Here is a 57,671-nt window from a genome sequence, read left to right as displayed (position 1 = left end):
GGATTTTCTTCCTTGGACAAGGGTTTGATGGCCTCGTCGTCGCACCAGTTCGGAATGACGACGGTGCGCTCCGGCGGCGCGCCCTCGCGCAAAAGGTGCTCCCGCATCCTTTCGCCGATGGCCACATTGCACTCGGCGATGCGCAGGCTGTAGTTGCGCGCAGCCTTCAGTAGTGGAGCGATAGGCCGCAGGGCGTGAAGACCCAGACCGAGGGCGACTTCCGGGTAGACATCCTGAAGCCAATTGACGAGGCGCAGCCCCTTTGCCTGGGCGACGGGCGCGATTGCGGCCGAGAGCAGGGGAGGGTCGGTCTTCGCGACGATCCAATCGCCTTTGCGGGCATAGCGGCCGACTGCGGCGGCAAACGCGACGTAAAGACCGGCGTAATCCACCGCCCTGCCGGCCAGATTGTTGCGCCCGAAGCGCGAACGCCCGACGCGCCGGATTTCGACGCCTCTCACCGTTTCGAATGCGGGCAATTCCACAGCGGGATCGTCATAAACCCCACGACTGGTGATTATGCCCACCCTTCTGCCCTGTGAAGCAAGATGAAAAGCGAGATCCGAGAGAATCTGGCTCGTCGCCGAGTGATCGGGAAAGAAAAACCTGTTTATGAACCAGATTGTGGGGCAGGCAGTCATGGCGCTCGTCGGAAAAGAAAAACGGCGGCTTCTAACACGCTTTGCTTCCGCGCCAATGCCTGCCTCGCAATCCAAGCGATTGTTTTTTTTAGAGTCAAGCAGGCGCCGCGACGACGCGCGCGGCTTCAAAGCGAGGCGCCCGATGGCGAGGCGCCCTCGTCAAAATTGTCGCTCTTACACGCTGAGTTGGACCTTGCGCCTTTGACATTGACGCGGTCGCCCAACAATTGATGTTCCATTTGGCGCGTAGCCTTCCGCCAGCGCACAGCGGTCGAGATATCTTCGTCGTTCTTGCGTTCGCCTCGGAAGACGACTTGCAGAGTGCGGAAGAGGATTTTGATGTCGAGCGCCGGCGAGGCGTGGTGGATGTACCAAACGTCGAGCGCATCCTTTTCTTCCGCCGAAACCGCCGTGCCGCCGACCACTTGCGCCCATCCGGTGACGCCGGGGCGAACCAGTAGGCGTAGGCGTGGGTCTTCGGGCTGATCCACCGGAAGCAGCGGGCGAGGCCCGATCAGCGTCATGTCGCCGCGCAGGATATTGAACAGCTGGGGAATCTCATCAAGGCGTGTCGCGCGTATCGCTTTTCCGATGGGCGAAAGGCGCGCCTCGCTGTCGACGCGGTCACCGTTCTTGCGATAGGGAGCCTGATAGGTGCGAAACTTGAACAGGTAGAAATCGCGGCCGCGGTGTCCCAAGCGCTGTTGCCAGAAAATGACGGGGCTGCCGACGTCCAGATAGGTAAGGGCAGCAATGAACAGCGCGATGGGCGCCGTCAGAACGATCAGCGTCACGGCGACCAGGACGTCGATCGCGCGTTTGAAGCGGAAATATCCCCTATGTGGCGCCGCAAGTTGCGGCTCCCTTTGCGCCGAACGGAACACCGGCGCAGACGCCGGTCCGAGGTTGAGCGCGCGGGAGATTGAAAGCGCCTTTACGCCGAGGTTCCGGCATGTGCTTTCAAGACTGATGAATTCCGCGCGGGTAAACGCGTCATCCGCGATCCAGACCTCGTCCACGTCCACGCCGTGGACCGTGTATTCATCGAGAATGGCTTCGAGGTCGTTGGGGTGGCCGACGATCTTGACGCCGTTCACCGTGCGACCATGCAGGCGCTCGCGTGGGTCGACGGCGGCGACGATCTGGGTTGTGCGCGGGTTCTGACAATCGGTGAGCTTGATGACGATCTCGACGAAACGATCGATGCCAACGAGCACCACGCGACGAAGATGGTGGCGCTCCGGTTTGACGGATGAACTGGGGACGCGGAACGGCGAGTGGCGGGACAGCCCCCGGCCGCCGAGAAGGCCGGCGGCAAGAACCAGCCCGTAAATAAGGGGCGTGGAGCGTGGTACGCCTTCAAGACGATTGGCTAGAAACAGCGCCATAGCACTGAGCGCAACGGTGCAGAATGTTGCCGCCAGAACCATTTTGAGGTCGTTGACGGAGAAGTATCGCGTCAGCCCATCGCTAATTCGGAAGAAAAGGAACGGCGGGATGGCGCAGATGATGGTGAAAAGGGCGTACTGGTAACCGTGAGGAATGTAGTCGAACTGGCTGTCAAAATAAAGAAGGCCGGGATCACGCAGTGCGATGGCAATGAACGGAGATATGACCACCCATGCCGCATCGAATGGAGACAGTTTCCAGGCGAACCGGCTTTTTGACGTTGGCGCTCCGACCCGCATTTCTTAGCACCTATGATTGTTATATATTGGAAATATCCAGTTAAACATTTGGATGCGAAACCCAACGCTGCGGCATATTTAAGTTCCAAATGGCCGACTGGGTTCGTATACATCGTTTGGGGGCGGAGATCCACCCCACAAAGCTCAAGCAAGATTTGTGCACAATTGCTGAGCCTTTGTTACGGCCTGAAACCGCCTGCCTGAAATGCCGATCTCATGACTTCGAAGCTGGTTAATGAACCGCTGAGCAAGCCTGAAATATCTGTTTTGGCTTGACGGCAGGGATCAATGTAGGGAGGCTCTCACCCAAGGTGATAGCTGATCGGAATGATCCATGCCAATTTCTCGGATAGCGGGCTTCTTCGCAAAGAAGGAAGCCGCGCCTCCCCGTGTGCCCGAGAATGCCAGGCTTTACGTGATTGGCGACGTGCACGGTCGCCTGGACCTGTTGCATGATTTGGAGTTGCGGATCGAGGCCGATCTGGCGACCGCTCCAGAACGGGTCTTGACTATATTCGTGGGAGACTATGTCGACCGGGGGGGGGATTCGGCGGGTGTTCTCGATCGCTTGAGCGCAGGGGAATTCTGCACCGATATCGCCTGCCTGCGGGGAAACCATGAAGAGGTGATGCTGCAGTTCCTGAGTGACGAGTCTGTGCTCGACTCCTGGCGCAAGTTCGGCGGTCTCGAGACTCTGCACTCATATGGCGTCAATGTCGCGGACGTGATGCGGGGCGCAGGATATGATCGCGCCCAGGTCGATCTGTTACGCGTTCTCCCGACGCGCCACCGAGAATTTCTGGAAAAGACACGGTTGTCCCTGACGGTCGGCGACTATTTTTTCTGCCATGCCGGCGTGCGCCCCGGCGTCCCGCTTGAGAATCAGTCCCCCCACGACCTTTTGTGGATTCGCGAGGAGTTCATCCGGAACGAGGCCAGTTTTGGCAAGGTGGTCGTCCACGGACACACGCCGACGGCTGCACCGGAAGTCAAGAGCAACCGCATCAATGTCGACACCGGCGCCTATGCCTCGTCGATTCTGACGGCTCTTGTGCTGGAAGGGGACGCCAAACGTTTTCTCGCCACCGGAGTCAGGCGCGCGGATCTGAGTAGAATGTGAGCTTTATCTTCGTGCTCCAGTTGGGTAAGACTGCCACGTCGATGAGGATGCGCGATGGAAGTTTCGGGCCGGCCAGAACACGAGGTTGCGGAGACCTCTGTCTTCCGAAACGGGAAAACCGCCGGCTTGTTCATGATCGTCTTCCTGTGCGCCGCTTATTTCGTCTCCCGGCAGGGCGTGATGGGTTATCTGGCCCTTCTGGTCGCGCTGTATTGCCTTTGGGCGGCCCTGATGGTCGTGCTCGGCGTGGTTCTGGCGAAAGGCTGCATCTTCTTGCCCCGGTCCGCGTCAACGTCGCTGCCGTTCCTGGTTTTCGGACGCAGGCGGCGCGCGATCGCGGAGCTCGAGGAAATCACATATCTCGGCAAGTTATTGGGGACCGAGTGGGTTGTCTTTCGATTTTCCGACGAGCGTTATCCTGCGCCGTTTGGATCGAGGGACAAGAGGCTTGCGTTCTTCGAGTCGATCCGCGCGCAAAAGCCCAGCATTCGGATCTATCGGGCCCACTAGCCAGGCGGATGCCTCCCGGGAAGCCGCCTTCCGCCATGAGCATGGAGCGCAATGCGACGTCGAAGCCTGATGTCATCGCCCGCCAAAGCGTGTGATCGCATGAAGAGGGCGAGGCATGGCCCGAACGTGATCGCAGCCGGCATCACTGTCGGGCTGGTTGCTGTCCTGGTCGCGACAACGGCTCAGGCGGCACAGAAAAAAACTTACGCGACGCAGGCGAGCTGTCAGGCTGACGTCGCCTTCACGGCTGACGAATGCAGGAATGCGTTCGCCAATGCTCAGACGGAAATCGACGAGGCGGCGCCAAGGTTTTCCAAGCGGGACGAATGCGAAAGGCATTTTCGTCGTTGCATGATCGCCGGATTCCAAGGACGGGTGGAATTTGCGCCGGCCCTGAAGGCGGTGGAAATCACGGTGGTGTCGAGCAGCGAGAAAACCGTGACGCCGGTCCTGCAAACCGAGGCGCCAGGAATCGTTCTTTCATCGCGGACCGTTTTGCGCCCGGACAACCATATCTCGGCGGCAAAGAGGAAGAAGAACCAGGAGAACTGGACAAATTGGCTGAAAGCTCGCTCCGCGCCTCCGGAGAACCCAACCGAAGTCGCGCCCGCCGCCAACGATATCAACGAGCCCAGCTTTCGAAATCCGCCAGAACCGGAAAAGATATATCCAGGCGATTCGGAGCGCGAACGGCGTCGCCGCGAGGAGATCAAGAATGCGCCATTGGTTCGCTGATCGACGAACTTCCCAAGGGCGGGACTTGGGGGAGATGTTCTGTTCGTCCGTTAAAAACGACGGCATGCGGTGAATGAAGGCTGGCGGGCGACGGCGCCCGCCAATGACGCCACGAACGCGGCGCCTCAACAAGGGCGAACGCCCATTGCGATGGCTTGGCGGCCGGACAGGCCGGTCAGCGCCGAACTATTCAGCGCGCCGTTGCGCATGACCCAGTGGCGGATGCGCGAAGGATAAGACGACAGCATCATCCGCGTGGCGATTTCCGAACGAACCCCATTGTAGCTCGCCTGGTGAAACAGCAAGGTTGCGTCCGGCTCGACGCAAACGTTCTGGCTGGCGAGCTTCATCGTGCAGGCGGATGCGCAGACCCCGGCGATGACCGTCCGAGCATAACTGACGCGGGCGCGTCCGTAGTATGAGAATACGTTGCCGCCGCCATCAAACGGCCGGACCGTGAAGCGGCGCTGCGCGGCAGGGGACTGGGAGGCCGAGTCGAACCCAAAAAGGCTGAAGGCGGAAGCTGGAGCGCCGGCGCCGATCACAAGCGCGCTCGTAAGCGCAGCGGTCGCAAGAGCTTTCTTGGCAATCTGGACGAACATGACGACATTCCTTGCATGAGGTCAGCGAGGGTTGTGGTATCCCGCTATTCACACGCAAAGGTTGCTTCCGTTCAGCTTCTGAGAGTGCTGCCGAATTGATTCGAATTTTATCGAAAGGGCGAATTGGCGAATGGTGCCCTAACGTCATGCTCTAGCCATGATTTACGGAGTACTAAGAAAGCGTCCATAATTTTTTTGAATTGGCTGGGGATTCCCTCACGTTTTAAGGGCTTTTAGAATCAAAGGATGATTGATCGGCTGCGATCAAGATGCGGTTCGCCGCCCTCTCGCCGCTGCTGGACGAGCGCGGGCGTCGGCGGTTCGGCCGGGCAAATCCGCGCTGAACGCCGTGGGGGAGTGACTGCGCTCGGCCTACGGCCTCACTCCGTCACGCCCTCACGGCGATTCTCATCCTGATTGACGCGCCGTTCTCAGCTTGATCGTCGCGGGACACCACGCGCTTATCGGAAGGCCATGGAGAAGCATCTGGAGTGCAAGTGGGTGAGATGACGTTGCCCCCAACTTTTATCCAGCTTTGAGTTCGCTCGGGCGGTTTGAATTGCCTGTTTCTGTGTGACGGATGTTGTGGGCCGGCGCGAAGCCATCGGCTTTGCGCAGCGCCGGCCCACGCCGCGGGAACGTTTCGGTGAACTCGGCTGGCGTGCGCCATCCAAGCCGCGAGTGCGGGCGGTTCACCTCCTTGTTGAGACGCTCGATTGGATTGGTGGAGTGCAGCTTCGGCCAATGCGCGCGCGGAAACGCCATGAAGGCGAGCACGTCGGCCTCGGCGGCGTCGAGCAGGTCGGCCAGCCTTGAAAATCGCGCTCGCAACTGGTCCGCGACTTGGCGCCAGGTTTTTGAAGCGGCGGCCTGATCCTCCTGAGCAAAGACGGAGCGGATCGCCGCCGACACCATGCCGTGGTGCGCCTTGGAGACATGGGCGAGCGCGTTGCGCATGAAATGCACGCGGGGGCCGTTGAAAAAGCCAAGATTCGGCGTTGGACAGACGAAAGTCATTGTGCGGCTGGCGCAATGCCTCGGTGCCAGCCAATGCCCGCGAGGATTGCCTCAATTTGCAGGATACGGCCGTACGAGGGACGAATTAGATCCAGAATGGCGGCGGCAAGCCGCTTGAGATTGATCGCCACAGCGGTGAGATAGGCTTGGATTTTCATGTTGGCGAGCCCGCGTCGGACGGCGCGCGCCAGGCCGTGCCACGCCTTCGCCTCGCCGTGGAATCCTTCCGACCGCCAGCGATGGCGCTGGTACAAACGCCGGTCTTCCTCCGACCATTTCTCGCGACGGCGGCGGGCGCGCAGCAGCGCAGGGTGTTCGTCGCTGACCACGACCGCCTTGTTGGCGCGGCCTTTGGACAGGCAAAGACAGGCAAGGTCGCAGTGCGCGCAGTCGGCGGCGCGAGAATAGAAGAAACGTCCGTGCTCGATCCGCCGCGTCGGCCGCAGCACCCGGCCGCGCGGACATTTTAAGATGTCGTGACGCGCGTCGTAGCGAAATCTGCGCAGCGGGACCTTGCTCCGGATTGGCTCGGCTTTCGCCGGAATGACGGGATCGATGCCGCGTCGCTCCAGCGCGCCGAACACCTTGCCATACGCATATCCCGCGTCGGCGGTGGCGGTCGCTATTGCGGTTCCGGTCACGGCTATCGTCGCATCAAGGCGCTCGACGATCACCTGGCCTTCATTGACCTCGCCCGTCGTCACCTCGACGTCGAGCACGACGCCGCGCATATCGTCGACAACGGCATGCTGCTTGTAGGCAGGCTCGAGCCGCCGGTTGCGCCCGTTCGTCGCCATGCTGGCGTCGGGGTCGGTCGTGCATACCTTCTTGAACTTACCGGTCGATCGGCTGGCCTTGGCCGTTTGAACTTGCTCGGTGTTGGCTTCGTCGACAGCGTCCACATGCCGGGCGACTAGACTTTCCCAGCTGACATTGGCGCGGATCAGCGAAGCGTCGACATGGACGATCTCGCCTTTCGCGATCCTGGCGGCGACACAGGCCTGCACGGTGCGTTCGAAGATCCGCCGAAATCGTTGTGCGCCCCACCTCTGGCGAATGCGCGTCAGGGTAGAATGGTCGGGCAGCGTCTCATGCAAGGCATAGCCGGCGAACCAGCGGATCGCGAGATTGACCTGCGCCTCCCGCATCAAGCGCCGGTCGTGGACAATGCCGAGCAGGAAGCCGGCGAGCATCAGTCTGACGGCGGCTTCCGGGTCGATCCCCGGTCGGCCGTTGTCGGCGCAGTAGAGATCGGCGACCTCCTGGGGAAGCCAGTCCAGGTCGAGAACCCGGTCGACGCGCGCCAACATGTGATCGTCGGGGACAAGCTCGCGCAGCGAGCCGGTGATGAAGAGTTCGAGTTGGCTTCGTTCCTTGCGGCCCAACATCGCCGGTGCCCCACGAATCAAATGAACTACTGAACGAAGCCATGGAATCAGCGAACCGAGCCTTTTTCAACAGCCCCACGCGGCATCTTTGCCAACTCTCCTTGAACACTTGGGCGATCGCCGCCTTCATCCGAACGCTCGTAACGTCCGGCGCCGATCAAGTTGTCGACGTCGAAATCCATCAGTTTCCGCAATACCGCTTCGGCGAGGTCCTTCAGAAGGTCCTCCCCGCCGCGCTCGCGCAGTTGATGAAGAAATGCCATTGTGTCGTCGGTCATCATGTCCTCGGGTCGGTGGGGTCAAGCTTCAGCAACTCGACCATAACCGAAGAGGGCGCGGTGACCGCCCCGGCCCGCCGGCGGGCTCCGCTAAGCGGAGCTCCGCCCGCCGGCTCTCAGAAAATCTCCACCACATCCGTGGACGCTACCGACCGGATCGCTCGGCGTGCCAAGACACAACGGCTCCATTTTCGCCCATTGGGCCCCAGTCAAAACGACTCTGTCCAACTTAAGCTTGAATCTCCGCCAAGCGCGAAAAGGGATCCCGATTTCCAGCAGAACCTAGCCCCGAATGGACCTTCCTTCAGTAAGGTTAACACGCATCATAACCTAGGGGATTATCGAAAAAGTCATAAACTTACGAGTAAACCAAAAAGCGCATCATATCAGTGGGTTTTCGATGAATATCACTGTCATTGATCTTATGAAAGACACTTGCGCCCGGTTTCCGGAGCGAATGGCGGTTCTCTGCGAAGAAAAAAGACTAAGTTATCAAGATCTTGATCGCGCGTCCAATAAAGCCGCTCATTTCTTATTGAAAAAGGGCGTCCGAAAGGGCGATCGTGTGGTTCTGGTCACAAATCGATCTCTCGAAGCCGTCATTGTCATCGCCGCTATATTGAAGGCGGGCGCATCTTATGTTCCGCTCGAACCGGGCGCGGCCGATGAGACCCATCGATTTGCGCTACGGGATTCCGCTCCGTCACTCGTCATTGTCGAGGACGAAACCGACGCCTTCGACGGCGTCTCCTGTGTTGGCGTCGATGACGTGATGGCGAAGTCCCAGTCCGAGTCCGATGAACCCTTGGAGATTGGCGTTTCCGCGTCAGATCCTGCCTATATCATGTACACCTCAGGCTCGACCGGCCGGTCGAAGGGCGTGATCGTCCCTCACCGCGGCATTGTGCGCTTGGTGCAGAATCCAAATTTCATGCAATTGGATCCGTCTGTCGTCATGCTCCATGCGGCTCCGCTCGCGTTCGACGCAAGCACGCTCGAGGTTTGGGGGCCGCTGTCGAACGGAGGATGCGTCACTGTCCTGGCGGGGGCGGCTCCCTCGATCGACCAGATCGCCAGGGCCATACGTGACTACAAAGTCGACACCCTGTGGCTGACCGCAGGTTTGTTTCATCTCTTCATCGACGAGCGACCTGAAGCGCTGCGCCCGCTCAAGCAAATGTTGGCCGGGGGCGACGTTCTCTCGCCAAGTCATCTGCAAAGGGCTCTTGCGCTTCTGCCGGACTGCACAATCATCAACGGATATGGTCCCACCGAGAACACGACATTCAGCTGTTGCTATCCAGTGCCGCGCGGCGGTTGGGGACCTGGCGCCGTTCCGATCGGATATCCGATCTCGGGAACAAGCGTTCACATCCTGACTGACACATTGGAGCCCGTCTCCGATGGCGAAGAGGGACAGCTGTGTGTTGGCGGTGACGGCGTCGCGCTCGGCTACCTGAATCTGCCGGAGTTGACGGTCGCCAAATTTGTTGCGGACCCATTCTCAAGTCAAACCGGGGCAAAGCTTTATTTGACGGGCGATTTCGGCCGACGCCGGTCCGACGGCGCCATCGAGTTCCTCGGTCGGCGCGACCGTCAGGTCAAGATCAATGGCATGCGCGTCGAGCTTGACGGAATTGAACAGGCTCTGCGCGACGATCCTCGTATCGCCGACGCAGCCGTCGTCATCACCGATGCCAATGGGTTCAAGCGCGTCGTCGCTTTCATCAAACCGGTTGACCCGACCAATTCCCAAAATCTCTCCTCGAATGTGCTTCACGACCTGAAGGCGCGTTTGCCATCGCAGATGGTTCCCTCGGAAGCGGTCATTGTTCCTGAACTGCCGCTCAACGCCAACGGCAAAGTGGATCGCATCCGCCTGATCGACGAACGCATGAAAGCGGCGGCCGAATTTATCCGCCCTGACGCCGCCGCGCGGGAGGAGCCTTCCGAATCCGTTGTTTATTCGATCTGGCGGGAGTTGTTGCGCGGCGCCTTCGACCACAGGGCGAACCTGTTCGATCTCGGCGCGACGTCCCTGCAAATGATCGCCGCGCACGAACGCATCCAGGCGGCGACGGGCGTTCGGTTTCCCCTGACCGCCATGTTCGCTCATCCGAACGTCGCGGCCTTCGAGGCATTTCTCGCCGGAAAGAAACAGGGTGAAAATTGTGATTCAGCCTCAGACAGAGGGCAGCGTCAGCGTGCGGCCATGATGCCATTGGCCCGCAGGGTGGCGCGCGCCCGGCCTTGAAGAACCAAGCAATTTGGATGTGCAGCCATGACTTCTGAAGACCTTATGGGATTTGCCATCGTCGGCTTGTCGGGACGCTTCCCGGGGGCGCGGACGGTCAAGAAATTTTGGGAAAATGTTTTGGCTGGCCGCTCGTCGGTCACGCGTTTCGCCTCCGACGAGCTTGAAGATGCTTTCGACGAGGCGACCCGCAAGGATCCCGACTACGTTCCAGCGCGGCCGATCCTCGACGATGTCGAGCTTTTCGACGCCGACTATTTCGGCATGTCTCCCCGCGAAGCCGACCTGACGGATCCGCAGCAGCGCGTTTTCCTCGAAATCTGCAGCGAAGCTTTGGAAAGCGCCGGCTACGACCCGGCGCGCTACGCGGGGCTGATCGGCGTGTTCGCCGGCAGTTCTCTCAACACCTACTTCCTGCGCCATGTCTGCCCGGACCGCGCGGCGATCGACCGCTTCACCTCCGAATACCAGGTCGGCTGCTATTCCGAGTTGCTCGGCGCGCTGAATGATTTCGTCGCCACGCGCGTGGCCTACAAGCTCAACCTGCGCGGACCCGCGGTCGCCGTGCAAAGCGCCTGCTCGACCTCGCTGCTGGCGGTGGCGCAGGCGTGCCAGAGCTTGGCGATGTTTCAGTGCGATATGGCGCTCGCGGGAGGCGTGTCGATCACCTTGCCGCAGAAGCGCGGCTATCTCCACCAGGCCGGCGGCATGGCCTCGCCGGACGGCGACTGCCGTCCGTTCGACGCCCAAGCGGCGGGCACTGTGTTCGGCTCCGGCGCCGGTGTGGTTCTGATCAAGCGGCTGGCCGACGCCATCGCCGACCGCGACAGCATCTATGCCGTGATCAAGGGCTTTGGCGTCAACAATGATGGCGCCGAAAAGGTCGGCTTCACCGCGCCGAGCGTCGGCGGTCAGGCCGCCTGCATCACCTCCGCCATGGCCATGGCCGATTTCGACGCCGAGAGCGTGGACTATGTCGAATGCCATGGCACGGCGACCCCGCTCGGCGATCCGATCGAGATCGAAGGTTTGACCCAGGCCTTTTCCGAATTGGCGCGCGGTGATCTCGAAGCCCGCCCGCAGCCGTGTGTGCTGGGGTCCGTCAAGGCCAATGTCGGTCATCTCGATGTCGCCGCCGGCGTGGTCGGACTGATCAAGACAACGCTGATGCTCAGCAATCGGGTCATTCCGCCGCAGATCCATTTCGATCAGCCCAATCCCAGGCTCGATTTCACGCGCGGACGCTTCCGGGTCGCTGCCGGCCGTGAAAATTGGGAGGCCGGCGCCGGCCCGCGCCGCGCCGGCGTCAGCGCGTTTGGAGTCGGCGGCACCAACGTCCATCTCTGCCTGGAAGAGGCGCCGGAGCCGCCGGTCTCGAACGATTGCGATGACGGCCGGCCGCTCGTGCTCCCGCTCTCGGCGCGCAACACGGCAGCGCTGAAGGCGATGTCCGAGCAACTCGCGGAGGCTCTCGAGGCGAGCGTCACGGACGGCGCGCCGCCGTTGCGCGACATCGCCCATACCCTGCAGACCGGTCGGCGCGTGTTCGATCACCGCGCCGCCATTGTCGCGACCAGCGTGAACGAGGCCGTCGAACAGCTCAGGCGGCTGCGCGTGGACGCGCCTCCGGTCGGCGCGGCGGCGCCGCGCATTGTCTTCATGTTTCCCGGCCAGGGCGCGCAATATCCGGGCATGGGCCGCGCCCTCTATGACAGCGACCCCGCTTTCCGCGCCGACGTGGACGCGGGCGCCGCCATTGTCCTGCAGCATCTTGGCCAGGACCTGCGTCAGATCATGTTCGCCGATCAGAACATCGACGAAGAATCCGCGCATCCCATTCGCTCCACCACGCTGGCGCAGCCGGCGCTGTTCCTGCATGAATATGCGATGGCGCGGCGGCTGATGCGGCTCGGGCTCGAACCCTTCGCCCTGATCGGCCACAGCCTGGGCGAGCTGGTCGCGGCTGTCCTGGCCGGCGTGATGTCCTACGATGACGCCCTGCGTTTCGTCGTCAATCGCGGCCGCATCATGCAGGCGCAGCCGGCCGGCGCCATGCTGAGCGTCCGCCTGGCGAAGCGGGACTTGCAAGGCTATCTGCCGGAAGGGGCCGAGATCGCCTCCGACAACGCCCCGAATCTGTGTGTCGCGAGCGGCCCCTTCGAGGCGATCGCCGAGCTGGAGACGCGCCTTTCAAAGGCGGGAGTCGCGCACCGGCGCCTGCACACATCACATGCGTTTCATTCCGCCATGATGGAGCCGGTGGTTCAGGAACTCGAAGCGATCGCCGCCACGCTCGACTTGCGCGCGCCCCGGAGAAGGCTGGCTTCGACGGTCACCGGCCGCTGGCTCACCGACGCGGAGGCGGTCTCGCCCTCCTATTGGGCGCGTCAATGCCGCGAGCCCGTGGCCTTCCGGGATTCGCTCGAGGCTTTGCTCAAAGACGCCGCAGACGTCGAAACCGTGTTGGTGGAGGTCGGACCGGGCCGCACCCTTTCGACCTTCGCCCAGAGCGCGCAAGCGCGCGCCCGCGCCGTCGTGTCGACCGCGCCCGACTTCCTCGACCGGGGGGAGGAGGAGCTCATCTTCGCCGAAGCGCTCGGCGCGCTCTGGACGCATGGCGTTGCGCTCAAGCCGTTTTGCGAGGCCGCGGCCGGCGCGCCACGCGCTCTTCTGCCGACCTATCCGTTTCAGCGCAAACGTCACTGGATCGAGCGTCCGCCGGTCAACGCCGCTTCAGATCTCGCAACCCCCGCTGTCTTGGCGCAAGTCCCCGGCGCCGCAGCGACCTCCCTGTCCCGCAGCGAGCCGGCCGCGTCGCACAAAGCTTCGAATGAGGATGGAATGTCTCAAGCCATTGTGACGTCTTTGAAGACCATCTTGTCGGAGATTTCCGGCCGGGCGCTGTCGGATGGCGACCATGCCGCCTCGTTTCTGGCGCTCGGATTCGACTCCCTTCTGCTGGGGCAGGTCGCCCAGCGCGTGAACAAGACGTTCGGCGTCAAGGTCACGTTCCGCCAGCTCATGCGCGATTTGAACACTGTCGACGCGCTGGCCGCGATGCTGAAGGCTTCCGCGCCGCCGGATCGATTGCCCGCGGTCGCCGCGCCCCAGCCGCCGACAGCCGCGCCCGCTCTCGACGGGCCGCCGGCGTCGTCGCCGCGCCCGATCGCCGCGCCTGTGACCGAGGGCGCCTCGGGCGCCCTCCAGGCCGTCGTGCGCGAGCAGTTGCAGACGATGGAGCGGCTGTTCGCGGCGCAGATCGCCGCCGCCCGCGGATCCGCGGTCGACGCGCCCCCCGCCCAAGCTCCGGCCGGCGCCGCGCCGCCCGCGCCCGAATTGCTCATGCCGGCGAGCGAGGCGGCCCCGTCGAGATTCCGGATGTATCGCCCCGGAGGAGGCGATGGGGATCACGCGCTGACGCCACGCCAGCGCCGCTTCATCGATGACCTGGTCCGGCGCTACACAGCCAAGACCGCGGGGTCGAAAGCGCGCACGCAAGCGTCGCGCGGCGTGCTGGCCGATCCGCGCACGGCGAGCGGCTTCCACGCCGATTGGAAGGAGATCATCTATCCGCTGGTGTGTTCTCGCTCGAAGGGGTCCTTGATCTGGGACGTCGATGGCAATGAATATATCGATCTCGTGAACGGCTACGGCCAGACCATGTTCGGCCACGCCCCCGACTTCGTGCTGGATGCGTTGCGGGCTCAGCTGGACCAGGGCTTCGCCATCGGGCCGCAGACGCCGCTGGCCGGCGAGGTCGCCGCCCGCATCAGCGCGATGACGGGCAACGAGCGTGTGGCGTTCTGCAACACCGGCTCGGAGGCGGTGATGGCGGCGATGCGCGTCGCGCGCGCCGTCACGGGTCGCGACAAGGTGATCATGTTGAGCGGCGCCTATCATGGCCAGTTCGACGAGGTGCTGATCAAGGCGCGCCCGGCGGGCGCGCCGGTGGGGGCGTCGCCGATCGCGCCGGGGATACCGGGCGAGAACGTCGGCAATATGATCGTCCTGCCCAACAACAATCCGCGAAGCCTCGAGGTCGTGCGCCGCATGGCTGACGATCTCGCCGCGGTCATTGTCGAGCCGGTCCAGAGCCGGCGTCCCGGATTGCAGCCGCGCGCGTTTCTGCTCGAATTGCGCGACATCACCGCGAAAAGCGGCGCCGCTCTGGTGTTTGATGAAGTCGTCACCGGGTTCCGCGTGCATCCCGGCGGCATGCAGCATGTGTTTGGCATCCGCGCCGACCTCGCCACTTACGGAAAGGTGCTCGGCGGCGGCATGCCGATCGGCGTGGTCGCGGGGCGCGCCGAGTTCATGGATGCGCTCGACGGCGGGACCTGGCGCTACGGCGACGACAGCGCGCCCGAGGTTGCGCCGACCTTCTTCGCCGGCACTTTCGTGCGCCATCCCCTGGTGCTTGCGGCCGCGCGCGCCGTGCTCGATCACATCGAGACCCATCAGGAGGCGATCTATCAGCCCCTGGGCGAGCACACGCGTCAGTTGGTCGACCGCATCAATGCCGATCTCGCCCGCCGCGGTGTGCCGGAGCGGGCGGAGAGCTATGCGAGCTGGTTCTATTTGGACGTGTCGCATCATGGCGCGTTGGCGAGCCTGCTCTATCCCGCACTCAGATTGGCCGGCATCCACATCCACGAAGGATTCCCATGCTTCCTGACGACCGAGCATAGCGCCGCGCAGCGCCAAGCCATCGGCGACGCCTTCGCGCGCGCCTATGATGCGCTGGAAGAGGCGGGCATTATCGAGAGCGCCGGCGCTCGCGCGGCGGCGAGCGGGGACGCCGGCGCCGGGGCGGCGCAGGTCGCGCCGCTGACCGAACCGCAGGTCGAGATCCTGCTGGCCGCGCAAATGGGCGACGCCGCCTCCATGGCTTTCAACGAGTCGCTGACCGTGCGTTTCGAGGGCCCCTTCGACGCCGCGGCGATGACGGGCGCCTTGCAGGACGTCATCCGGCGTCACGACGCCTTGCGCGGTCGTATCGGCGCGCGCGGCGAGACCCTGGAGATTGTCTCCGAACTTGCGCTCGAGATTCCGCAGATCGATCTGAGCGGGGGCGACGCCGACGCGCGCCTGGCGGCGTTGCTTGCAAAGGATGCGCGCACGCCGTTCGATCTCTTCAACGGCCCCCTGGTGCGCGCGGCCATCGTCAAATTGGCGCCCGAGCGCCACGCGCTGCTGTTCACGGCGCACCACATCATCTGCGACGGCTGGTCGATGAATGTGCTGCTGGAGGAGCTTGCCGCCCTTTACAATGCATCGCTCGGCGGATCTCAAGCCGAATTGCCGCCAGCGCCGAGTTTCGGCGCCTATGCGGCGCATGAGGTCCGCAAGCCGAACGCCGAAACGGTCGCGTTCTGGAAAAACCTGTTCGTCGCATTGCCCAAGCCGACCGAATTGCCGCTCGATCGGCCTCGGCCGGCGGTGAAGACCTTTGCCGGCGCCTCGGTGCGCGAGACCCTGGGCGAGGAGCTGTGCGCGCAGGCGCGGGCGCTGGCGCGGCGCGAGGGCGTCAGCCTGTTTGTCGTGCTGTTCGCCGTCGCGCAGGCGATGTTCGCCCGCCTCAGCCGCAATGAGAACGTGGTGCTCATCGTGCCCATGGGCGGCCAGGCGTTGCTCGACGACCAAAATCTGGTCGGCCATTGTGTCAACTTCCTGCCGGTCCCGGCGCCGCTGTCCTTCGCCGAACCGATCGCCGACCACATCAAGGCGGTGGACGCCCGGCTGAATGAGGTTCTCGACCATCGCGACTACACGCTCGGCTCGCTGGTGGCCGATCTGCGCGTGCCCCGCTCGCCCGACCGCACGCCGCTGTCCGACATCCAGTTCAACCTGGAGCGGTTGGGGTCGCGGCTGGTGTTCGAGGGCCTGGCGAGCGAGGTTCGCGCCAACCCCAAGGCTTTCGTCAATTTCGATCTGTTCCTCAACCTGATCGAAGGCGAGCGCGATATCGCCGTCGAGGTCGATTTCGCCACCGACCTGTTCGATGAAGCCACCATTTCGGCCTGGATTGATTATCTGCGCGCCATACTGGCCGAAGTGACGCGCGCGCCGGGCGTCGCCGTGGGCGAGTTGCCGTCGCTGCTCCTGAGCGCGCCAAGCGCGTCAAGCCTGCCGGCGCCCGTCAACGTCGCGCCGGGAGACGGCGAAACGCTGCCAACCCTGTTCGAGCGCTGGTGCGACGCCACGCCCGAGGCGACGGCGGTCGTCTTCGGCGCTGAAGCCTTGAGCTACCGCGAGGCCGAGGCGCGGGCCAATCGTCTGGCGGCCCGCCTCGCCGAACGTCTCCCGGCTCCTGGCGCGCGGATCGCCGTGGCGGTCGAGCGGTCGCTCGACCTGCCCTTGGCGCTGCTCGCGGTGGCGAAGGCCGGTCACGCCTATGTGCCGATCGATCCCAGGCTGCCGGCGGCGCGGGTGCGCCAAATGATTGAGGCGGCGGGGATTGCCGCGTTCGTCACCTCCGGCGCGCTGCCGGCCGCGGAGGAGGCGGGGCTCCCGATCCTGAATTTAAGCCGCGACGCCGCATCTATCGCCGCCGCTTCGCCGGCGCGCGCCGCCCGGACGGCGACGGCGGACGACCCGACCGCCTACGTCATCTTCACCTCCGGTTCGACCGGCGCGCCGAAAGGCGTCGAAATCGGCCATGCCGCGTTGACGAATTTCTTGCGTTCGATGGCGGCTACGCCGGGATTCGCCTGGAACGACCGCATTGTCGCGATGACCACGGTGTCGTTCGACATCGCCGTGCTCGAATTGCTGCTTCCGCTCTGCTGCGGCGCAAGCACGGTGGTCGCCGGCGACGACACCCTGGCCAACCCGCCCGAACTGATCGGGTTGATCGCCTCGAGCGGCGCCACTGTGCTGCAAGCGACCCCGACGATGTGGCGCGTCCTGCTTCAAACCGGGTTCAAGCCGACGCCGGGGCTCAAGGCCCTGTGCGGCGGAGAGCCGCTGCCGTCTGATCTCGCCGACATGCTGATCGCCTCGGGCGTCGCGCTTTGGAACATGTACGGCCCGACCGAGACCACCATCTGGTCGGCCTGCGGCCGCATCACTGACGCAAGGCAGCCGATCGCCATCGGCGCGCCGATCGCCAACACGGAGCTGCATATTCTGGATGAGTCCGAGTCGCTCGCCCCGATCGGCGTGACCGGCGAGCTCTACATCGGCGGGCTGGGACTGGCGAAAGGCTATATTGGTCGACCCGACCTCACCGAAAATTCGTTCCGCTTGGTGAGCCTCGGCGGCGCCGCGCCTCGGCGGCTCTACCGCACCGGCGACCTCGCGGTTCGCCATGCGAACGGCGCCATTCAGCTTCTGGGTCGACGCGACCAGCAGATCAAGTTGCGTGGTTTCCGCATCGAGGTGGAGGAGATCGAGACGGTGCTGCGCGGCCAGGCGGGCGTTCGCGACGTCGCGGTGGTGGTGGAGCGCGCCGGCACGCAGGACGCGATCCTGACGGCCGCCTATGTGACGGCCGAGGGGATCAGCGTGACGCCCGAGGCGCTGCGCCGCGCCGTGGCCGACCGGTTGCCGGCCTATATGGCGCCGGGACGGTTCGTCAGCGTCGCGGATTTGCCGCGCACGACCAATGGCAAGCTGGACCGCGAGGCGCTGGTCGCTCGCCTGGACCAGCAAGGGGCTCCGGCGGTGAGGCCCGAGACGGTCGCCGCGGCGGCCCCGACGCCGGCGGTCGATCCCGTCCTGCTCCGCAACGTCACGGCGGTGATCGAGACGGTGCTGGGCCGGGAGGGCGTCCAGCCGGGCGAGCGCATTTTCTCTCTGGGGGCGACCAGCTTGCACATTTTCCGCATGGTGGCGCGCTTCGGCGAGGCGGGACTGCCCCTGCGGGCCCAAAACCTGATGACCAATCCCAGCGTCGAGGAGATCGCGCGTTGCGCCGCCAGCCTCGGCGCCAGTCAGCCCAATTCCGGGCCTTCCTTGATCGACTTCAAACGCGGACGTACCAATGCATAACGACATCCAAGCCGCCGTCGGGCGTGAGCCCGAGCCGCAGATCGTCATGCCTTGCACGGCGATCCAGCAGCACGTCCTCGAGCTGCAAACGCGCAGTCCCGACAGCTCGATCGCCAACATCGCCATGCGGTGGCGTCTTCTGGGCGCCGTGCGCGACACCTCGGTCAAGGCGGCGCTGCAGGTTCTGGCGAGCCGTCACGAAAGCCTCAGGACCCGGTTCGCGCGCGGGGAGAACGGCTTTCAGCAAGTCGTCAGCCCAAGCTGCGACATCAAGCTGTCGCGGATCGACCTGTCGCTGCAGCCGGATCTTTACGAGGCCGAAGCTGACCGCATCGCCAGGCTCGACGCCCGCACCGCTTTCGATCCGACCAAGGCGCCGCCGTGGCGCGTGACGCTGCTGCGCCGGTCCGCCCGCGAGGCCATCCTGCTCGCGACATTCCATCACGCCATCGCCGACGGCTGGTCGATCGGGGTGTTCGCCCGCGAACTCGCCGCTGTGATCGACGCTTTGGAACAGGGCCGCGCGCCAGACTTGCCGGAGCTCGACCTGCAATATGGCGATTACGCGCGCTGGCGGCAGGCGCTCCTGGCCAGCGACGCCTTGACCGGCGAGCGCGCGTACTGGCGCAGGCAGATGGCCGGCGTCGTCCCGCTCGACGTGACGCCGACCCGCGATCCGCCGGCGACGGGGCGGCGCGAGGGGGAAATCCGCAGCGTCCTGCTGCCGCGCGCGCTGACCGACGCCCTGCAAGCTGTGGCCCGGCGGGAAGGCTACACCTTGTTCGCGCTTGCCGGCGCATGCCTCGGAGCCGCGCTCGGCGAGGCGTGGCGCTCGAAGCAGCTGTTGATCGGAACGCAAGTCGGCGGCCGCGACGATCCGCTTCTGTTTGGCGTCATCGGCCCGGTGGTCAACACGGTCGTGCTGCGACTGGATGCGACGCTCGCGTCCGACAGCTGGGCGTTCGCGGATCACGTCCGCGCCGTGGTGAACGATGCGCTCGCCAACAAGGCGCTGCCGTTCGAGGACATCGTCGCCGGCGTCCAGCTGTCCTCCCAGCCCGACCTGCCGTTCGGCTACAACGTCAATTTCACGCTGCAATCCGTCAATATCGACGCCGACAGCACCGACACGATCCGAAGCGGCGACGTCGAGCTGGCTTCAATCCCCTCGGTCAGCGCGGGCAGCCTTTATGACCTCAGTTTCTTCATGGTGGGGCGCGACGAAGGGTGGCGCATCTCCTGCGAGGTCAACACCGATCGGCACACGGCGGAGGCCGCCGAAACGCTCCTCGCGGCTTGGCGCGGCAAGATGGAAATGCTGGTCGCGGCCCCGAGGGTCGAGCGGCCCGTTGGCGGTCCGACCGCCGCCGTACAGCCGCTGCTGCGAAAGCCCTCCAAAAACTATTTCGAGCCCTGCAAGCTGTTCAGCGCGGGCAAGCTGCCGCCCGTGTTCGCGCTCAGCAACCGATCCATCTACTATCCGGTCGCGCGGCGGCTTGCCGACGATCGCCCATTCATCGACTTGCAGTGGCGATCGGACGCGACTCCGCCCCCTGCCAACTCGGACGTCATGTCGGACATTGCCGCCGACGCCGCCCGACAGATCCGCGCCGTCGACCCGGTCGGGCCGTACCATCTGGTGAGCTATTGCGTGATGGGCAATGTCGCGCTTGAGACCGCCCGGCAACTGCGGGCCGCTGGCTCGCAAGTGTTATCGCTCTGCCTGCTCGACACCGTCGCCTCTGGCTATGTCGAGAACATGAGCTGGCCGGACAGGCTGCTGCGCCGCGCCTTGGTCTCCACCGCGCTTCCCAATCTGCGCGACCGGCTCTTGAAGGTTTGGGCTGGAGAGCTGAGCATCGCCGGCATGCTGTCGTACTACTTTCATCGCGTCACGCGGCCGCCCGAAACCCTGCAGCCCGGCGACGACACTGAAAATATCTGGCTCAAGCTGATGGAGGCGCGCGCTCACCACCGCATCGAGCCTTACGAGGGCGACGTCGTGCTCTTCAGATCCGCCGAAGCGCGCGTTGGCAGGCTGTTCGCGCGAAGTCTGGGCTGGAGCCAATTCGTGAAAGGCGATCTGCGGATTTATGACGTCCCGGGGCGGCACGACGACATGCTGAAAGAGCCTGCGGCGGAGGTCATCTCCGAGTACATGGCGTGGACGATCGACAAGGCGGAAGGGCGCTGGAAGACGCCGCCCGCGCAGACATGAGGGGCCACGCGGGTTTCATCGCCCGGACCGCTGTCGCGCTTGGCGTCGTCGCCGGGCTCGCGGTCTTCGCGGCGCTGCTTCGTGAGATGGCCTCGCTCCGCGCCGACCGGCCCCCTGAACCGCCAGGCGTCGTGACGCGGGACTTGTCCCTCCGGGATCCCCGGGGCATGGGACGACCGGCCATTGCGGTGAAGGTCTGGGCGCCGCAGGACGCCACAAAACCGTGTCCGATGATCGTTTATGTCCCCAGCTGGGGCGGACGTCGCGACGAGAACCAGGTCATGCTGGCTGAGCTCGCCCATAACGGGTTTATCGTGGCGGCCGCGGACGATGTCAGCCACGATCCTCCCGATCCCGCGGTCGACGCCGCTGATGAGGCGGTTCGCAAGGCGCCGTTCAGGGCTTTCTCGGCGGAAGATCTTGCCGCCTTCCCGGACGTGAGCGCACGTCGAACGAAGCTCGGTTTTGAAAAACTGGATCGCGTGGTCGAGGCCTTGATGCGGCTGCCCGCCGACGCGCTCCCGGCGACCATTGACGCCTCCCGGATCGGCGTGGTCGGTTTCTCCTTCGGCGGAGCTGTCGCCGCCACGGCGCTGGCGCGCGATCCCCGAATTGCGGCGGCGATCAATCTCGACGGGTGGTTGATCCATACGGCCGCCGCGCCCGGGGTTTCGCGACCCTTGCTCGCGCTCTATGCGATGCCGGATTTCAATCCGCGCCGATTCTGGACGTCGACGGCGAATTTTTTCGTGACCAAGCTGACGCTCGAGGATCTCCGCGCGGCGCTTTCCTTGCAGCGAACATCGCAAATCGAGGTTTTCCTGATCGCCGGCGTCCAGCATGGCGACTTTTCCGACGCGGTCTATTCTGCCGATCGCTGGCGCCGGTGGCGGCCGTGGCGGACAGACGTGATCAGGTCCGAGCGCATGCGAGAGATCGTCACAGCTTTCGTGACGCCATTTCTGCAGCAGCATGTGGCGGGCCGCGCCACCTTGGGGCAACGGCCCTCGTTTATCGAGGTCGCGCCGCTCGAAGCCTTCGAGGCCCGTCTGCAATGACCTTTGATCTGACCGGCGAGGTGGCGGTCTGGCGGATCGATTTTCGAACGAGCGCTCCGCCGGACTGGTCGCTGCTCGACGCGCGCGAGCGCGCCGTCGCCGACGCCTTCATCCATGCTGAGGATCGAGACCGTTATGGCCATTCTCACTGTGCAGTGCGCAGGCTGCTCGCGTGCTTTCTCGACATGGAGCCCGGCGCCGTGCCGGTCGCCGTCGCGCCCTTTGGCAAGCCGTTCATAGCTGGCGCCTCGCGAGGCTTGACGTTCAACCTGTCGCACAGCAAGCGGACGGCTCTGGTCGCCATCGCGCGGGGTTCAGCAGTCGGCGTCGATGTCGAAGATGACGACGGATTGATGGATTACGACGAGATGATCGACGCGGTGTTCGGCGAAACGGATTCTGAACATCTGCGGCGCGAATCGCCGTCGCGGAGGCGTCAGTCCTTTCTGCGCGGCTGGACCCGCAAGGAAGCCGTCGTGAAGGCGCTGGGATTGGGATTCCAGCTCGATCCCAAGCAATTTCGGGTTCCGCTCGAAGATGCCGGCTTGTGGGAGGTCGTGGTCGGCGAAAACGACAATGCACAGATCGGATTGAGTGATTTGAGCGAGGGTGAGGTGATCGCCGCCATAGCGGCGGAAGGCCTTCGGCATCGGCCTCGCGTGCGGCCATATGAAGGAGGCCTGGACGCCATCCTGTGAACGTGTCGGATCAAGCGGCGGCGCCGTCGCGCGCGCCGGCCCGCGAGAGGAGATGGTTGCAACAATCGTCGAATGCTGAGAAGTTAACCATACGTAAAAAAATCGATTCGCAATGTGATCCTGTTTTCGGCTGGTGTTGAAAGGCGGCGTCATTGATCATCGGCGTGCTGAATCAAAAAGGCGGTGTCGGAAAGACGACGATTGCGGTCAATCTGGCGTCCTGCTTCAGTCATGCCGGTCGGAGCGTGCTTCTTGTCGACGCCGATCCGCAGGGAAGCGCTTTGTCGTGGTCCAGCGTTCGAGCCGCCGAGCCAGCCTTCGCCGTGGTCGGCATGGCCAAACCGACATTGCATCGCGAACTCCCGGCTCTGGCGAAAAATTACGACGTGGTCCTGATCGACGGGGCGCCGCGGGTCAATGAACTCGCAAGGGCGGCCATTTTGGCGAGCGATCTCGTTCTGATCCCCGTGCAGCCTTCGCCCTATGACATCTGGGCCGCCTCGGACACCGTGAAACTGATCCGCGAAGCGCGGATTTACAAAGAAGATTTGCAGGCAAGGTTCGCCATCAATCGCAAGATCACCAATACGGCGATCGGACGAGATTTTTCCGTGGCTCTCGATCAGTTCCCGGATACGCCCGTGCTTGATGTTCCCCTGATCCAACGCGTTGTCTACGCGGAAAGCGCGGCGCGGGGCCTTTCGGTGCTTGAAGCGGCGCCTCAAAGCGAAGCGGCCAAGGAGCTGAAAAGGCTGGCCGCGCTGATTTTTCCCAATCCTGAAAGGCAAGCGGCATGAGCCGGAAGACCATTCCGTTCCGAATCCCGCAAGACGCGGCGCGGGGGACAGGGGCGGAGTCCGTCGCAGCGGTCTCGTCGCCAGGGACAGAGGCCGATCAATGGGTTTCTCAACCTGAAGGGCGAGCGGAAGACGCCGCCGCCGAACCGGTCGCGGCGGAAAAAGGCGCGCGCGCATTGACGATCACGATTTCCGCGGAGCCTGACTGGTACGACGCCTGGAAGGTCGCCGTATTTCTCCCCTATGCGGTGGCTTGCTACTGGACGCTGGGCGCGGCGCGCATCGGTGGGCGCGAAGGGAAAGCCCGGGCCTAAACTTCGCCTGGGTGGATTGCGGCGGGTTTCGCGCTGAGCTACATCCGGCGCGCGAGCCGCCCCCTAGGTGATCCCATGAAAATCCTGAGAACGCGGATCGAGTTCGAGACCGTCGAGCCGATCCAGATCATCGATGTGACCGAACAGGTCCGCGATTGGCTGAAAACGACCGGAGTCCGAGACGGTCTTCTCACCGTGACCTCGCTTCACACGACCGCGCGGGTCAATGTGAACGAGCGCGAGCCGCAGCTGCAAAAGGACATGGCGACCTGGCTGAAGCGATTTGTGCCCCGCGATGGCGACTGGCTGCACAATGAAGTCGCCATCGACGGACGCGACAACGCCCATTCCCATATCCTCGGGCTGTTCATGAATTCCTCCGAGAGCATTGCGGTGGCCGACGGCGAAATGGTCCTCGGCAGTTGGCAGGCCATCTTTTTCATTGAGCTCGATGGCCCAAGGGACCGTCGCGCGCTTGAACTTCACATCATGGGAGCGGCTTGATCCATGACGCCGGACGATTTTTCGGGTTTTTACGCCAAGCGCGGCGAGCTCAACGCCCAAGACTATATCGAGCTTGATTTCACCTTCGAATGCGCGGGCGATCCGCGCGAAGCCGCCGCGCATCTGTGCAGCGAGCAGTCCACGGCGCAATGGCGCCGCGTCGGCGTGGACGAAGATTTTCGCCCGCGCTTCGCGGCCAAGGTCCTGGATTTGGAATCGGCTCCACAGCCTTCCGGATTCAGCATCCCGGTGACCTGCGCGGCCCAGGGTCCGGTTCATGCGGTGCGGGTCACCATCGCCCACCCGCACGGCAATTTCGGGCCGCGCATCCCCAATCTGCTGTCCGCCGTCTGCGGCGAAGGCGTGTTCTTCTCGCCCGGCATTCCCCTGATCCGGCTGCAGGACATCCGCTTCCCCGACTCCTATCTTGCGGAATTCCAGGGGCCGCAATTCGGCGTCGCCGGTTTGCGCGAGCGCCTTAACGCTTTTGGCCGCCCGATCTTTTTCGGCGTGATCAAGCCGAACATCGGGCTTCCCCCGGAGCCTTTCGCCGAACTTGCCTATCAAAGCTGGCTGGGCGGCCTCGACATCGCCAAGGATGACGAGATGCTGGCCGACATCGACTGGAGCCCGCTCGGCGCGCGCGCCGCGGCTTTGGGCGAGGCCCGCCTGCGGGCGGAGCGCGAGACCGGCGCGCCAAAAATCTATCTGGCCAATATCACCGATGAGGTGGACCGGCTGGTGGAAAACCACGATCTCGCGGTGGCGAAAGGCGCGAATGCGCTGCTCGTCAACGCCATGCCGGTGGGATTGAGCGGCGTTCGAATGCTGCGCAAGCACGCCAGCGTGCCCCTGATCGCGCATTTCCCCTTCATCGCCGCCTTCAGCCGGCTGGCGGGCTACGGCATTCATTCCCGGGTGCTGACCCGGCTGCAGCGGCTCGCCGGGTTTGATACGGTCATCATGCCGGGCTTCGGCAGCCGCATGATGATGCCGGAGCACGAAGTTCTGGATTGCGTCCGCGCCTGCCTGGAGCCCATGGGCCACCTAAAACCCTGCCTGCCCGTGCCCGGCGGCAGCGATTCGGCTGTCACCCTGGAAGGCGTCTACCGGAAGGTTGGCGGCGTCGACTTCGGCTTCGTGCCGGGACGCGGCGTTTTCGGACATCCGATGGGACCGCGCGGCGGCGCCGCAAGCATAAGGCAGGCCTGGGACGCCATTTCGCAGGGCGTCCCCCTCGCGCAACATGCCGCAACCCATGCCGAGCTTCACGCTGCGCTAGAGGCTTTTGGCCGGCGCGCCTGAGCGGGCGCGCGCGGCCTCGCCGACAACGACACAAACGGACAAACGAGGCGGCCTGCTGCGAGCGCAGGTGCGCCAAGGTCTGCGCGCTGATTCTCATATCGACAATTCAGGCCGTCCTGTGATGGCGATGAGCGCCGTCGGCGCCGCATGAACGCAAATCGGCCGCCCCGTGGGGCGGCCGACTGAATTCACGCGAGGGTGAGGCGTTCCCGCCTTACACCTGCTCTTGCGGCGCCTCGCCTTCGGCCTTGGCTTCCGCCTTGGCCTTGGCTTCGAGGTCTTCGCCGGTCTGCTGGTCCACGGCGCGCATGGACAGGCGCACCTTGCCGCGGTCATCAAAGCCCAGCAGCTTGACCTTCACCTTATCCCCTTCCTTGACCACGTCGGTGGTCTTGGCGACGCGCGCGGCGGCGAGCTGCGAGATATGGACGAGGCCGTCCTTGGCGCCGAAGAAGTTGACGAAGGCGCCGAAATCCGTGGTCTTCACCACAGTGCCCTCATAGATCTGGCCGACTTCCGGATCGGAGGCGATCGACTTGATCCAGTTGATGGCGGCCTTGATCGAATTGCCGTCGCTGGACGCGATCTTCACCGTGCCGTCGTCCTCGATGTTGATCTTGGCGCCGGTCTTTTCCACGATCTCGCGGATCACCTTGCCGCCGGAGCCGATGACTTCGCGGATCTTGTCGACCGCGATCTTCATGGTCTCGATGCGCGGGGCGAATTCGCCGAGTTCCGCGCGGGCGTCGGTGATCGCCTTGGACATTTCGCCGAGGATGTGCAGGCGGCCGTCCTTGGCCTGGGCCAGCGCCACCTTCATGATCTCCTCGGTGATGCCGGCGATCTTGATGTCCATCTGCAAGGAGGTGACGCCGTGCTCGGTGCCGGCCACCTTGAAGTCCATGTCGCCGAGGTGGTCCTCGTCACCCAGAATGTCGGAGAGAACCGCGAAACGGTCGCCTTCCAGGATCAGGCCCATGGCGATGCCGGCGGTCGGGCGCTTCAGCGGCACGCCCGCGTCCATCAGCGCCAGCGACGAGCCGCAGACGGTGGCCATCGACGATGAGCCGTTGGATTCGGTGATCTCCGAGACGACGCGGATCGTGTAGGGGAATTCGCCCGGCGCCGGCAGCATCGGATGGATGGCGCGCCACGCCAGCTTGCCGTGGCCGATTTCGCGGCGGCCCGGCGAACCGATACGGCCGGTCTCGCCCACGGAATAGGGCGGGAAGTTGTAATGCAGCAGGAAGTTCTCTTTATACGTCCCTTCCAGCGAATCGATGAACTGCTCGTCCTCGCCGGTGCCGAGCGTGGCTACCACCAGAGCCTGGGTTTCGCCGCGGGTGAAGACGGCGGAGCCGTGGGTGCGCGGCAGCACGCCGACCTGCGCCAGGATCGGGCGCACAGTGGTCAGGTCGCGGCCGTCGATGCGGATCTTGTGGTCCAGAATGTTCCAGCGGACCACCTTGGCCTGCAATTCATGGAACACGTCAGCGATCAGCTGCTTGTCGAATTTTGCCGCCTCGCCTTCCGGCAGCAGGGCGGCGTTGACCTTGGCCTTGACGGCGTCGATGGCCTTGTAGCGGTCTTGCTTGACGGTGATCTTGTAGGCTTCGCGCAGATCGGCCTCGGCGATCTCGGCGACGGCCTTCTCCACATCGCCCTTTTCGGCGGGGGCGAAATCGCGCGGGTCCTTGGCGGCGCGCTCGGCGAGGCGGATGATGGCCTCGATCACCGGCTGGAAGCCGGCATGACCCGCCATGACCGCGGCCAGCATGGTCTCTTCCGAGAGTTCCTTGGCCTCGGATTCGACCATCAGGACGGCGTCGGCGGTGCCGGCGACGACCAGGTCGAGGTCGGAATTCTTGGCCTCGTCAATGGTGGGGTTCACCTTGATCTCGCCATTGATATAAGCGACGCGGGCGCCGCCGACCGGCCCCATGAAGGGCACGCCGGACAGGGTCAGCGCGGCGGAAACCGCGACCATGGCCAGAATGTCCGGATCGTTCTCCATGTCATGGCTGAGCACGGTGACGATCACCTGGGTGTCGAAATAATAGCCGTCCGGGAACAGCGGGCGGATCGGACGGTCGATCAGGCGGGAGATCAGGGTCTCGCGCTCGGAGGGACGGCCTTCGCGCTTGAAATAGCCGCCGGGAATGCGGCCGGCCGCAAAAGCCTTTTCCTGATAGTTGACGGTGAGCGGGAAGAAGTCCTGGCCGGGCTTGGCGGTCTTCGCGGAAACCACGGTGGCGAGGACGGTGGTCTCGCCATAGCTGGCGAGCACGGCGCCGTCGGCCTGGCGGGCGATGCGTCCGGTCTCCAGCGTCAGCTTGCGGCCGAACCAGTCGATCTGTTCGCGGTGCATTTCAAACATGCGTGTCTCTCTCATGGGTTTGGGTCGCGCCAACCATGTGCAAGACGACGAGAAGCCGATTTTTCGGCGTCCGGTTATCCTGCCATGGTCCGGTCGGACTTTGGTGATGCGGGCGGCCCCTGCCGCCGGCGATCAGGCCGCATCTCTTCGGGCGAAACGCCTTGAGCGCGGCTTTAAGGAAAAGCGGCCGGCGTGAGCCGGCCGCAGGAAGCGTTTAGCGGCGGATGCCGAGGCGCTCGATGAGCGTCTTGTAGCGCCCCTCGTCATTCTTCTTGAGATAGTCGAGAAGCTGACGACGCAGCGACACCAGCTTGAGCAGACCGCGACGCGAATGGTTGTCCTTCGCATGGGTCTTGAAATGCCCGGTGAGATTGGCGATGCGTTCGGTCAGGATGGCGACCTGAACCTCCGGCGAGCCGGTATCGCCCTGCTTGGTGGCGTATTCCTGAATGAGCGCGGTCTTGCGCTCGGCTGTGATCGACATCGGGTGATCCTTCTTCTGATTCGGAAATGCCGAGGCCGCTCCGGGATGTCGTCCAGCGCGGTCGCGAATCTCCGTTCCCGCGAAGAGTTTCGCGCGGATGGCGCGCTTATACACCAAATGCGCGCAGGCGCCAGCACAAAGCGCCTTTGCGGCCTGACCCGCCGAAAGTTTTGCTTCACCTAGCGGCTAAAAAGTTTAGTCTCCGGTTCCGGTACCTGCACTTGGACTGCCCGGGAGGAGCATTGGCAATGTTGAGCATTTTATCCCACTATTGGGGTTGGTTGGTTCTTTTCTTCATCATCGGGTTTTTGGCCGCGCTGATGGCCTTCTCCGATGCTGAGGATGAGGAGGCCGAAGGAGAGGTCAAGCTCTCCGACGAAGCGAATCGCCGGCGCATCCCCCTGTGGTTCCTCCCGCTCGCCGTCCTCGCGGTTCTGGGCGTCGGTGCCAGCCTGTTCGGCTTTGTCGAGAATGTCACGGCCGCCTGGATCACCACGGGCGCGCTCGCCTTCTTCGCTTTCTCCGGCGGCGCGCTCGCCGGCGCGTTCGGCGGCATGAGCGGCCTGCGCTGGGGCCCGCTGGTGGTTTCCGGCCTGGTCTGGGCCTGCTCGCTGTTCATCACCCCGCCGGCGGCGTGGTTCCCTGCCGAGAAGCCAGCCGAAGCCACGGCCGCCGCGCCTGCAGCCAAGCCTGACGACGCCGCCGCCAAGGCCGCCGCCGCCAAGGCCGAAGAAGAGGCCAAGGCCGCTGCGGCCGCCGCCGCCGTGAAGGCCAAGGCTGAAGCGGAGGCCAAGGCCGCCGCCGCCGCCGCCGCCAAGGCCGAGGAAGACGCCAAGGCCGCCGCCGCTGCGAAGGCTGAGGAAGAGGCCAAGGCCGCCGCCGCCGCGAAGGCTGAGGAAGAGGCCAAAGCCGCCGCCGCCGCCAAGGCTGAAGAAGAGGCGAAGGCCGCTGAGGAAGCCAAGGCCGCCGCTGCTGCGGCCGCCGCCGCCGCTGCGCCGAAGACGGTGAAGCAGGTCGCCGAATTGAAGGCCGCCGCCATCGCCGCCGCCAAGGCGCTGCCCGCGACCGGCCCGCTCGACCTCGGCCAGTGCCAGACCGCCCTGTCCGGCATTGTCGCCAAGGAGTCGATCAAGTTCGACGCCGGCAGCGCCAAGGTCGCCAAGGGCTCGGAAGCGCTGATCGGCAAGATCGGCGCGACGCTCGCCCGCTGCCCTGGCGGGATCAGCGTCGAAGTCGCCGGCCACACCGACGCCACCGGCGACGCCGCGAAGAACAAGGCGCTGTCGCAAAGCCGCGCCGACGCCGTCGTCGCCCTGCTGAAGAAGAAGGGCGCCAAGGCGGACCAGCTCACTGCGGTCGGCTATGGCTCGGAGAAGCCGCTGGCCGTCAACGATTCCGACGCCGGCAAGGCCGCTAACCGCCGCATCGACTTCGCGGTGAAGTAAGCCTTTAAATTTGGAGGGCGCCGGCGCAAGCGCGAGCTTGCTCCGGCGCTCTTGCTTTTTGCGGGCCGTCCGATGTTTTCAGGAGGCTCGACGATTTGGGGACAGCTCTTTGACCAACATTCTCGCCATCGAGCGCCTGACCAAGACATATGACAATGGGTTTGTGGCGCTGAAGGGCGTCGATCTCGCGATTGCGCAGGGCGAGATTTTCGCGCTGCTCGGCCCCAACGGCGCCGGCAAGACCACGCTGATCGGCATTGTCTGCGGCCTCGTGCGCGCGACCTCCGGCAAGGTGACGGTGGACGGCTGCGATATCGCCGCCGACTATCGCCGCGCCCGCCAGAAAATCGGCCTGGTGCCGCAGGAGCTGGCGACCAACCAGTTCGAGACCGTGCTGGAGGCGGTGCGTTTTTCCCGCGGCCTGTTCGGCAAGGCGCCGGACCCCGTCCATTTCGAGCGCGTGCTGCGCGACCTCTCGCTGTGGGATAAGAAGGACCAGCGCATCGGCGCGCTCTCCGGCGGCATGAAGCGCCGCGTGCTGATCGCCAAGGCGCTCGCCCACGAGCCGCAAATCCTGTTCCTCGACGAACCCACCGCCGGCGTCGACGTCGAATTGCGCCGCGACATGTGGGAAATGGTGCGCCGCCTCCGCGAAAAGGGGGTGACGGTGATCCTGACCACGCATTACCTCGAGGAGGCCGAGGACATGGCCGACCGGGTCGGCGTGATCAACCAGGGCGAACTCATCCTGGTCGAGGAGAAACACGCTTTGATGCGCCGCATGGGCCAGATCCGCGTCACCATTGGCCTCGCGCAAAAGCTCGAGGCGCCGCCCGAGGGCCTCTCCGACCTGCCGCTCGATCTGTCCGCGGACGGAACGACCCTGTCGTTCACGCAAAAGGGCGAGGATTGCGACGACCGTCTCGGCGCCTTGCTCAAAACCCTGGTGGCGCGCGGGATTGAATTCCGCAGCGTCAATTCGGAACGGTCCTCGCTGGAGGACATTTTTATCGATCTGGTGGGACGACGCCGATGAATGTTTACGCCATCCGCGCCATCTACATCAACGAACTGAGCCGCACCTGGCGCACGCTCTACCAGAGCATCGCCTCGCCGGTGATTTCGACGGCGCTCTATTTCGTCGTGTTCGGCTCGGCGATCGGCTCGCGCATGCAGGCGATCGACGGGGTGTCCTATGGCGCCTTCATCGTCCCGGGCCTCATCCTGCTGACGGTTTTGACCGAAAGCGTCTCCAACGCCTCGTTCGGCATCTATCTGCCGCGTTTCCTCGGCACGATCTACGAACTGCTGTCGGCGCCGATTTCGGCTGTCGAGGTGGTGATCGGCTTCGTCGGCGCCGCCGCGACCAAATCGGTGATCCTCGGCCTGATCATTTTTACCACCGCGCGGCTGTTCGTACCCTTCGAGGTGGTTCACCCCGTCCTGGCGTTCCTCTATCTGGTGCTGCTGTCGATGACCTTCGCTTTGTTCGGCTTCATCCTGGGGCTGTGGGCGGATGGCTTTGAAAAGCTGAACCTGATCCCGATGATGGTGATCTCGCCGCTGACGTTTTTGGGAGGCACGTTCTATTCCATCGACATGCTACCGGGCGTGTGGCGGCAGATCGCGCTGTTCAACCCGATCGTCTATCTGATCGAAGGGTTTCGCTGGACGTTCTACGACATAGCGACGCTGGCGCCGCTGATCAGCCTGGGGCTGACCGTTGCGATGCTGGCGGCGTGTTTTGCGGTGGTGGTGTGGATTTTCCGGACGGGATACCGGCTTCGGAACTGAGAACGGGCGCCCAAAGCGATTGCCGAAGGCGTTTGCATGGGTTAAACAGGGATCGAAGCACCCGTAGCTCAGCTGGATAGAGCGCTGCCCTCCGAAGGCAGAGGTCACAGGTTCGAATCCTGTCGGGTGCGCCAGCAAAATCAGTCATTTAACTGATATCTGGGCTTCCACCTGGACAACCAACTCACCAAATACTCACTTACGCCAAAGGTACCGCTCGTATGCCAAGCGTGCCAGCCGAGCAGCTTGGCGATTCGGGGAAGGCGGCGTGCATGCGCGCCATTGATCGATTGCGGGTCACTCCGGAGCACCGTTCAGGTTGCCGCTTTGCTGGCCGTCACGCCCACCCAAAAGGCATAAGTCTCACGTGCTTGCCAGCGGCTTCGTTATTACGCGTCTTAATTAAAAATTCGTAATGGTAATAGCCAGCGACATCTAGAATACATGCTGTAGAGAATAGCTTCTGACGGCGTCTTGATTAAGAATGTTGCTCGTGGGAAGGTCTTTTTATTAGGGCGCACTTATGACTTTGCTTCGCAAAGTCGCGCGGCAGGGGAGGAAGCCCCCCCCCTGCACCCCACCGGCCTTGCCGGCAGGGGCCAGCCCCAGACCCCGCCAGGAAGGCGGCGCCGCCCTCCTGGATCACCCCGGACACCGCGTGGCGATATACTCTCTCAACGTCAAATCTGTGGGCCGCACCACCCATGCGCCAGGAACGGCGGCCGCGCATGTCCGCTACATCGGGCGGCGCAAGGCGACCGAAGCGATCATCGGCGCGCGGATGCCTCTGACACCCCGGTCAGCTAGCGAGTGGCTTCTTGCCGAAGAGGTGGCCGATCGCAGGAACGCGCGCGTGATCACAAAGGTGATGATTGCTCTTCCATGCGAGCTTGGGCCAGCCGAGCGCATCGCGCTAGTGCATGAGTTCGGCGAGGCCATGTCGATGGGCCGGGTCCCGTGGATGGCAGCAATCCATAAGCCCTCATCGAGCGGGGATGATCGCAATTTCCACGCGCACATTGTCGTCCGCGATCGGGACCCTGAGACGGGCAAGACCGTCGTCGGCTTGAGCAAAGCCGATAGCGTGGAGCGACTGCGCCTCTTGTGGGAGAAGGTCGCGAATAACTCAATGGCGGCTGTCGGCCTTGCTGCGCGCATCGACCGGCGCCGCCTCGTTGATCAGGGCCTTGATCGTCAGCCCGAGATTCACGTTGGGCCGAAAGTTCGCGCAATGGAAGAACAGGGCATCCGGCCAGAAAGCCGCGACGCCATCGATGCTTGCGGGCGAGAAATTCGCTGGGCGAGCGAAATTGACCAAAACCGGACGCGATCGGAGCGGCGGTCGGAGATTCAGGCGGAAAACCTGACTCGGGCCAACTCGCCAACGAAAACCAACCTATCCTCCGCCGCCTCGGTCCGCTCCAACGATTCCAACCACATCGCAAGCCAAAACCTTGAAGAAGCGGGGCCGCCGATTCTGGCGGGCAATGAAAAGTTCCCCGCCCAAGGGGAGGCAAAATCCAAAACCTTCCCGGAGCTAAATGATGAACAGGCCAAGCGACTCCGAATTCTACTTGACACTTCTCGAGACGCAGAATTCGCGGCTCACGGCGCTGGAGAAGCGCATCGATGCCGTCGAGCGCGAATTTGGCGACGGATTGGAGACGTTGGCGCAGACATTAAAAATGCAATCGAGCGAAATATCCAATTTAAAATCTCAATTGAGCGGATCTCTGCGTACATTATCGATAAGATTGGAAGAAATATTGCAAATATAAAGTTGCATGACATGGAGTCATGGGTTCATAATCTTCATAACCCAAACGGAATAGGTGAATAATGAAGATTATACAATATCTCGTCGAGAGGTTTATTCCTGCGATCAAAGCAGAGAGACTGCACCAAGAGACGCACCCTGTGCAGGAACAATGTGAGGCCGTGGCCGAGGCATCCGCCCAACGTAGACCCGGCCACGACATACGCGAGGCAGAGCCAATTCCATTGGACAATTCACTGCCCTGGAATCTGGACTATCCGACCTACGACCATTGTATCGTCGATTTGAATAATGAAGGGGCGCTAACCCTGAAATTGGATGGGGAGATTCCGGCGGGATGGGTGAATGCGATTTTCATTTACCTGTCGGGGGCCGGCCGGACGCGGACAATGGCGTTTGTCTTGCGACGCTGGAAGCCGGACCACACGAAGGAAGAGAAAGTGGTCTTCCGTGCGAAAATTGATTTCGCTCTGGCGGCCCTTATCGAAGCTTATCCAACCATAGCCGTGGCGGTCAAAAAAGACACTGGGCGCGCGTTCCTTCGGCCCGGCGTTGTCGATCATAAACTGAACTCATCCAAAATTGCTTCGCTCGGCTCCAAGCCTGCTGCGGTCGGATTGTCGGCGCGGATAAACGCCGGCGAAAAGGTCGATATTGCCCTCGTCGACGAAGAAGGTTGGGGCGGGCACAAGCCGGCGTGGCTGTTTACCGTCGCGACCCGGCTCTGGCCGGATCAAGAAGGCGATTTTCTCGCCGTTCAGAGCGCCCAACGCCGGGCTGCCTCAAATATTTGGCGCCGGCAATTGGCGGCTCTACGCGTCCGCCCTGACGGCCTGCCCCCGCCTCCTCCTCAATTAAAAGAGCCGACCAAATCCCTCATCGTCGAATGGGCCTCATTCCCTTGGAACGGTGGCCGTCCCCCAGGATCGAAGTCATTGCTGGAAATAGCTTCAGATCAAACTTGACCAGCCCGATCTCCGAATTCGGTGCCCGGCCCTCCCTGGTCCGGGCACTGTTTCATATTTCGAAGCTTGGGCGGCGCCTCGGGCCGCTAAATTTGCTAAACTGCTAAACTCGGTGAGTATGTTTAGCAGTTTAGCAAAATTAGCGGTGAGCAGAAGGTTCGCCTCGGCGCGAACGTCCCGGAAGATGCCATCGGGATGGTCGAGCGCGCCGCACCTCCGCCCCGGATGGCCCTCGACGAGCGCTCCCGCAGCCGCCCCACTTTGACGGACACATAGGTCAAATTTAGGCTCTCTTTGACCCGCGCTTAAGAGCACTACACCCAAGCCTAGCCAATTCGTGACCGAAGCTTGACAAGCCCGCATGGCTTGTCTGCAATGGCAGAGCGCAGCCCGTTGAAGAGGAATCAGCTGATTCCAGCCGGTTACAAGACAAGAAAATATTTGGAGCAAATTTCGGAAATGCCCACGGCTGTATCCCTTTTTTCCGGTTGCGGCGGAAGCGACGCGGGCCTCATCAAATCGGGCTTCGAAATCCTGATGGCTAGCGACATCAACGACTTTGCCGGCAAGGTCTATAGCAAGAATATGCCAGAAGTTGACTTCGTCGTCTCGGACATCAAGAAAATAAAGTCGTTTCCCCGCGCAGACCTGCTGGTCGGATGCTACCCCTGCCAAGGATTCAGCAACGGTGGACTGCGCGAAGCCGAACGTGGCATTAATTACCTTTATCAAGAATTCAACCGAGCCCTGCAGATAATAAAGCCGAAGGCATTCATCGTAGAAAATGTCTCCGGCATGCGCCGCAGCAATTTCATCCACCTCTTCGACAGCCAGTTAAAAACTTTCGCGGAATCTGGCTACAAGGTTGTCTGGAAAGTGCTTGATGCACGAGAATATGGTGTGCCACAAGAACGAACGCGCCTGTTCTTTGTTGGAATCAGGTCAGACCTTGACGTCGACTACGAATTTCCGAATCCAACGCACGCTCTGCCGGGTGAACTGTCGCCGCTTCCACCTTGTCCGACGATCCGCGATGCGATCGGCGACATGGATGAATGGCCGGAAGGCGAGTTCGACGCGCAGCCATTCCACTGGTACTATATGTCGCGCAACCGCTATCGCGGCTGGAACGAAACAAGCCGAACCATAGTAGCCAACAGCCGGCACATATCGCTGCACCCCGTAAGCCCTCCGCTCAAGCGAATTACAACAGACGAATGGGTCTTCGCGCACGACGGTCCCGCGCGACGATTTTCCTATAGAGAGGCGGCTCGCCTTCAAGGCTTTTACAACGATCTCAAATTTCCCGATGAGATCGGGCTCAAGAGCCGGTATCGGGTCGTCGGCAACGCCGTACCGCCACCCCTTTTCGCGGCAGTCGCTGGCGCTCTGCCCGACATTTTCTGACCGGCGCCGCCATGGCCGGCTTTCCTGCAAAGCTCAAGGATTGGGAAGAGCTCCTTTGCAGAGCCTACCTCCAGGTCAGCGGCTCTGGAAACCTTTTGCCAATCACGTCTTTCGAAATAACGTCGCACCGGCTTGCCCAGATATCGATCGACCGGACCGACGACGAGTCTGCCAAACAAGCATTGGCTGCATTCAAAGGCGCGTTCAGTATCAATAAAATCAGGCTGGCGTTCGAGAACGGCTGGTACGAGGCCATGCCTGACCTGCCGGGATGTTTCTCATATCTTGCCCTGACCCTCCTGGTTGAAAACGCCCTGGACGACCAAAACAAAGGTGCTGGCGCATTTCGTGATAAGCTGTCCACATTTCTGGATTCCGACCACCAGTTTGTCGAAATCACCGGCATAGCTGAAATGTGGCGGCGGTTAGAGAAATGGCTCAGAGAGCGCGCCGCGACATATGACGACTACCGCGTGCTGCAACTGCCCGACGCGAAATCATGGGTCCAGATCGGATACACTAAGCGCCTGGCCTTCCCGGCGAAGAATGACATTATCTTCGGACGAAGGGTTCTCAAAAAACACGAGAAGATTCTCGATCACCCATCCAAACTGATTTCGTTGTTCGAAAACCGGTCGAAAAAAGCCCCGGCAAGCAAGGGCTTGCCGACGCATTCCGCACCTTCAAAGAAGAATATTATAGAGGAAACAGAGCGCTAGCTAATCACGACTTCTGGCGTTTCGCCAGCATCTGCGTGAAGAACGGCGAAAACGACGACGAAGACATCAAGCCGGCGCTGTTCTTGGCAGAAAAAGACGAAGACGGACGATGGACATTCGCAATTAGGGCCACCGACGAAGAAGCGCCCGAAAAAAGGTCGAGCATAATTACCGATCTTTTCAACACAGAGAATCGCGGATGGAAAACTCCACGATCAGTGATCAAAGGCTACGTCGTTTTCCTTGAAATCGGATATGGTAGATGGCAGTCCGTCGAAACAACGGAACAATGCCGAGGCAAAGTCCTGCTGGCTGTTCCGCAGCAAGTCGCGACCAGAATGAAAATCGGCCCGACACAAGGTTCGGGTTATTGGTGCATTACGGCGGAGCCCATCACCGTCGCATCGGCAGAGCTGGCGCTGACAGCGTCAGGGATTATTCAAGAAACGCCCGATTGCATCGCAGAAATCGAATTCAGCGACGGCGTAAGAAGCAAAGGATCATGGCTGGGGCGGAAAAACCTTCTGCCGACAATTTGCGGCATAGAAGGCGCAACAAACGTTAGACCGTGCGCCGGCGCCAGGGGAGCCCTTTCAGCCCGATCAATCGAGGGAAAAAACCGGGTCGAGCTGACGACCGAGGGAAGATTGAGCGGCGATTTCGATGTCGAGATCCGCTTCGATCCCAAGGATACGATCCCAAGCTGGTCGCAACGGCTGACCTTTGTCGAAAACGCATACACCCACCAAGGTCCAGGACTAGCGCATTCCGAATGGCAGCAGCTCGAAGACTGGCACGGTCTCGCGTCGTTCGGCCAGGCCGACATCAAACCTGAAGCCCTGGCGTGGGACGAAAATCCCGGCGAAATGGATGATTTCTGCGAGGCGATTTACGCAAAAGGCAGCGCCGACCGCGCTGAAGGCGATATCGCTGAGCTCGCGCAGTTTGCCTTCCAGGGAACACAAAATCCTTGGACGATGATCAAAGTCCTTCAAGACTCGGCAATGATGCGGCCACGGCTGCGCCCTGGATGGAAGGGCCGAAACTGGGAGATCCTCGCACCAGCCCTACATTTTGCCGGATACGCTGAAAGCGCTGAGGTTTATGTTGTCAACGGAGCCATTGGCGAACGCCTCGCCAATGCCTTCAAAGACGTCGTGACCGCCAACAAAGGACGCCCGTTCCGGCGGATGCCGTTGCCCGGCGCGCCAGCCCTTTATGGCTTCTTCGGCGGAAATGCTGCAGACATCGCCCGGCGGCTTGAGTGGAACATCACAGCAGCCGCAATCGATAGCCCGGCAATAAACGGACGATTCGCGGAAACCACGCGGCGCATCAAACAGCCAGAACGCAGCTACTGGTCGTGGCAATCGAACCGGTTCAAAAACCGCCGCGACGATGAAAGCGCAGTGCAGCTTATCCATGAGCGTCATCCCGAGGACCGAGACCACGACATTTACAAGATCGAGAGTCCAAGAGGCACATTGGCGACGCTGTCGCGCACCGCAGCGTTTGCCTACGCATACCGCATCGGAAAAAAAACGGTTTTCCGTCACGGCGACGCAGTGATCGCGGCATTGGAGCCGGACGCCCGCCTGCCAGCTGAAATCGCATTGGCCTTACGGACACGGCATTTAGCGAACCCTGGAAGCGCCGACCGCTGCATTCTCTATCCCGCCAGCGGCGCCGACATTCGGCTGCTCAAGGCGGCAATGGGCCCAATTTTCGTAAACGGAGCCAAGGAAGAAAGGACGTTGACCGAGCTTAGTCTTCACGCCAGACTCCGAGGCGGTGCCCAGCGGCTCATCTGGAAAGATTCAAAAATTTCTCTGAATCCAGAAAATATCATCGAATCGAAAAATGAATATTAACGTCACGACTGAAACCGAAAGCGACGAATTTCTCGGCCGATGCACATCACGCAACGGCCAATCCGCGCTATTCGCCGTAACGCACAAAAAGAACAACAACGGAGAATTCGAACCGATCCCAGATCCAAGAAAGGTTTTTCCCAAGAAGGGCGAAGCCGAAATGATCGGGATCGACGCGATCAACGCAAACATCGGCGATGAAAGAATCTTCAACGTCAGGGCACACACCCAATTCCGGGCGCAAGCAGAAAACAAGATCGTCCATCCTCGGCAGCTTGCCAACTATCTATACTGGCCAAATGTCGCGGACTCGGCCAGCGCGCGAAAGCAAATCACCCATAATCCGCAAGCGGTCGGCCTCCATGCCGGAACGTGGGCGATCAGATTTGCCGATGACGAAATTGCGGTGATCAGCCTCGCTGACAATGGCTGCGGACAGCTTGGCATTCCGCCAGAAGAAGCTGTCGCCGTGCCGATCTATCAATATGACGCGGCAGCCGTTGTAAAACGGGTCGGCGAGACAGACGCTGGCCAGCAATATGTACCGGTACCAGAAAAACAGATCCGCCATGCGAACTGGCAGACCGACAAAGATTACCTGACGACAATCATCCAGGCCGCAAGGCGCTTGGAAGATGACGGGGGACCTGGGGGCAAAAACACGGTCGCGACCCTGCTCGAATTCGTCAGATCGACAGGAACAACGCCCGCGGGCTCGATATCGCTAATCGCGCCGCTTGATCGGCTCGCAGCCATAGACGCGATCAGAAGCGCTGAAATCTTCAAGCTGCTGGAACTCGACAAAAAGCTCCTTGACCATGTGATCGATATTCTGAAAAGCGACCCAAAATTTCAACAACTTAGAGAAGAAGCCGCGAAGCAGTTGGCGGAAACTGAAAAGCCGGCAATCGTCGAACGGATCGAAGCAAGCATCAGAACGCAGATTATAGGCACGGCCGAGGCTGAGGCCCGAAAAATCATAGAAAACGCAAAGGCGACGTCCGACCAGTTCGAAAAGGACATGCTGGCGGAGGTCGACGTAAAGACCGACACCTATGAGAAGGAAAAACTCGCGCTGATCGCCAGGCAACTTAGCAGCGAAGAGAAAAAATACGCCGCCGCCTTGGAAGAATTGAAAGGGCACCAAGAGAAAGCAGCGACCGAGTTGCAAGCGCTTGAAGAAAGACTCGGCCTGACGGTCGGCGAATTGGCGACCGCAGAACAAAAAAAATCCGAGATCATGGCCGAAATCGAGCGCCTATCCGGCGCAGCAAATTCCCTAAGGCGATCGGCTATTGCGACACCCCACCCGTTCAGGCCCGCTCCTAAAGCCGGATTGCCAAAGCGGGCAAGCCCAAGAGAATGGGCGGACAGCGTCGCCGCAAATCCGTTGCTAACTTGCGCAGGCAAGGAAGCGATGGCACGATTCGCAGCGCTCACCATTGCGGGCGAAGTGCCAGTCCTCACCGGCGCAGATGCCGACGACTTCATCAAAATAGCAGCGCGAATTACCTGCGGCGGACGCGTCGCGGCGCTAGCCGCAGACCCGACAATCATCACCGTCGACGACCTGTGGGTGCGAGCCGGCTCCGGCACGCCGACAGCGCTCGGCATTGCGCTGGGCGAGATCATCGCCGAAGAGAACTCCGATCCGGCATTGGCCGTCATTTCAAATCCCGGGCGATCGGCCAGCACCCACTGGCTGCAGCCCCTGGCCCAGCTGACTAAAGGCGGAGCGCTGAAAGGAAAGCTTCGGCCGGCGATCATCGCGCTTCAAATGGATACTGAGGTCGAGGAAGCCGCCCAAGGGTGTTTCCAAGTCGACACCGCCGGTACGATCGAGAAAGCCTCGCTGCCCGTGGCGCCGCTATTTTTCGGCGACATCTCGAATATTCAAATCCTGACGGGACCGGATGCAGGCCTGAACGCCGCCGACGTGGCTTTGGCCATCACTGAAATCGCGCCCAAGTCGCTTGCCCTTGGCATGAGGGGCGCGGAACTTCTGAGCGCCGCCAGCCTCCTAATGAAGGAAGACGACGCCAAAAAATTTACGAAGGAATTCATCGCGGCGGTCAGCCCGAAATAGGTTCAGGAGAAGCAGCAGTGCTCGACGCCCTTGGCGGTTTCAACCGCATCCGCGATTTTTTCATCACCTACGTTGAAACCGCGTTCCGGATTTCAAACCCCGCCATTCAAGACGCCCGACGCGATCTCTTGCTGACGCCCGGGGCGTTCGCCGTCGATCCATTTGTCGAGCCGGTCGTGCGGTATAGTTCGTCGAAGCAAACGCTAGAAGACCTGCTTAACCAGACGGACGTTCTGGCGCCGCTGGGACGCGAAGCCCGCAAGGCTTTTATAGAGCTCGCGCTATCCGGCCTCTTTCCCGGCGAAGACGCGCCAGCCGGCGACGAATTGCGCCGCCAATCGTTTTACGCGCCCTACGTGCATCAGATAGAGATGTTGAAGCGCGGCCTACGGGCTGGAACGCCCGGCATCGTGACCTCAGGAACCGGCTCCGGCAAAACGGAAAGCTTCATGCTTCCTGTGCTGGCTCAGATCGCAAAGGAAGCGGTGGAGTGGACGCCTCCGGCGACCGGCTACCTCCAGGGCCGCTGGTGGCGGATCAAGCAGCAGGGATACCAAGCCCAGCGCCAAGGTGAAACACGGCCGCCGGCCGTGCGCGCGCTCATACTCTATCCCATGAACGCCTTGGTGTCCGACCAGATGGTCCGCTTGCGGAAGGCGCTGGATTCGGACGCCGCCGCAGCGATCATGGAAGCGCGCTTCAACGGCAACCGAATTTTCTTCGGCCAATATAACGGCGAGACCCCGGTCCCAGGCCATCATACCCATCCGCGGCTCGACGACGAACGCGAGCGAGGCCGCACGCAGCGCAGGCGACAGCGGATGAAGGCGGCAATGGTCGCCATTGACGAAGACCAGGAGGCGGCGCGCAAGTTCGACAAGAACGCCGCGGACGAAGCCAGAAAAAGGGGACAAGAGCCGCCCGAAGAAACGCGCTTCATCTTTCCAGCGCTTGACGGTGGCGAAATGGTTTCGCGCTGGGATATGCAGCACCGCCCGCCGGATATCCTGGTCAGCAACCCGTCGATGCTCGGCGCGATGCTGTCCCGAGAGGTTGAAGACCCGATCTTCGACCAGACGCGCGCATGGATCGAATCGAACCCAGACGCATGCTTTTTCCTCGTGTTCGACGAGCTGCACCTCATGCGCGGCTCGGCTGGCACTGAAACAGCCTTCCTGATCAAAAGCCTGCTGGTCAGGCTCGGACTGGACCTGCCACAAAATATGCACAAGCTGCGGATGCTGGCGTCCAGCGCCTCGCTTCCGCTCGACGACGAGCGTGCCGCGGACAGCCTTGCGTATCTCAGAGACCTGATCGCGCCGTTTGGAACTTCGGCGACCCCGGGAGCCCCAGGCTCAAAAGAACCGGAATTTTGGCGCAAATGCATCATCGCTGGCGAGCCTGAACTTCCCAAGTCGCAGCCGAAAAAGCTGGATGCCGCTCCCTTTTTGGCGCTGCTCAAAGACAGCCGCTCGCAGCAGGACATGGTGACGGCGATCCAGCGCGACGCGGCTGAGGCCGCTCTCGTCAAAATCGCTGAACAGTTCGGAATTGACGCGACCCTGCCGGAAGCTGAGCGAAACGCGCGAATTTGCGAAAATGCTGCCGATCAGATCACGCTGGCGTGCATCACCGGCGAAAATAATGAGATCCGCGCAACGGCCGTTTCCGAAATCGCCCAAAAGATATTCGGCGGCGATCCCGACAATGACGCAGTCCGCGGGCTGCTGCTGGCGCGAGCGCTGAACGAATCCGACCTATCGTCTAGAAAGATCAGGCAGGGCACGCCATCATTCAGAATTCACACGTTCGTCCGGAACATCGAAGGCTTGTTCGGCTCCGTTTCGAGAAACGCCGGCGGCAAGACTGAAATCTCCGACCTTACGATGGACCGCGGATTATCGCACGCCAAAGCCAAGAACGGCGCGCGTGGGCGGCGACTGTTCGAACTGCTCTACTGCCAAGCCTGCGGCGACCTTTTCCTTGGCGGACAGCGCGGCAAAACTGGAAATGCGAACAGAATCGAGCTGCTGCCCACGTCGCCCGATCTTGAGAAGCTGCCGGACGAAGCTGCCGTAACGACCTTCGACAACAAGACCCTCGACGAATACGCCGTGTTCTGGCCGTCGAGAGATGTCGCACGTTTGCCAGAGCGGCCATACGACCAGTGGCAGAACGCGATCATTGATCCGGCGCTGGGCGTCGTCGAAATCAGCGCACAAGACCGCCAAGGATGCATCTCAGGCCAGATCTACTTCCAGTTAGATGGAGCCGTGCCAAGGCGGGGCGTACCCAAAACCGCGCAGCCTTACTGCTGCCCGAAATGCGGAACCGATTATTCGCTCAGGCCGGCGAGCAATTCCCAGCGCTCGCCGATCCGTGCTTTCCGCACCGGCTTTACCCAAGCCTCGCAGCTCGTTGCAACCGAGCTATTCGAGCTGCTCTACGCCACTGGCGGCGACCCGAAAACGATTGTCTTTTCCGATAGCCGTCAGGATGCGGCCAAAACAGCCGCCGAAGTCGAAAAGCTGCACCGCCGAGACCTGACCCGCGAAATCTTTGTCACGGCCGCGCGCGGCCACCTGACGGAACTCGCATCAAGGTATGTTCCGCCCGAAAAGCAAATCCAACGCATCACGGAAATCTACGCCGACCCAAAACTATCGCCGATGCTTCCGGCCATCATGAAGGAATGGAAGGAAGAAGGGCCCGGCATGCTTAACAGGAAGGTCCGCGTGGGTCGGCTCCTCCAGAGCGGCGACAGCACGACCACAGAGCTATCCATCGTTGCGGAAGAGTTCATCCGGCTCGGCATTCACCCCTCTGACGTGCGCGGGCGCGCCTACTATCACTTCCAGCCGTGGTTCAAGAGCTTCACCGAAACCAACGGCAAAATCGAGTTCGCGCCAACGCTATCCTTGAATAATAAGCTGGAAATCATCCAGCAGATTCTTCAAGGCCAACAGGAATTCGCCGCCGACATAATCTTCTCAAACACGTTTTTTGCTCTGGAAGAAACTGGTCTGGCCTATCCCTCACTAGGACCGGACCTAACAAAAGACAGCGACGAATTGGATGCATGGGTTCGCGTCTTCGCTTCGGCCTACCGCGTCAGAGAAAGCCGCTTCGCCGCCAACAACCCCAGCTGGCAAATCGCGAATGACGTCAAGAACAAGAGGGTCAGGCGATATGCTGAAGCCGTGGCTCCGAACGACCCGAATGCGTGCGTTGACAGCGTGCTGCAGCGTTTCAACGGGTTCGGCCATGACAACGGCGAGCTGCAGATCGAAAAGCTTTATCTGCGGCTGGCCTCAGCCGACGATCCATATTGGAGCTGCCGCTCCTGCGAACGCGTCCATCTGCACCGAGGTCACGGAATCTGCACACGATGTCATGTGCAACTGCCGCCCTTGCAAACCGGCCTCGCGCGCGACCTTTGGCAGCGCAACTTCCTTGGACGACGGATAGTGCGAAGCGAAATCGAGGGCATCCCACGCTTCCGAATGACCTGCGAGGAGCTTACTGGACAAACCGACGACTTCTCGGAACGTCTGCGCCGGTTCAAAGGCATTTTTGTCGACGAGATGACCCCGATCGAGCGGGCCGCGCGCGACATCGACCTCCTTTCGGTCACCACTACGATGGAAGTCGGCATCGACATCGGCTCGCTTAACACCGTATTCCAGGCGAACATGCCGCCGCAACGGTTCAACTACCAGCAGCGTGTCGGTCGGGCTGGCCGGCGCGGCCAGGCCTTCTCGTTCGTACTGACGTTCTGCCGCGGCCGCACGCACGATGAACATTATTTCCGCCATCCCAAAGCGATCACCGGCGACCCCCCGCCACCGCCGTTCCTCGCGGCAGAACATCTGCCGATACCCGAACGGCTGACCCGGAAGGTCTGGCTGCGCGCAGCGTTCGCCAGGCTCCGCGACGACTGCGAAGCGCAAGGCGAGACCTACCCCGGCGACGAGCTCACGCCGCCGGACATCCATGGCGAATTCGTTCCGACCGACGTCTACTACGACCCGGCGCTTAATTGGCAGCAGCGGCTTCGCGCCGCTCTAGCAGCAACACAGACCGACCGCGACCGATTCCTGACCGCAGCGGTGATAACCAAGGCGCAATCAGAAAATGACGCGGCCTACATTGCCTCATATTTGACTGCGGACAAGGTCGTCGAGGAGATTAAGAACGCCGCAGGAGGAACCGTTCCCGAACGCATGGGCCTTGGACAGTTCCTCGCCGAACGCGGGCTGCTGCCCATGTACGGCATGCCGACGCGAGTGCGTAATCTTTATGTCGGCTTGAGAAAAGGCGCCACGCACGGCGGCCGTGACGAACTTCCCGAATGGTCGACGATTGACCGCGACATCGACATCGCAATAGCGGAATTCGCGCCTGGCAACCTGCTGACTAAGGACAAACGAGAACATCTTGTCGTTGGATTCACCGGCCAGCTGCCCGATCCAATGAGGAAAAAAGGTCAGGGCATCGACCTCGGCGGCCCAATGACGCACTGGTGGGACGAGAAGCTGCACATCGCATTCTGCCCCACGTGCGGCTCCGCAAACACATCGCCAGAAAAGCCGGATGCCGCAACCGTCTGCGACGACTGTAAATCGCCGGTGCCGCCCGAGGCGTTCCAGCTTTTCCACACGCCCGCGGGCTTCCGCACCACCTTTCAGGACAAGAGCGACGAAAAGCCGCCGTACCGCATGAACCTGACGACCGTGGCGACCATGCTGCACGAAGGCAGCCCGGCTGACTATGCCAACCTCACCCTGAAAAAGGGCGCCAACATCACGATCATCCGGCTCAATCAGGGGCCAGAAGACGATTTGGGCGCGCCTGCCGGCTTTACCGTCACGCCAATGGAAGACGCGCGCATCTATATTCCCGGCCAAAAGGGTCAAAACGCCAGGGGCCGCCTCGAGCATCAGGCCCTGGTCGACGACCTCCTTCCTGACACGACGGACCGCTGGATCAACAAGCAGCCGCCGATCGGCCCATTCGGCCTCATGTCGCGAAAAGAAACTGACGCGCTTTACATCGAGCTCAGGGACTTCGACCCGCGCCTCGCGTTCGACCTCGTAGCAAGACGCGGCGACCGCTCACATCTCGCCGCGCGCGCCGCCGCGATCAGTGCGACCTACATGTTGATCCAACAGGCGGCGATCGAACTTGACGTCTCACCCGACGAGTTCGAAGCGCTTGAGCCGCGGCTGCGCGAAAGCCGGCCAATCCTTCAGATCGCGGACACGCTGATCAATGGTTCTGGCCTATGCCGAGCCATGGCGGCGAGCGAAGGAGGACGAACACCTAAGATCGTCACCCTGATCGACCGGATCATCAACGACAAGAAATGCCGACCGCTGGCTGAGCTGCTCGACGATAGCCACACGTCTCGGTGCAAAACCGCGTGCTACCATTGCATCCAGCAATACGGCAACCGGCGCTACCACGGCCTCCTGGACTGGAGGCTTGGATTGGCATTCATACGGGCGCTGTCGGACAGGGGCTATGCTTGCGGGCTCGACGGAGACTTTTCGCATCCGGAACTTGCCGATTGGCGCCAACAGGCGCAAGAGCTTGCCGATGAGTTGCAAGCAGTCAGACCGACGACATTGACGGTCGCAAACGACGGACCGCTGGGCCTGCCAGTGGTTATCGATAGCGGCCAAAACCAGACGCGGACAATGGTCGTCCATCCGCTATGGCGGCTAGACGCGACGGCCAATGCCCGGCTGTTTGGCGCCCTAAATGCCGGCGACCAACGCTTCGTTAACACTTTCGAGCTGCTGCGACGGCCATTGAAAGCCCTCGAAAACGCACAGCAAAAGCCGATCGAGCATCCGGCGCGATAAAGTCTGGACGGTAGGCTAACTAAGCCGCCGCCCGTCATCATTCAGGAAAAAGAGGCATTGAAAAACGCCTATGTCGGCGCGCCAAGCTAAGATCAAAAAACGAAAGGTGCGCGAACCGCTGACGCGGTCGCAGATCATGGCGCGCATTAAGTCGTCGAACACGGCACCCGAGATGAAGGTCCGCAAGCTTGTGCACAGACTTGGAATAAGATTCAGGATCAATAACAATGATTTGCCTGGAAAACCTGATCTCGCCAATAAAAGGAAGGCGTGGGCCATCTTTGTCCACGGATGCTTCTGGCATTCGCACGCCGGCTGCCGGCTTGCGTCAAAGCCAAAGACCAACACGGCTTATTGGCAGCCCAAGCTCCAAAGGAACAAGGAACGCGACGCTGCAAATGTCGAAGCCCTTAATCACTTGGGGTTTCGCGTTCTTGTAATCTGGGAGTGCACGACAAAAGACGTCGCGACACTGACGCGCGAACTTAATACCTTCTTTGTGTTGATTTCCGCCTAGAACCGACAAAGGTTCGCATGGAGCCATCGTGCGCGAGCGGTATCCGAACCTGAGCGCCGAAGATCAAGAAGCGATCCGGCAGCGCGTCGTTTTGGCGATGAACCTGACCAAAATGGGCAAGGCCGCCGCCGCGAAAATCGCCGAGGACGGCGAGCTGCGGGGCAGCGCCGCCTGTGTCGGTGGCGTGCGCCAATATGCGATGGATGGACCGCGGAAGACGACCACATCTCCGCGAAGTGACCACGCGACTGTGTTCGAGGCTGTTCCCGCGAGAAATTGGTCGCGTCGGAAAACCCGCCGGTTAGGCGGGTTTTCGGTTCTTGGACATTACCGCCTGGGAGGTTTGGCGTTCTCATTAATCGAGAATTCGACCTTCATCTTAAAATATCTATAGCCCTGTTTGGCGATATCAGCTTTATCGTCGTTGCTCAGCTTCGTTTCATCAACCGTATCCTGCTTTTTCCACTCTTCGGAGATGGCTCCGGCTGGAAACGCAGCTCCGGACCTCAAAATCAGTCCTTCCCCGCGGCGCACCACATTTTTGTAACGATCATACAATTCAGCCATTGCCGCTCCTCATGTGTTCGGTGGCATCAACATAATTGAAGTCGGAATTCCGTTTGTAAAGCACATCCATTTCTTCCAAACTGCCTCTCTCATAAACGTCGGTTTATGAGAGAGGTGCCGAAATATCTGGCTGATGCTCAAGCACAGCAATCCACTCCTCTCAAAACCGTCCCTTGAAATTACACTCGCATAAGTGGCATTATTGCTTGGCTTTTGAGAGGGATAAATGTCGATCATCGGCTATGCGCGGGTTTCTACTCGCGATCAAACGACAGCTTTGCAGATCGATGCGCTGGCCAAGATTCCTTGCGACCGAGTTTTCGAGGAAGCGGCTTCCGGCGCCCAACGCGATCGACCTCAGCTCAAGGCCGCGCTCGAATACCTTCGGCCCGGTGACACCCTTGTTGTTTGGAAGCTCGACCGCCTTGCGAGATCGCTCAAGCAGCTCATCGAGACGATCGAACTTTTGGATCAGCGCCAAGTCGGATTCCGCTCGTTGACGGAATCGATCGACACGACGACGCCAACCGGGCGCCTTATTTTTCAGATTTTCGGCGCGCTGGCGGAATTTGAGCGTGGTCTTATACGAGAGCGCACACAAGCGGGCTTGGCGTCGGCGCGCGCACAGGGCCGGTTGAGCGGCCGGCCTTTGAAAATGACGGAAAAAGACATCAACGCCGCCAAGGCCCTTCTGGCCGGAACCGACTTGACTGTCGATGAGGCGGCTCGACGGATCGGCGTTTCGGCGTCGACGCTTTATCGGCATCTGCCTTCAGCCCGAGCCGTGGCGCGCGGCGAGGCATAGGCGCATAGCGCCGAGGTTGCCGGCGTTGGCACGGCGCATTTGGCGCCGCGCATTTCATCACGAGCGGCCTGTTTGCCGCCGTCAAGGGGAAGCCGAGGGGCGCCGCCCCTCTCTCCCCACAAGCAAAATCGACACGGCCGTGGCTCCGCGCTTCGCTTGTGCGCCCGCTCCACCCGCATCGATTTGGCTTGCCCCCTCCGATCCCCGGTCTCGCCGACGGGCAGGGTTGCAGCAGCTGCTGCAACCCTGCTCCGACGCAAAGGCCGAAACCATGCCGGGACAACGCTTTGATATCCACCAGCACATTACAAACAAGCTGATTGCCGCCATCGAAAGCGGCGCGGGAGAATTTCAGCTGCCTTGGCATCGATCGACCGGCAACATTTGCCGACCCGTCAATGTCGCGTCGAAAAAAGCCTATTGCGGCGTGAACATCCTTTCCCTTTGGGCGACCGCTGACGAGCACGCCTATAGCTCTGGTTTGTGGGGCACCTATCGCCAATGGGCCGAAGCCGGCGCCCAGGTCCGGAAGGGCGAAAAAGCCGCATTCATAGTTTTTTACAAGGAATTCACGGTCGAAGCCGACGACAACAATGACGAGCCCGAAACCCGTCTTTTTGCGCGCGCCACGCCGGTCTTTGCCGCCGAGCAGGTCGACGGCTTCACCACGCCCACGATCAAAACTCCCGCCTCGATCATGACGCCGATCGACCATGCAGAAAGCTTTATCGCCAGCACCGGCGCGACGATCAGCCACGGCGGCGAGCGCGCCTTTTATCGCCGATCGACCGACAGCATCCAGTTACCGCCGCGCGAAGCTTTCAATGGCACCGCGACCAGTAGCCCCGCCGAGTCCTACTATTCGACGCTGTTGCACGAACTGACCCACTGGACGAGCGCACCTACCCGCTGCAATCGCGAGCTGGGTAGGCGCTTTGGTGATGAGGCCTACGCGATGGAAGAGTTGGTTGCCGAGCTTGGAGCGGCCTTTCTATGCGCCGACCTCGGCGTGACGGACGAGCCGCGCGCCGACCACGCGCAATACCTTAGCGATTGGCTCCGGATCATGAAGGCCGACAAGAAGGCAATTTTCGCCGCCGCTTCCAAGGCGTCCCAAGCCGCCAATTATTTGGCAGGGAAATGCGTTTGAAGGTTTTCAAGCATCTTGCACGATCGATTTTCAAAACGAAAAATAAACCCAAGGACTTTCAACTGTGGTCGCGGTCTGCGACACTTAATCAAGATTGATCAGAAAGGAGACGAAATGAAAAACATTACAATCGAGATTTCCGTCGAGGTAGCTAAAACGCTTGCTCAGCTCGCAGACCATTGCACCGAGATCGACAAGGCCTCCGATGGTCTCACGAGCCACGGCGCCTTGACGGTAGAGTCCCTTCTTCAGATGTTGGCCAACGATGCCAGTATGATCTTGACGCGGCGCGGTTCTTGGGAGGGCGACAGAATGGCCGCGCTTTTCGCCTCCCACGGGTATGATATTTGAGAAGGCCGTTACGGAGTGCCTAGGCTGCTAATGACGCTAAACTGCTAAATTCGACGGATGTGTTTAGCAGTTTAGCAGAATTAGCAAATGAGGAGGTTCACTTTGCGAACCTCCCGGAAAATGTTACTCAAAAGATGCGGCGCCGCTCACGGCGCCGCATCTACTACACGCCACTTCGACCCTTTGCGGTCACCATCGCGAACGAGCCAGCCGTGTTCCTCCAGGACCAGAAGCGCAGCGTCGGCTTCCGCTTTCTGGCGAATGCATGCCGGGCCGTATTGCATGACTTCAGAGCGCGTCACGTTCTTTTTGCGCTTTGTCTGAATCCATTCGAGAAGTTTTTGGGCGTTGCGCAAGCCTGGCGTCTGACGATAAGCGCCCGCAAGACGCAAAGATTCGAGCAGATACCAGAGCATCAATTCGCAGGCCGCCGCCATCGCTTTCGATTCGATGGCCTGAGCCTCCGGGTTTTCGACGACCGTCAACACACCGGCAATGCGCGCCGCATTTTCCGCCGCTTTGCTTGCCACGTCAGTCAAAGTCTCGAGGGGGCATTCTTTCCCCATGGCTTTTTCGATGCGATCATGGAACGCGATCCAGACCTCCTTGGCCGCGCCGTCAAGTTCGAGCACGCGAGGAGTCAGTTCGTTGCCGGCCTCATTTTCAGCCGGCGCCGGCCTTCCCAGCAGGTCGAGTACTACAGCGGAATAACGGTGGATTGCGGCCTCGATTTCCTCCGTCGACTCTTTCCACAATCGGGTCCCAGCGAGACTCTCCGGCGCCGCAATGCAAAGACGCGAAAGTAAGCCTTGGTCGCGCAGGATCGGTTCGGAGAGGAAGGTCGCTGCCGCCTCCGGTTGCACCATCATGTGCATGGCAAGGCGTCGGCCCCGCAGGTCGCTCAGAGGGTCGCCCGCGCGGAAACGACGCATGCCGCCACCATCCCAAAGCTGCGAAAGCGCCGCAGCTGTTTTCAAGCGTTGATCCACACTGAATCCGTGGCCGCCTGTCATTTGGCCACCCTCGGCGCTGAACAACCCCAGCCCTCCGGGCAAAACGGGCCAATGCTTGGCCAGAGCTTCCACCGTGGGCTCTGGCGCCGTCAGCAAGGGCTTGATGGGTTCAACCGGAGCGTCACCGAGCGCCGCAAGCTCTTCCATGCGTTGCTCCTTGTCGAGCACCTTGTCATTCTCGATTTTCTTATGCTGCGCAGTCCACGCGGCATTGGAGATTTTCCAGGCCTTAAAGGCGGCCGTGTAATCTTTTTTCAGCAACTCCTCATGCTCCCGGGCCGGCGCCAGGGCTGCGATATCGACGGTCGTCTTGCGGTCGCCCGAAGCCGCGATCGTCACAAAAAACAGGCTCAAAGGGCGCGTCTGCCCATAGGGCAGACGCACGTCCGCGAGCCGCTGCGCCGCAAGTGAGCCTACGGCGAGCACGGATTGCGCTGCCATCTCCGGTGGGCACTGAAACTTTCTGGCGATGCTCTCCGCCGCGCTCGCCATCACCTCGCCGAGCGTCGAAATCGGATAAGGCCTCGCTTTGATTTGAGGCACCCCAAGCGGTAAAGGCTCCGAAGTCCACCGCGACGCTTTAGGGGCGTCGCTGGAATCGTGCTGATTGGTGCGGCTTTCTTCGGCCCACCACGCATTGCGCTGATCTGGAGACCAGTCAGCGTAATCAACGGGAGGAATGCTCATTTGGCAATCCTCCCGGCCAGACGCACGATATCGCGTGCTTCCTCAAGCGCATCGGAAACGACACGGAGACGCGCGAACGCCTCTTCGCCGTCGCCGCGACGGGCGGCGCTTTCCGCCATCAAGCCATTAACCGCGATCATGCGGGCGGCGTCCGCGATGGCATCGCCCGCCAAGTGCAACGCCACAACTTTATCGATTTTGGGCGCTTCGCTCATTTGGACGCCTCCTTCGGACCGAGGCCCGCGAGGTGACGGACGATTTCGGCCAATTCGGCCGAGAGCCCGAAACGGCGACGCAAGTGTTGCGAAATGAGGGAGTCCGAAGTATCCTCCGAAGCGATCGCCGCCAAGCAGATCAGCATCGGAGCCCGGCCAGCATCGGCAAATGCGGCCGGGTTCTGTTTCTCTTGCTCCATTATTCGGACGCCTCCGGCGCTGCGTCGCGTTCGGAGGTGTTGCGGACCGGGCCGCTGATGCGTCCGCTGGCCCAAGCGTCCAGTGCGTCCAGGCGATAGAGCGGAGTGCGCGATCCTGCATAGCAAATTTCGGGGCCGCCGCCGACAACGGCGAGCTTGGCGAGCGTCTTGGCAGCGCCGAATCCATATTTGCTTTTGAGGTATTCGCCCGCCTGCTTGCGGCGGAGGTATTTAAGGTTGTTCATAAAATTTCCCTTGGTTAAGTGACGAGAAAACCTCGCCAACCGCAGGAACACTGAAGGAAACGTGAGAGTATTACGATTGAGCGAACTGGTTCATGCGACCACCTGAACCAGCTCGTTATAGATCAGTTGGTGACCGTTGTGACCGCCCCCCCAGGAGCGCTTGCGTTATTCAATTACAGAGGCTTTCGCTGATTTTGAAAGATCAATCATCCCGCAACGCGCAAGCATCTCCGCAAGGAGGCAGTTCGCGCAAGATGGCGCGGTTTTAGGGGTTCGACGAGCAGCCGAACCTTTCCGTTAAGTGGCTGCTCATATGGGAAAAGTACCGCATCGGGCGATGCAGTCAGCGCAAAGCTTCTACTTACACCTCAGAGGAGGTGCTGACCGCAATTAATCTCAGAAAATGAAATCATCTATATCCATAAAAAATAAAAACAACACATAGCAAAAATAATACAAATCTTACAAAATTATTCCACTCATTATAATATTTCTTAATCCTATTCCAATCCTCGAGTAAATAATTATCGTTGAGGTTATACAATTTTGATAAAAATTTGTACTCAAACCTAAACAACGTCAATGACAGCCCATAAAGAGGACGGCCAAAAATAGCGTCTATTATTGCAATAGCAAAATTATGCCTGTAGAATACCGTTCTGATGTAAAAAGCCTCAATGTTCTCATAGATTGTATTGGATCCACGAAAAACTCTCATGTTGTGAGTCATTTTTGATGAAGATATAAACAATGAATGTATGAGGGTTTTTTGAACGCTATATATGTAGCTTTCTGAAATCAGACCAGTTGAAATAGATGCGCACGTATACTCAATTATCTCGAGTATTCTCATGAGCGGTTGTCTCGTTTCGCTATCAAAAAGCGAAAATGCGCCTCTTGTGTTTACTTTTTTAGAAATGGCCTTACGGTAGTTCGCAACTTCTTCTGAACGAAGAAAGTCAACGAAAGCCATTGTGTTCTTGACGCGATCGCTTTTAATCTGGCTGAGTCTTGCAATGTACCAGCCTATTATTACCACTAAAGACGATATAACAGCTGCTTGTTGTGTTTGCAATTTGTCAAACGGCACTCCAACGACGTTAAAAAAAAGGTCTGAAAGCAAGGTGGCCCCCAACGCTAGTTGGGGGCCATATTATCGAACTTGTGCTTAAGTCCAAGGAATATCGCGATGCATCACGACCTCCGTTCTACCGTGGAAACGTAACGCAGATTTGCCAGACGTCAAGAGCATGGTGTCATCGAACATATGATGAACGATGTCTTGGCGCACTTAGGCGCACTTAACTGCGGTCCGGAAAACCTCATACTCAAGCGTGCGGTGCCGTTCAATCGACGCGCGCCGATCTGGTGAAACTGGCCTTTTGCGCTTTGCGGGAAAACAGCTTGGCCTCCCCCTGGGCTTTCGCTGCGGCGCTTACCTACGGGGCGCGCGGCCACAGTGTTGATAGCGCGCACCTCGCTCTTCCGGCGCGCCAACGTCTCGGCCAGCGCTCCCGCTACGGCGCTGTACAAAGAGATCACAATGTTGGACGCCGATCCGGGGTCAAAATTGGGAGCCGATTGACACGCATAGCGTTGTGGTCAGCGCGTGGCTTTTGGCAGCTGCCCTGTCTTTTCCATCCATGCGATATGATTAACAAGCGTGTCATGGCCTGGGCATTTTATTTCTTCTGACTTCCAAAAAACCGCAATCTCTTCTGCCAGTTTGGATTGTGAGAGAGAAGGTTGCTTCTCTCGAATCTCTCGAGCAAATTCCTCTACGATTTTGACCCAAAGGCGGTTCGCTCTCCGTCTTTCTCCACTCTTCTTTCCAGCCTCAGATGCTCGACGGCTAACTAGTTCCCGTTCGATGTCGGAGCTTTTCGAAAGACGCGGCGGGGCTGAAATTCGCCCGCTTTTTGGACCTGCTACATAAACCGACCGGAGGGCCTCGCCATCTGCTGTCGACGCTCTACCGTCATCCCAACTCGTCACCATCAATCCTCTGGTGTCATCCGGCGGGATTTCGACGAAGGCAGTGTTGGCGACTGAGCCGGTACGGGCGAAAAGCCGCGCCTGTCCGCTTTGTAGCGCATTCAGGAACTCACAGTACATCTCATGCCAGATGGACGGCATTTCCTTACGCAACCGTGCTCCGGCGGCGGCGTCCAGATCCCCGCAATCGACCATGAGGTCGAGCACATAATCTGAGTCTTGCGGTTCACACTCCCACGCGTCGATCACGAATAACCCCTCGTCGGGGTCAATTTCAGCGAAGGAGGCGCCGGATTGGTAAAGGCGTTTTTCAAAGTCGGCCAAAGGCCCAGCCTCGCCAAACCCATGTGGGTAATGCAATTTCATAGCACGAAATAAAAACGGCGCGCGGCGAAGCTCGACCCAATCAGGCTTGCGTTCAAGGATCAGCGGTTGATTTTCCTTGATGTCAAACATCTGCTTAACTCGATTTCGGTTGATGGGCTTCGTGTGCCCGGCCGTGGCGACGACGAAGCGATTTCTCAGTCGCTAACTCCCCGCTCATATAGCCAGCGATTGTTTTCGCGACGTTATCGGCAGCGGCGACGAGCACGGAATCGAGGTGATGAATATATTTGCTGGTTACTGAGCCTTTTGCATGACCCACCATCGCAGCAATCGTGGCTTCTGCGTAACCCAAATCGCCTGCTACTGAGGCGTAGGAGTGTCGTAAAGTGTGAGCGGTGACGTCCGAGAAACCGGCTCGTTGCATAATTCTTTCCACAGCACCATCCAGTCCGCCGTAGTGGCCATCCTTCTTGCGGGCTGCGGGAAGTACGAAGATGGCATCCTTGCTTCGATCAATTGTTCCGAGCAAGCTGAACACTGGCTCGCCGATCGGTCGCACTGATGCCCCCTCTTTACTGTCGTCGAGGCGGAAGCAATTCTCGCCTTCGTCAACCTCCGCCCATTTCAAGGTCTCGATATCTTCAAAGCGGGCGCCTGTGAGGGCGAGCAATTGAACGCCGAGGACGGCTTGCCAGATTTCGCCTTCTTTCTTCGCCGCGCGCAGGGCCGCGCCGAGCTTTTGAAACTCCTCGGGAGAAAGTCGGCGATCACGTTCCTTGTAAGCCGGCCGCTTTACGCCGGTCACCGGATTGTGGCTGATGACGCCGTTCTCGACGGCGTACGACATAATTCCGCCCAGCAACCCCACGGTCCGCGTTGCGGTGCCGCGACCGCCTTCCACGACCGCTTTTCCCCGCAACTTGTTGGTCTTTTCAACCACAGCGGTTTTTCCGAGTGAAACGTCTGATATAAACCTAACGATATCGGCAGGGACGACATCTTTGACGAGTTTCCGGCCTAGCAGTGGCCTTATGTGACGCTCAATCCGCCCACGGTCAGTGGCGAGCGTCGACGGCTTCTTTGGGCGTTCTTTCTTCCCAAGGATGAGGCCTTTTTCCGCTGCCGCTAAATAATCATCACACAGCTGATCGACGGTGATCGCTTTTCGGCGGGCGGTGCGGTCCTGTGCAGGGTCTTCGCCATGCACGGTCCGGCCGAGGGCGCCTATGGCCAGCTTGCGAGCCTCTTCTGTGGTTATCTTTCCGTGCCGACCTATCGTGATCCTATGACGCACGCCGTCGGCATTGCGGTAATCGACGAAATAAGTGCGCTTTCCTGTGGGTAGGATGTAAACCCCAAAGCCAGCGAGTTCGCTGCACCAAATCGTATATTGCTTTTCACGAGGCGCCGCCGCTTTGACGACCGACAGGGTGAGTTTTGGCATTTTGACGACTCCAAGCGCTTACTCACCAATATCTCACCATGAGATGGGAAAAATTGGAATACACCGGCAAACATTAGAAACCAAACGAAGGATGATAATTCGTTTAATAACAGTTATATATAGCAATGTAGAAACAGACAGCAATCTCTGGGAAACATCTAACGTCTGCCCTCCGAAGGCAGAGGTCACAGGTTCGAATCCTGTCGGGTGCGCCATCTCAAAACCCTGAAAAACCGAGATTTTGCCGAGTTCGCTCCTCGCGTTTCCTGCCTAAGCCTCAGGTTGTCACACCGGACGTGATGCCAGTTCGTTGTCACACCTCATGCCGAAGGTTAAGGTTTGCGCATTGCTTCGGAGGTTGAGGACCGGTCTGTTATGGCGCACGCGCGGCAATATGCGGTCGGGTTGGAGTTCGGGTCGCTGCAAGACTTCTCAGAGTTTGTGACTTTATTCAAGATTTTCGGTTTTCGACACTGCTAACTCATTGATTTTGCAGTGGTCGAAGGTGACCAAAATTGAAAAAGTCACAGCCTCTCAGTTCTCGATCTCTCATCGCTGTTATGGGATCTGAACCGTATTTACGTAGTTGGCTACCGAGAGGCAGTTCGTGCCGGAGTCGGTGGCTCATCCCGTAATCGAAACAGCTACCGATTGCCTGAAGACGTTCAGCTATCGGTTACCCGGATGCGATTCGAGTCGCCGCTCCTCATTGAATTGATAAACCAAGCTGGACCAGTGGCGACAAGTGCGGGCGCTTTGGCTGGTATCTGGGCGCTGGTGCAGTCCTTAGACAAGCTGATGCATATACCTGCCTCTGTGCGCTTAGCGAGGGCCAACGCCCGAAAAGCGGAGTATGAAGCAGACAAACTCGCAGCTGAGGCGAGGCAGCTAGATATTTCTCGTGCAGAAAACGCCAAAAACCTCCGAGTGGCGACCGAGGAACTACGTCGGGAAGTTGCGCTGGAGGACGCTCATGCGTTCGAGCTAATTGAACGCTCGCCCGAGATTCGTTCCGCAGTGCGACAGCTCGCCGAAAATCCACTGCAGCCCCTCAGGATAGAGGTTCGCCCCACACTGCGAGATCGCTTTTGACTGCAGAGGGGGCGGCCACGGGGGAACTTTTCCCCCCGCTTGATGGGTGTTCGCGTCTCGGATTTTGCCGTGAAGTTGAGGGCAGCGCCCTTTGCCGTCACACTGAGGTTCGCCACGGGCGATCTTGCCGGGGATTTCCGGGCAACCATAGAGCTAACGCTTCGGTTGCGCCCGGAACACCACGGGCAGCGAAAACGTCAGGCCGGCGTCGGCGAGGTCCGGCGGCGGCGGCGGAACCGGGTCGGCGCGCTTCAGCATGGCGAGCGCCGCCGCCTCGAAGGCCGGGTCCTGGCGCGTCGCCGCGGATTCCGCCATTTGCAGCCGGCCCATGCGGTCGATGCGAAAGCGCACCTTCACCGTGGCGCCGCGCCCGCCGCCCTCCGCCGGATAGCGCTTGGCGCGGTCGAGATGGGCGACCAGCTGCTTTTGCCAGGTCAAGACCGTGCGGCGCGCGGTTTCGCCGACGCCCAGAACCGGCGCGCGCGAGCGGTTCGATGGCTTCGCGGCTTCGGAGGAGGGCGCGGCGGCGGCTTCGGCCTCGACCGCGGCCTGGGTCGCCACCGTGTTCTGCTTCGCTTCTTCCGTCTTTTCGTCCGGCTTTTCCAGCGGCTTGGGCGCCGCCTGCTGCTCGGCCTCCTCGGCTTGCGTCATTTGCGCCTCGGGCAGGGCGCTGTCCGTCTTGATCTTCTGGTCGGGCGTTTCGAGCGCCGCGCGCGACTCCTGCGCCTCCTGGCCCGGCGGCAGGAAGGAGGGCTCGTTGCGCGGCGCCTCATAGTCGAGGCCGATTTCGATGGCGGCGGCGCCGACCGCGTCGTCAAGCTCGGTGTCCCGGTCCATCAGCGCGACAGCGGCCGCGCCGCCGTGCAGGGCGAGCGCGACGCCGCCGGCGATCAGCCAGGTCGCGGAGAGGCGGCGCGGCGCCGGCGTCTCGCTCCAGTTCAGCGCGAGTTCGGTCACTTCTGTCCTCCCGTCGCCGCCGGCGCGCCTTCCAGGGCCACCAGCGCGATCTTCGAAAAGCCCGCGCCCTTGATCAGATCGAGCACCGCCATCAGCTCGCCGTAAGGCGCCGTCTTGTCCGCGCGCAAAAAGATGCGGCGCTCCTTCGCTTCGGGCTCTTCGCCCAGCCGGCGCGCGAGGTCGGCGCGCTTGACC

General features: G+C 61.1%; 42 protein-coding genes, 1 tRNA gene and 2 pseudogenes (2 of these 45 only partly in view). 28 read left to right on the top strand and 17 right to left on the bottom strand.

All coding sequences use genetic code 11. The annotated features are described in order from the left end of the window. Positions 1–641, bottom strand: partial view of a glycosyltransferase family 4 protein gene (locus M2320_RS07920; protein WP_264596805.1) — the 5' portion only. It extends 682 nt beyond the left edge of the window; 641 of the gene's 1,323 nt are visible here — the first part of the coding sequence; it begins with the start codon at positions 639–641; its stop codon lies off the left edge, out of view. Positions 642–766: 125 nt separating this feature from the next. Then, complete coding sequence (locus M2320_RS07915) at positions 767–2,329, bottom strand: sugar transferase (protein WP_264596804.1); 1,563 nt, start codon at positions 2,327–2,329, stop codon at positions 767–769. Positions 2,330–2,663: 334 nt separating this feature from the next. On the opposite strand from M2320_RS07915, the gene M2320_RS07910 reads away from it, so the two are divergent. The 3 genes from M2320_RS07910 (at position 2,664) to M2320_RS07900 (ending at position 4,694) form a co-directional block, all read left to right on the top strand. Next, positions 2,664–3,449, top strand: a complete 786-nt coding sequence (locus M2320_RS07910) for a metallophosphoesterase family protein (protein ID WP_264596803.1) — start codon at positions 2,664–2,666, stop codon at positions 3,447–3,449. A 54-nt stretch (positions 3,450–3,503) separates the two neighbouring features. Further along, positions 3,504–3,959, top strand: a complete 456-nt coding sequence (locus M2320_RS07905; protein WP_264596802.1) for a hypothetical protein — start codon at positions 3,504–3,506, stop codon at positions 3,957–3,959. A gap of 69 nt (positions 3,960–4,028) precedes the next feature. Further along, positions 4,029–4,694, top strand: coding sequence for a DUF1190 domain-containing protein (locus tag M2320_RS07900; RefSeq protein WP_264596801.1), 666 nt, complete (start codon positions 4,029–4,031; stop codon positions 4,692–4,694). Positions 4,695–4,819: 125 nt separating this feature from the next. Here the strand turns inward: M2320_RS07900 and M2320_RS07895 are convergent, their stop codons facing one another. The 4 genes and pseudogenes from M2320_RS07895 to M2320_RS23360 all read right to left on the bottom strand — a co-directional run. After that, complete coding sequence (locus M2320_RS07895) at positions 4,820–5,296, bottom strand: hypothetical protein (RefSeq protein ID WP_264596800.1); 477 nt, start codon at positions 5,294–5,296, stop codon at positions 4,820–4,822. A gap of 687 nt (positions 5,297–5,983) precedes the next feature. After that, positions 5,984–6,265 (bottom strand): annotated as a pseudogene (locus tag M2320_RS07890) (transposase); the annotation flags it as partial. A 44-nt stretch (positions 6,266–6,309) separates the two neighbouring features. Continuing rightward, positions 6,310–7,701, bottom strand: a complete 1,392-nt coding sequence (locus M2320_RS07885; RefSeq protein WP_264596799.1) for a transposase — start codon at positions 7,699–7,701, stop codon at positions 6,310–6,312. 128 nt (positions 7,702–7,829) lie between these two features. Continuing rightward, positions 7,830–7,979, bottom strand: a pseudogene (locus M2320_RS23360) (IS256 family transposase); the annotation flags it as partial. Between the two features lie 400 nt (positions 7,980–8,379). Between M2320_RS23360 and M2320_RS07875 the strand changes: the two are divergent. From M2320_RS07875 to M2320_RS07835, 9 genes are all read left to right on the top strand, one after another. Next, complete coding sequence (locus tag M2320_RS07875; protein ID WP_264596797.1) at positions 8,380–10,233, top strand: amino acid adenylation domain-containing protein; 1,854 nt, start codon at positions 8,380–8,382, stop codon at positions 10,231–10,233. 27 nt (positions 10,234–10,260) lie between these two features. Continuing rightward, positions 10,261–18,225: a non-ribosomal peptide synthetase/type I polyketide synthase gene (locus M2320_RS07870; protein ID WP_264596796.1), complete on the top strand. Its 7,965-nt coding sequence runs from the start codon at positions 10,261–10,263 to the stop codon at positions 18,223–18,225. After that, entirely contained in the window at positions 18,218–20,443 is a 2,226-nt protein-coding gene (locus M2320_RS07865; protein WP_264596795.1) for a condensation domain-containing protein, read from the top strand. The genes M2320_RS07870 and M2320_RS07865 overlap by 8 nt, the downstream gene beginning before the upstream one ends. 167 nt (positions 20,444–20,610) lie before the next feature. Further along, a complete protein-coding gene (locus M2320_RS07860; protein WP_264596794.1) occupies positions 20,611–21,501 on the top strand; it encodes a dienelactone hydrolase family protein in 891 nt (296 codons plus the stop codon). Further along, on the top strand, positions 21,498–22,199 hold the full coding sequence (locus M2320_RS07855; RefSeq protein ID WP_264596793.1) for a 4'-phosphopantetheinyl transferase family protein: 702 nt from the start codon (positions 21,498–21,500) through the stop codon (positions 22,197–22,199). The genes M2320_RS07860 and M2320_RS07855 overlap by 4 nt, the downstream gene beginning before the upstream one ends. A gap of 152 nt (positions 22,200–22,351) precedes the next feature. Continuing rightward, positions 22,352–22,996 (top strand): ParA family partition ATPase, encoded by a 645-nt coding sequence (gene parA, locus M2320_RS07850; protein WP_264596792.1) that lies wholly within the window; start codon positions 22,352–22,354, stop codon positions 22,994–22,996. Continuing rightward, positions 22,993–23,310 carry a hypothetical protein gene (locus M2320_RS07845; protein WP_264596791.1) on the top strand — a complete coding sequence of 106 codons (318 nt, stop codon included), beginning with the start codon at positions 22,993–22,995 and terminating at the stop codon, positions 23,308–23,310. The genes parA and M2320_RS07845 overlap by 4 nt, the downstream gene beginning before the upstream one ends. A gap of 75 nt (positions 23,311–23,385) precedes the next feature. Further along, positions 23,386–23,814: a secondary thiamine-phosphate synthase enzyme YjbQ gene (locus M2320_RS07840; protein ID WP_264596790.1), complete on the top strand. Its 429-nt coding sequence runs from the start codon at positions 23,386–23,388 to the stop codon at positions 23,812–23,814. Between the two features lie 3 nt (positions 23,815–23,817). After that, positions 23,818–25,119 carry a RuBisCO large subunit C-terminal-like domain-containing protein gene (locus M2320_RS07835; RefSeq protein WP_264596789.1) on the top strand — a complete coding sequence of 434 codons (1,302 nt, stop codon included), beginning with the start codon at positions 23,818–23,820 and terminating at the stop codon, positions 25,117–25,119. Positions 25,120–25,333: 214 nt separating this feature from the next. Here the strand turns inward: M2320_RS07835 and pnp are convergent, their stop codons facing one another. Further along, positions 25,334–27,496 carry a polyribonucleotide nucleotidyltransferase gene (gene pnp, locus M2320_RS07830; RefSeq protein WP_184426505.1) on the bottom strand — a complete coding sequence of 721 codons (2,163 nt, stop codon included), beginning with the start codon at positions 27,494–27,496 and terminating at the stop codon, positions 25,334–25,336. A 214-nt stretch (positions 27,497–27,710) separates the two neighbouring features. Beyond that, the gene (gene rpsO, locus M2320_RS07825) at positions 27,711–27,980 is read right to left on the bottom strand and encodes a 30S ribosomal protein S15 (RefSeq protein WP_184426507.1); all 270 of its coding nucleotides are present in this window, start codon (positions 27,978–27,980) and stop codon (positions 27,711–27,713) included. A gap of 248 nt (positions 27,981–28,228) precedes the next feature. Between rpsO and M2320_RS07820 the strand changes: the two genes are divergently transcribed. The 16 genes from M2320_RS07820 to M2320_RS07745 all read left to right on the top strand — a co-directional run bounded on the left by M2320_RS07820 (position 28,229) and on the right by M2320_RS07745 (position 49,301). Beyond that, positions 28,229–29,425, top strand: coding sequence for an OmpA family protein (locus tag M2320_RS07820; RefSeq protein ID WP_264596788.1), 1,197 nt, complete (start codon positions 28,229–28,231; stop codon positions 29,423–29,425). 109 nt (positions 29,426–29,534) lie between these two features. After that, positions 29,535–30,461: an ABC transporter ATP-binding protein gene (locus M2320_RS07815; RefSeq protein WP_264596787.1), complete on the top strand. Its 927-nt coding sequence runs from the start codon at positions 29,535–29,537 to the stop codon at positions 30,459–30,461. Then, positions 30,458–31,219: an ABC transporter permease gene (locus tag M2320_RS07810; RefSeq protein ID WP_184426513.1), complete on the top strand. Its 762-nt coding sequence runs from the start codon at positions 30,458–30,460 to the stop codon at positions 31,217–31,219. Before M2320_RS07815 ends, M2320_RS07810 begins: the two co-directional genes overlap by 4 nt. Positions 31,220–31,276: 57 nt before the next feature. Further along, positions 31,277–31,353: transfer RNA gene (locus tag M2320_RS07805), tRNA-Arg, on the top strand. Between the two features lie 524 nt (positions 31,354–31,877). After that, entirely contained in the window at positions 31,878–33,059 is a 1,182-nt protein-coding gene (locus tag M2320_RS07800; protein ID WP_264596786.1) for a MobA/MobL family protein, read from the top strand. Then, positions 33,059–33,961 (top strand): hypothetical protein, encoded by a 903-nt coding sequence (locus tag M2320_RS07795; protein ID WP_264596785.1) that lies wholly within the window; start codon positions 33,059–33,061, stop codon positions 33,959–33,961. Before M2320_RS07800 ends, M2320_RS07795 begins: the two co-directional genes overlap by 1 nt. Before the next feature lie 375 nt (positions 33,962–34,336). Then, positions 34,337–35,368, top strand: coding sequence for a DNA cytosine methyltransferase (locus tag M2320_RS07790; RefSeq protein ID WP_264596784.1), 1,032 nt, complete (start codon positions 34,337–34,339; stop codon positions 35,366–35,368). An 11-nt stretch (positions 35,369–35,379) separates the two neighbouring features. Then, complete coding sequence (locus tag M2320_RS07785; RefSeq protein WP_264596783.1) at positions 35,380–36,087, top strand: hypothetical protein; 708 nt, start codon at positions 35,380–35,382, stop codon at positions 36,085–36,087. A gap of 35 nt (positions 36,088–36,122) precedes the next feature. Next, complete coding sequence (locus M2320_RS07780) at positions 36,123–37,958, top strand: hypothetical protein (RefSeq protein WP_264596782.1); 1,836 nt, start codon at positions 36,123–36,125, stop codon at positions 37,956–37,958. Beyond that, positions 37,948–40,044: a hypothetical protein gene (locus tag M2320_RS07775; RefSeq protein ID WP_264596781.1), complete on the top strand. Its 2,097-nt coding sequence runs from the start codon at positions 37,948–37,950 to the stop codon at positions 40,042–40,044. Before M2320_RS07780 ends, M2320_RS07775 begins: the two co-directional genes overlap by 11 nt. 17 nt (positions 40,045–40,061) lie before the next feature. Beyond that, a complete protein-coding gene (locus M2320_RS07770) occupies positions 40,062–45,911 on the top strand; it encodes a DEAD/DEAH box helicase (RefSeq protein ID WP_264596780.1) in 5,850 nt (1,949 codons plus the stop codon). Between the two features lie 70 nt (positions 45,912–45,981). Continuing rightward, the gene (locus tag M2320_RS07765; RefSeq protein ID WP_264596779.1) at positions 45,982–46,428 is read left to right on the top strand and encodes a very short patch repair endonuclease; all 447 of its coding nucleotides are present in this window, start codon (positions 45,982–45,984) and stop codon (positions 46,426–46,428) included. A 28-nt stretch (positions 46,429–46,456) separates the two neighbouring features. Beyond that, the gene (locus tag M2320_RS07760) at positions 46,457–46,822 is read left to right on the top strand and encodes a hypothetical protein (RefSeq protein ID WP_264596778.1); all 366 of its coding nucleotides are present in this window, start codon (positions 46,457–46,459) and stop codon (positions 46,820–46,822) included. A gap of 399 nt (positions 46,823–47,221) precedes the next feature. Then, positions 47,222–47,800: a recombinase family protein gene (locus tag M2320_RS07755; protein ID WP_264596777.1), complete on the top strand. Its 579-nt coding sequence runs from the start codon at positions 47,222–47,224 to the stop codon at positions 47,798–47,800. A 226-nt stretch (positions 47,801–48,026) separates the two neighbouring features. Continuing rightward, entirely contained in the window at positions 48,027–48,950 is a 924-nt protein-coding gene (locus M2320_RS07750; RefSeq protein ID WP_319801420.1) for an ArdC family protein, read from the top strand. Positions 48,951–49,064: 114 nt separating this feature from the next. Further along, on the top strand, positions 49,065–49,301 hold the full coding sequence (locus M2320_RS07745; protein ID WP_264596776.1) for a hypothetical protein: 237 nt from the start codon (positions 49,065–49,067) through the stop codon (positions 49,299–49,301). Between the two features lie 146 nt (positions 49,302–49,447). On the opposite strand, the gene M2320_RS07740 is transcribed toward M2320_RS07745, so the two are convergent. From M2320_RS07740 to exbD, 9 genes are all read right to left on the bottom strand, one after another. Further along, a complete protein-coding gene (locus M2320_RS07740) occupies positions 49,448–51,001 on the bottom strand; it encodes a YfjI family protein (protein WP_264596775.1) in 1,554 nt (517 codons plus the stop codon). After that, complete coding sequence (locus M2320_RS07735) at positions 50,998–51,216, bottom strand: hypothetical protein (RefSeq protein ID WP_264596774.1); 219 nt, start codon at positions 51,214–51,216, stop codon at positions 50,998–51,000. The genes M2320_RS07740 and M2320_RS07735 overlap by 4 nt, the downstream gene beginning before the upstream one ends. Next, complete coding sequence (locus M2320_RS07730) at positions 51,213–51,416, bottom strand: hypothetical protein (protein WP_264596773.1); 204 nt, start codon at positions 51,414–51,416, stop codon at positions 51,213–51,215. The genes M2320_RS07735 and M2320_RS07730 overlap by 4 nt, the downstream gene beginning before the upstream one ends. Then, positions 51,416–51,661: a hypothetical protein gene (locus M2320_RS07725; protein ID WP_264596772.1), complete on the bottom strand. Its 246-nt coding sequence runs from the start codon at positions 51,659–51,661 to the stop codon at positions 51,416–51,418. The genes M2320_RS07730 and M2320_RS07725 overlap by 1 nt, the downstream gene beginning before the upstream one ends. A gap of 409 nt (positions 51,662–52,070) precedes the next feature. Further along, complete coding sequence (locus tag M2320_RS07720; protein WP_264596771.1) at positions 52,071–52,784, bottom strand: DUF4760 domain-containing protein; 714 nt, start codon at positions 52,782–52,784, stop codon at positions 52,071–52,073. A 479-nt stretch (positions 52,785–53,263) separates the two neighbouring features. Further along, positions 53,264–54,112, bottom strand: coding sequence for a hypothetical protein (locus tag M2320_RS07715; protein WP_264596770.1), 849 nt, complete (start codon positions 54,110–54,112; stop codon positions 53,264–53,266). A 4-nt stretch (positions 54,113–54,116) separates the two neighbouring features. Then, a complete protein-coding gene (locus M2320_RS07710; protein ID WP_264596769.1) occupies positions 54,117–55,427 on the bottom strand; it encodes a tyrosine-type recombinase/integrase in 1,311 nt (436 codons plus the stop codon). 1,245 nt (positions 55,428–56,672) lie between these two features. Further along, positions 56,673–57,476 (bottom strand): TonB family protein, encoded by an 804-nt coding sequence (locus M2320_RS07705; RefSeq protein ID WP_264596768.1) that lies wholly within the window; start codon positions 57,474–57,476, stop codon positions 56,673–56,675. Beyond that, positions 57,473–57,671, bottom strand: the final stretch of a protein-coding gene (gene exbD, locus M2320_RS07700; protein WP_264596767.1) for a TonB system transport protein ExbD. It continues 242 nt past the right edge of the window; only the last 199 of its 441 coding nucleotides appear in the window; its start codon lies beyond the right edge, outside the window — the gene reads right to left on this strand; the stop codon is at positions 57,473–57,475. The genes M2320_RS07705 and exbD overlap by 4 nt, the downstream gene beginning before the upstream one ends.

Source organism: Rhodoblastus acidophilus (assembly GCF_025961575.1).
GTDB lineage: Bacteria > Pseudomonadota > Alphaproteobacteria > Rhizobiales > Beijerinckiaceae > Rhodoblastus > Rhodoblastus acidophilus_C.
Note: the sequence above shows the minus strand (reverse complement) of the source record. Positions and strands in the feature narration are given on the sequence as shown.

Bases quoted from the DNA above. Each gene is read 5' to 3' on its own strand.
- M2320_RS07900 (WP_264596801.1), top strand. From the start codon at position 4,029: ATGTCATCGCCCGCCAAAGCGTGTGATCGCATGAAGAGGGCGAGGCAT.
- M2320_RS07865 (WP_264596795.1), top strand. From the start codon at position 18,218: ATGCATAACGACATCCAAGCCGCCGTCGGGCGTGAGCCCGAGCCGCAG.
- M2320_RS07735 (WP_264596774.1), bottom strand. From the start codon at position 51,216: ATGAGCGAAGCGCCCAAAATCGATAAAGTTGTGGCGTTGCACTTGGCG.
- M2320_RS07775 (WP_264596781.1), top strand. From the start codon at position 37,948: ATGAATATTAACGTCACGACTGAAACCGAAAGCGACGAATTTCTCGGC.
- M2320_RS07840 (WP_264596790.1), top strand. From the start codon at position 23,386: ATGAAAATCCTGAGAACGCGGATCGAGTTCGAGACCGTCGAGCCGATC.
- M2320_RS07845 (WP_264596791.1), top strand. From the start codon at position 22,993: ATGAGCCGGAAGACCATTCCGTTCCGAATCCCGCAAGACGCGGCGCGG.
- M2320_RS07710 (WP_264596769.1), bottom strand. From the start codon at position 55,427: ATGCCAAAACTCACCCTGTCGGTCGTCAAAGCGGCGGCGCCTCGTGAA.
- M2320_RS07745 (WP_264596776.1), top strand. From the start codon at position 49,065: ATGAAAAACATTACAATCGAGATTTCCGTCGAGGTAGCTAAAACGCTT.
- pnp (WP_184426505.1), bottom strand. From the start codon at position 27,496: ATGTTTGAAATGCACCGCGAACAGATCGACTGGTTCGGCCGCAAGCTG.
- M2320_RS07915 (WP_264596804.1), bottom strand. From the start codon at position 2,329: ATGCGGGTCGGAGCGCCAACGTCAAAAAGCCGGTTCGCCTGGAAACTG.
- M2320_RS07715 (WP_264596770.1), bottom strand. From the start codon at position 54,112: ATGTTTGACATCAAGGAAAATCAACCGCTGATCCTTGAACGCAAGCCT.
- M2320_RS07765 (WP_264596779.1), top strand. From the start codon at position 45,982: ATGTCGGCGCGCCAAGCTAAGATCAAAAAACGAAAGGTGCGCGAACCG.
- M2320_RS07870 (WP_264596796.1), top strand. From the start codon at position 10,261: ATGACTTCTGAAGACCTTATGGGATTTGCCATCGTCGGCTTGTCGGGA.
- M2320_RS07730 (WP_264596773.1), bottom strand. From the start codon at position 51,416: ATGGAGCAAGAGAAACAGAACCCGGCCGCATTTGCCGATGCTGGCCGG.
- M2320_RS07795 (WP_264596785.1), top strand. From the start codon at position 33,059: ATGAAGATTATACAATATCTCGTCGAGAGGTTTATTCCTGCGATCAAA.
- rpsO (WP_184426507.1), bottom strand. From the start codon at position 27,980: ATGTCGATCACAGCCGAGCGCAAGACCGCGCTCATTCAGGAATACGCC.
- M2320_RS07855 (WP_264596793.1), top strand. From the start codon at position 21,498: ATGACCTTTGATCTGACCGGCGAGGTGGCGGTCTGGCGGATCGATTTT.
- M2320_RS07790 (WP_264596784.1), top strand. From the start codon at position 34,337: ATGGCAGAGCGCAGCCCGTTGAAGAGGAATCAGCTGATTCCAGCCGGT.
- M2320_RS07785 (WP_264596783.1), top strand. From the start codon at position 35,380: ATGGCCGGCTTTCCTGCAAAGCTCAAGGATTGGGAAGAGCTCCTTTGC.
- M2320_RS07875 (WP_264596797.1), top strand. From the start codon at position 8,380: ATGAATATCACTGTCATTGATCTTATGAAAGACACTTGCGCCCGGTTT.
- M2320_RS07755 (WP_264596777.1), top strand. From the start codon at position 47,222: ATGTCGATCATCGGCTATGCGCGGGTTTCTACTCGCGATCAAACGACA.
- M2320_RS07910 (WP_264596803.1), top strand. From the start codon at position 2,664: ATGCCAATTTCTCGGATAGCGGGCTTCTTCGCAAAGAAGGAAGCCGCG.
- M2320_RS07885 (WP_264596799.1), bottom strand. From the start codon at position 7,701: ATGTTGGGCCGCAAGGAACGAAGCCAACTCGAACTCTTCATCACCGGC.
- M2320_RS07835 (WP_264596789.1), top strand. From the start codon at position 23,818: ATGACGCCGGACGATTTTTCGGGTTTTTACGCCAAGCGCGGCGAGCTC.
- M2320_RS07820 (WP_264596788.1), top strand. From the start codon at position 28,229: ATGTTGAGCATTTTATCCCACTATTGGGGTTGGTTGGTTCTTTTCTTC.
- M2320_RS07740 (WP_264596775.1), bottom strand. From the start codon at position 51,001: ATGAGCATTCCTCCCGTTGATTACGCTGACTGGTCTCCAGATCAGCGC.
- M2320_RS07895 (WP_264596800.1), bottom strand. From the start codon at position 5,296: ATGTTCGTCCAGATTGCCAAGAAAGCTCTTGCGACCGCTGCGCTTACG.
- M2320_RS07725 (WP_264596772.1), bottom strand. From the start codon at position 51,661: ATGAACAACCTTAAATACCTCCGCCGCAAGCAGGCGGGCGAATACCTC.
- M2320_RS07905 (WP_264596802.1), top strand. From the start codon at position 3,504: ATGGAAGTTTCGGGCCGGCCAGAACACGAGGTTGCGGAGACCTCTGTC.
- M2320_RS07860 (WP_264596794.1), top strand. From the start codon at position 20,611: ATGGGACGACCGGCCATTGCGGTGAAGGTCTGGGCGCCGCAGGACGCC.
- M2320_RS07810 (WP_184426513.1), top strand. From the start codon at position 30,458: ATGAATGTTTACGCCATCCGCGCCATCTACATCAACGAACTGAGCCGC.